49 protein-coding genes and 1 tRNA gene are annotated in these 57,155 nt (G+C 53.7%); 20 read left to right on the top strand and 30 right to left on the bottom strand.

Annotated features, from left to right (window positions below):
• Window positions 1-133 precede the first annotated feature (133 nt).
• Window positions 134-658 carry a molybdopterin-guanine dinucleotide biosynthesis protein MobB gene (mobB, locus tag J5224_RS14300; protein ID WP_264626006.1) on the bottom strand — a complete coding sequence of 175 codons (525 nt, stop codon included), beginning with the start codon at window positions 656-658 and terminating at the stop codon, window positions 134-136.
• The gene (gene mobA, locus J5224_RS14295; protein WP_264626005.1) at window positions 651-1,226 is read right to left on the bottom strand and encodes a molybdenum cofactor guanylyltransferase MobA; all 576 of its coding nucleotides are present in this window, start codon (window positions 1,224-1,226) and stop codon (window positions 651-653) included. The genes mobB and mobA overlap by 8 nt, the downstream gene beginning before the upstream one ends.
• Window positions 1,227-1,552: 326 nt before the next feature.
• On the opposite strand from mobA, the gene J5224_RS14290 reads away from it, so the two are divergent.
• The 4 genes from J5224_RS14290 (at window position 1,553) to polA (ending at window position 6,691) form a co-directional block, all read left to right on the top strand.
• Window positions 1,553-1,822 (top strand): YihD family protein, encoded by a 270-nt coding sequence (locus J5224_RS14290; protein WP_195316213.1) that lies wholly within the window; start codon window positions 1,553-1,555, stop codon window positions 1,820-1,822.
• Window positions 1,823-1,890: 68 nt separating this feature from the next.
• Complete coding sequence (locus J5224_RS14285) at window positions 1,891-2,877, top strand: serine/threonine protein kinase (protein ID WP_264626004.1); 987 nt, start codon at window positions 1,891-1,893, stop codon at window positions 2,875-2,877.
• A 23-nt stretch (window positions 2,878-2,900) separates the two neighbouring features.
• A complete protein-coding gene (gene dsbA, locus J5224_RS14280; protein ID WP_264626003.1) occupies window positions 2,901-3,524 on the top strand; it encodes a thiol:disulfide interchange protein DsbA in 624 nt (207 codons plus the stop codon).
• Window positions 3,525-3,901: 377 nt separating this feature from the next.
• Entirely contained in the window at window positions 3,902-6,691 is a 2,790-nt protein-coding gene (gene polA, locus J5224_RS14275; RefSeq protein WP_264626002.1) for a DNA polymerase I, read from the top strand.
• Between the two features lie 344 nt (window positions 6,692-7,035).
• Here the strand turns inward: polA and yihA are convergent, their stop codons facing one another.
• Window positions 7,036-7,686, bottom strand: coding sequence for a ribosome biogenesis GTP-binding protein YihA/YsxC (yihA, locus tag J5224_RS14270; protein WP_413544679.1), 651 nt, complete (start codon window positions 7,684-7,686; stop codon window positions 7,036-7,038).
• Between the two features lie 193 nt (window positions 7,687-7,879).
• Between yihA and yihI the strand changes: the two genes are divergently transcribed.
• Genes yihI through hemN form a run of 3 tightly spaced genes read left to right on the top strand, consistent with a single transcriptional unit; the run spans window position 7,880 to window position 10,004 of the window.
• Window positions 7,880-8,446 carry a Der GTPase-activating protein YihI gene (gene yihI, locus J5224_RS14265; protein ID WP_264626001.1) on the top strand — a complete coding sequence of 189 codons (567 nt, stop codon included), beginning with the start codon at window positions 7,880-7,882 and terminating at the stop codon, window positions 8,444-8,446.
• Between the two features lie 3 nt (window positions 8,447-8,449).
• A complete protein-coding gene (locus J5224_RS14260) occupies window positions 8,450-8,626 on the top strand; it encodes a high mobility group protein Z (protein ID WP_264626000.1) in 177 nt (58 codons plus the stop codon).
• Window positions 8,627-8,630: 4 nt separating this feature from the next.
• Complete coding sequence (gene hemN, locus J5224_RS14255) at window positions 8,631-10,004, top strand: oxygen-independent coproporphyrinogen III oxidase (RefSeq protein ID WP_264625999.1); 1,374 nt, start codon at window positions 8,631-8,633, stop codon at window positions 10,002-10,004.
• A gap of 125 nt (window positions 10,005-10,129) precedes the next feature.
• On the opposite strand, the gene J5224_RS14250 is transcribed toward hemN, so the two are convergent.
• The 7 genes from J5224_RS14250 to glnA all read right to left on the bottom strand — a co-directional run bounded on the left by J5224_RS14250 (window position 10,130) and on the right by glnA (window position 15,429).
• Entirely contained in the window at window positions 10,130-10,306 is a 177-nt protein-coding gene (locus J5224_RS14250) for a hypothetical protein (protein ID WP_264625998.1), read from the bottom strand.
• Between the two features lie 93 nt (window positions 10,307-10,399).
• Entirely contained in the window at window positions 10,400-10,510 is a 111-nt protein-coding gene (locus J5224_RS14245) for an ash family protein (protein ID WP_264625997.1), read from the bottom strand.
• 305 nt (window positions 10,511-10,815) lie between these two features.
• Entirely contained in the window at window positions 10,816-10,938 is a 123-nt protein-coding gene (locus tag J5224_RS14240) for a YshB family small membrane protein (RefSeq protein WP_264625996.1), read from the bottom strand.
• A 372-nt stretch (window positions 10,939-11,310) separates the two neighbouring features.
• Window positions 11,311-12,723 (bottom strand): nitrogen regulation protein NR(I), encoded by a 1,413-nt coding sequence (glnG, locus tag J5224_RS14235; RefSeq protein ID WP_264625995.1) that lies wholly within the window; start codon window positions 12,721-12,723, stop codon window positions 11,311-11,313.
• A gap of 8 nt (window positions 12,724-12,731) precedes the next feature.
• Entirely contained in the window at window positions 12,732-13,781 is a 1,050-nt protein-coding gene (glnL, locus tag J5224_RS14230) for a nitrogen regulation protein NR(II) (protein ID WP_222158693.1), read from the bottom strand.
• 50 nt (window positions 13,782-13,831) lie between these two features.
• Window positions 13,832-14,002 (bottom strand): hypothetical protein, encoded by a 171-nt coding sequence (locus J5224_RS14225; protein WP_264625994.1) that lies wholly within the window; start codon window positions 14,000-14,002, stop codon window positions 13,832-13,834.
• A 17-nt stretch (window positions 14,003-14,019) separates the two neighbouring features.
• On the bottom strand, window positions 14,020-15,429 hold the full coding sequence (gene glnA, locus J5224_RS14220; RefSeq protein ID WP_264625993.1) for a glutamate--ammonia ligase: 1,410 nt from the start codon (window positions 15,427-15,429) through the stop codon (window positions 14,020-14,022).
• Between the two features lie 371 nt (window positions 15,430-15,800).
• Here glnA and typA point away from each other — a divergent pair, with 371 nt between their 5' ends.
• Window positions 15,801-17,624: a ribosome-dependent GTPase TypA gene (gene typA, locus J5224_RS14215; RefSeq protein WP_264625992.1), complete on the top strand. Its 1,824-nt coding sequence runs from the start codon at window positions 15,801-15,803 to the stop codon at window positions 17,622-17,624.
• Between the two features lie 118 nt (window positions 17,625-17,742).
• Here the strand turns inward: typA and J5224_RS14210 are convergent, their stop codons facing one another.
• Complete coding sequence (locus tag J5224_RS14210) at window positions 17,743-19,275, bottom strand: MFS transporter (protein WP_264625991.1); 1,533 nt, start codon at window positions 19,273-19,275, stop codon at window positions 17,743-17,745.
• Window positions 19,276-19,413: 138 nt separating this feature from the next.
• Here J5224_RS14210 and J5224_RS14205 point away from each other — a divergent pair, with 138 nt between their 5' ends.
• The 4 genes from J5224_RS14205 (at window position 19,414) to fabY (ending at window position 22,670) form a co-directional block, all read left to right on the top strand.
• Window positions 19,414-20,325, top strand: coding sequence for a LysR family transcriptional regulator (locus J5224_RS14205; RefSeq protein ID WP_264625990.1), 912 nt, complete (start codon window positions 19,414-19,416; stop codon window positions 20,323-20,325).
• Window positions 20,326-20,515: 190 nt separating this feature from the next.
• A complete protein-coding gene (yihX, locus tag J5224_RS14200; RefSeq protein WP_264625989.1) occupies window positions 20,516-21,154 on the top strand; it encodes a glucose-1-phosphatase in 639 nt (212 codons plus the stop codon).
• Between the two features lie 68 nt (window positions 21,155-21,222).
• Complete coding sequence (dtd, locus tag J5224_RS14195; protein WP_264625988.1) at window positions 21,223-21,660, top strand: D-aminoacyl-tRNA deacylase; 438 nt, start codon at window positions 21,223-21,225, stop codon at window positions 21,658-21,660.
• A 68-nt stretch (window positions 21,661-21,728) separates the two neighbouring features.
• The gene (gene fabY, locus J5224_RS14190; protein WP_264625987.1) at window positions 21,729-22,670 is read left to right on the top strand and encodes a fatty acid biosynthesis protein FabY; all 942 of its coding nucleotides are present in this window, start codon (window positions 21,729-21,731) and stop codon (window positions 22,668-22,670) included.
• Between the two features lie 11 nt (window positions 22,671-22,681).
• On the opposite strand, the gene J5224_RS14185 is transcribed toward fabY, so the two are convergent.
• From J5224_RS14185 to gmk, 7 genes are all read right to left on the bottom strand, one after another.
• Window positions 22,682-24,376, bottom strand: coding sequence for an AsmA family protein (locus tag J5224_RS14185; RefSeq protein ID WP_264625986.1), 1,695 nt, complete (start codon window positions 24,374-24,376; stop codon window positions 22,682-22,684).
• 161 nt (window positions 24,377-24,537) lie between these two features.
• Complete coding sequence (locus J5224_RS14180; RefSeq protein ID WP_264625985.1) at window positions 24,538-25,932, bottom strand: nucleobase:cation symporter-2 family protein; 1,395 nt, start codon at window positions 25,930-25,932, stop codon at window positions 24,538-24,540.
• A 213-nt stretch (window positions 25,933-26,145) separates the two neighbouring features.
• Entirely contained in the window at window positions 26,146-28,230 is a 2,085-nt protein-coding gene (gene recG, locus J5224_RS14175) for an ATP-dependent DNA helicase RecG (protein WP_264625984.1), read from the bottom strand.
• An 11-nt stretch (window positions 28,231-28,241) separates the two neighbouring features.
• Entirely contained in the window at window positions 28,242-28,934 is a 693-nt protein-coding gene (trmH, locus tag J5224_RS14170) for a tRNA (guanosine(18)-2'-O)-methyltransferase TrmH (RefSeq protein WP_264625983.1), read from the bottom strand.
• 73 nt (window positions 28,935-29,007) lie between these two features.
• Complete coding sequence (spoT, locus tag J5224_RS14165; RefSeq protein ID WP_264625982.1) at window positions 29,008-31,110, bottom strand: bifunctional GTP diphosphokinase/guanosine-3',5'-bis pyrophosphate 3'-pyrophosphohydrolase; 2,103 nt, start codon at window positions 31,108-31,110, stop codon at window positions 29,008-29,010.
• Window positions 31,111-31,128: 18 nt separating this feature from the next.
• Entirely contained in the window at window positions 31,129-31,404 is a 276-nt protein-coding gene (rpoZ, locus tag J5224_RS14160; protein ID WP_195316190.1) for a DNA-directed RNA polymerase subunit omega, read from the bottom strand.
• Between the two features lie 53 nt (window positions 31,405-31,457).
• Window positions 31,458-32,081, bottom strand: a complete 624-nt coding sequence (gene gmk / locus J5224_RS14155; RefSeq protein WP_264625981.1) for a guanylate kinase — start codon at window positions 32,079-32,081, stop codon at window positions 31,458-31,460.
• Window positions 32,082-32,871: 790 nt separating this feature from the next.
• Between gmk and eptB the strand changes: the two genes are divergently transcribed.
• The 3 genes from eptB (at window position 32,872) to J5224_RS14140 (ending at window position 35,587) form a co-directional block, all read left to right on the top strand.
• Window positions 32,872-34,551 carry a kdo(2)-lipid A phosphoethanolamine 7''-transferase gene (eptB, locus tag J5224_RS14150; protein WP_264625980.1) on the top strand — a complete coding sequence of 560 codons (1,680 nt, stop codon included), beginning with the start codon at window positions 32,872-32,874 and terminating at the stop codon, window positions 34,549-34,551.
• A 107-nt stretch (window positions 34,552-34,658) separates the two neighbouring features.
• Window positions 34,659-34,735 (top strand) — tRNA-Pro (locus J5224_RS14145).
• A gap of 321 nt (window positions 34,736-35,056) precedes the next feature.
• Window positions 35,057-35,587: an Ail/Lom family outer membrane beta-barrel protein gene (locus tag J5224_RS14140; protein ID WP_264625979.1), complete on the top strand. Its 531-nt coding sequence runs from the start codon at window positions 35,057-35,059 to the stop codon at window positions 35,585-35,587.
• Window positions 35,588-35,602: 15 nt separating this feature from the next.
• Here the strand turns inward: J5224_RS14140 and J5224_RS14135 are convergent, their stop codons facing one another.
• The 9 genes from J5224_RS14135 to J5224_RS14095 form a co-directional block, all read right to left on the bottom strand.
• Window positions 35,603-37,243, bottom strand: a complete 1,641-nt coding sequence (locus J5224_RS14135; RefSeq protein ID WP_264625978.1) for an EAL domain-containing protein — start codon at window positions 37,241-37,243, stop codon at window positions 35,603-35,605.
• A 234-nt stretch (window positions 37,244-37,477) separates the two neighbouring features.
• A complete protein-coding gene (gene fbpC / locus J5224_RS14130) occupies window positions 37,478-38,569 on the bottom strand; it encodes a ferric ABC transporter ATP-binding protein (protein ID WP_264625977.1) in 1,092 nt (363 codons plus the stop codon).
• Window positions 38,570-38,585: 16 nt separating this feature from the next.
• A complete protein-coding gene (locus J5224_RS14125; protein WP_264625976.1) occupies window positions 38,586-40,667 on the bottom strand; it encodes an ABC transporter permease in 2,082 nt (693 codons plus the stop codon).
• 72 nt (window positions 40,668-40,739) lie between these two features.
• Complete coding sequence (locus J5224_RS14120; protein ID WP_264625975.1) at window positions 40,740-41,771, bottom strand: ABC transporter substrate-binding protein; 1,032 nt, start codon at window positions 41,769-41,771, stop codon at window positions 40,740-40,742.
• Between the two features lie 30 nt (window positions 41,772-41,801).
• Window positions 41,802-43,124: an MFS transporter family glucose-6-phosphate receptor UhpC gene (gene uhpC / locus J5224_RS14115; protein ID WP_264625974.1), complete on the bottom strand. Its 1,323-nt coding sequence runs from the start codon at window positions 43,122-43,124 to the stop codon at window positions 41,802-41,804.
• A gap of 100 nt (window positions 43,125-43,224) precedes the next feature.
• Window positions 43,225-44,751 carry an MASE1 domain-containing protein gene (locus J5224_RS14110; RefSeq protein WP_264625973.1) on the bottom strand — a complete coding sequence of 509 codons (1,527 nt, stop codon included), beginning with the start codon at window positions 44,749-44,751 and terminating at the stop codon, window positions 43,225-43,227.
• A gap of 7 nt (window positions 44,752-44,758) precedes the next feature.
• Window positions 44,759-45,388 (bottom strand): response regulator transcription factor, encoded by a 630-nt coding sequence (locus J5224_RS14105; protein ID WP_264625972.1) that lies wholly within the window; start codon window positions 45,386-45,388, stop codon window positions 44,759-44,761.
• Between the two features lie 111 nt (window positions 45,389-45,499).
• Window positions 45,500-45,898 (bottom strand): rhodanese-like domain-containing protein, encoded by a 399-nt coding sequence (locus tag J5224_RS14100; protein WP_264625971.1) that lies wholly within the window; start codon window positions 45,896-45,898, stop codon window positions 45,500-45,502.
• A gap of 109 nt (window positions 45,899-46,007) precedes the next feature.
• Window positions 46,008-47,504 (bottom strand): PLP-dependent aminotransferase family protein, encoded by a 1,497-nt coding sequence (locus J5224_RS14095; protein WP_264625970.1) that lies wholly within the window; start codon window positions 47,502-47,504, stop codon window positions 46,008-46,010.
• 124 nt (window positions 47,505-47,628) lie between these two features.
• On the opposite strand from J5224_RS14095, the gene J5224_RS14090 reads away from it, so the two are divergent.
• The 3 genes from J5224_RS14090 to J5224_RS14080 all read left to right on the top strand — a co-directional run bounded on the left by J5224_RS14090 (window position 47,629) and on the right by J5224_RS14080 (window position 50,729).
• Window positions 47,629-48,450, top strand: a complete 822-nt coding sequence (locus tag J5224_RS14090) for a YggS family pyridoxal phosphate-dependent enzyme (protein ID WP_264625969.1) — start codon at window positions 47,629-47,631, stop codon at window positions 48,448-48,450.
• Between the two features lie 56 nt (window positions 48,451-48,506).
• Window positions 48,507-49,778 (top strand): serine hydroxymethyltransferase, encoded by a 1,272-nt coding sequence (gene glyA, locus J5224_RS14085; RefSeq protein WP_264625968.1) that lies wholly within the window; start codon window positions 48,507-48,509, stop codon window positions 49,776-49,778.
• 78 nt (window positions 49,779-49,856) lie between these two features.
• Window positions 49,857-50,729: a LysR family transcriptional regulator gene (locus J5224_RS14080; RefSeq protein WP_264625967.1), complete on the top strand. Its 873-nt coding sequence runs from the start codon at window positions 49,857-49,859 to the stop codon at window positions 50,727-50,729.
• Here the strand turns inward: J5224_RS14080 and J5224_RS14075 are convergent.
• The gene (locus J5224_RS14075) at window positions 50,726-52,723 is read right to left on the bottom strand and encodes a TonB-dependent copper receptor (RefSeq protein ID WP_413544678.1); all 1,998 of its coding nucleotides are present in this window, start codon (window positions 52,721-52,723) and stop codon (window positions 50,726-50,728) included. The two genes, J5224_RS14080 and J5224_RS14075, sit on opposite strands and share 4 nt — an antisense overlap.
• A gap of 207 nt (window positions 52,724-52,930) precedes the next feature.
• Window positions 52,931-53,326 carry a DUF2946 family protein gene (locus J5224_RS14070; RefSeq protein ID WP_264625966.1) on the bottom strand — a complete coding sequence of 132 codons (396 nt, stop codon included), beginning with the start codon at window positions 53,324-53,326 and terminating at the stop codon, window positions 52,931-52,933.
• A gap of 211 nt (window positions 53,327-53,537) precedes the next feature.
• Between J5224_RS14070 and J5224_RS14065 the strand changes: the two genes are divergently transcribed.
• Both J5224_RS14065 and J5224_RS14060 read left to right on the top strand, forming a co-directional pair.
• Window positions 53,538-54,194, top strand: a complete 657-nt coding sequence (locus J5224_RS14065; protein ID WP_413544677.1) for a TetR/AcrR family transcriptional regulator — start codon at window positions 53,538-53,540, stop codon at window positions 54,192-54,194.
• 202 nt (window positions 54,195-54,396) lie between these two features.
• Window positions 54,397-55,377 (top strand): MDR family oxidoreductase, encoded by a 981-nt coding sequence (locus tag J5224_RS14060; protein WP_264625964.1) that lies wholly within the window; start codon window positions 54,397-54,399, stop codon window positions 55,375-55,377.
• 68 nt (window positions 55,378-55,445) lie between these two features.
• Here the strand turns inward: J5224_RS14060 and J5224_RS14055 are convergent, their stop codons facing one another.
• Window positions 55,446-56,912 carry a hypothetical protein gene (locus J5224_RS14055; RefSeq protein ID WP_264625963.1) on the bottom strand — a complete coding sequence of 489 codons (1,467 nt, stop codon included), beginning with the start codon at window positions 56,910-56,912 and terminating at the stop codon, window positions 55,446-55,448.
• Between the last annotated feature and the right edge of the window lie 243 nt (window positions 56,913-57,155).

Genomic DNA, 57,155 nt, shown 5'->3' with positions numbered 1-57,155 from the left:
CCCATGTGAGAGTAGGGAACTGCCAGGCTTTTATCCAGCGAAGGGGCTGTCCGAAAGGACAGCCCTTTTTGCTGTGCGTGGTTTTTGGTGGTATAGGGTTTTATATCATCAGGAGTGGGGTAATTCGGGCGTTTTACCCGCGGATCCAACCTTCTATGAAGTCAGCCACCTGTTGAGGATCGTTTATATCCAGCCAGGGCAAGGGAAGCTGTCTGTCTTCATCATCATCGCTGGCAATCGCGATAGCATAGCTATCCAACAAATCGTGTGCGTTCTTCTTGCTCAACCCTCTGCGTGAGAGAACGATCTTCGGCACCTTTTCGTGTCGAAATCCTTCAACCAGCACCACATCCAGCGTATCAACATCCATCTTGCTCACCATCTCATAGAGGTCTACCTCCTTGGCTTCCTGTGTTTCTGTCATCAACGCCCAGCGTTGGTTACTGGCAACAAGCGTCTGCTTGGCGCCTGCTTTACGCAGCGCATAACTGTCTTTGCCGGGTTTATCGATATCCATATCATGGTGAGTATGCTTTATCACACCGATGCGTAGCCCTTTCTTTTTAAGGAGCGGGATCACATGGGTGAGCAAGGTGGTTTTTCCGGTACCGCTATACGCGCTAACGGCAAGCAGGCGTGGGCGATGCAGCTCAGTCATGATTGGCCTCTTGCCAATTGGAGAGATCGTCAGGGGTGTTCAGGTTTTGGAATGCCAAAGGGCAGTCCGCAAAAAGTACGGGGGTCGCCTCGATCTCTGCCAGAAAAAGCATCAGCTTACGATCGCCACGTTCCAGGTAGGTTTCAAGCTTTGGCATCAGGGAGCGGTGGATAAGCAATAAGGTTGGATGCTCTCGTTGGCCATCGTTGACATAGGCTGCATACCCTTGCTGTTTGCCGTGCCACAGTCTCGCCACCAGATCGGTGGGTAAATTGGGGACATCACAGGGCGCAAAAACGGCCCATTCTGTCTCGATGGTTTTCAGGCTGGATAAGATACCGGCCAAGGGGCCAGAGAAGCCATTAGGCAAATCGCTAAAGACGGCGCAGCCACTTTCCTGATAAACCGGCAGGTTACGATTGGCATTGATGTACACGCGATCCACCTGGGGTTTCAGGCGGGTTAACACGTGTTGGTAGAGCGGTATGCCGCGCAGCGTTAATAGTCCTTTATCCTGCCCACCCATTCGGCTGGCCTGGCCACCCGCCAGAATGATGCCTGTTACCATGTGATCCCTCTTTGTCGCGCCGCTGAGGCTCTATTCTGGGCAAAATAATTCCTGACGCCAAGCGCTTTCCACCCGTGGTTAAGGCTGTTAAGGTGATATCAACGTTTATACCCGTCATACTTCAAGTTGCAGGTGCGTTGGCTGCGTTCTCTCACCCGAATCACTTACCTGAGTAAGCTCATCGGGATTCGTTCGCTTGCCGCGTTACGAGACGCATAAATGCGTCTCGCCCTAAAGGGCCAGCGCAAGCGCTGTTCAAAACGTTAACGTTTTGTCCTGCAACTCGAATTATTTAGGGTATATATACAGTATAAGAGGATTAAACCATGAAATGTCATCGCGTTAACGAGTTGGTTGAATTACTGCATCCTGCCTGGCAAAAAGACCCGGACCTGAATTTGGTCCAATTTTTACAAAAACTTGCACAGGAGGCGGGGTTCCAGGGGCAGCTAAGTGAGCTGACTGATGATATCCTGATCTACCATTTGAAAATGCGTGACGCGGATAAAGAGCAGGTTATTCCTGGCTTGAAAAAGGATTATGAGGAAGATTTCAAAACAGCGCTGCTGCGTGCCCGGGGTGTTATCAAGGACTGATGCCTTTATTGATAGGTGCCGCTTTTTCACGCTTATTTTAGTTCCTATTGCGAGTAATGATGACGGCTATGCAAAGTTCAGTGTTTAATTTTCAGACGCTGTTTCCCTCGCTGATTATCGATGCACTCTTCGCGGTAGGGATTCGGGTTGATTCCGGTTTAACGGCGCTAAACAGCTACGAAAACCGGGTTTATCAATTTATGGATGAAGACAGGCGCCGTTTTGTCGTTAAATTCTACCGTCCTGAGCGGTGGACGCAGGCGCAGATTCAGGAAGAACACGATTTCGCCCTCGCATTGGTTGACGATGAGGTGCCCGTTGTGGCACCCGTGAAGCTGAATGGTCAAACGCTGCATTGTTATGATGGATTTTATTTTGCCGTTTTCCCAAGCGTCGGCGGGCGGCAATATGAAATGGATAATGATGAACAGTTGGAAGGCGTTGGCCGTTTTCTGGGGCGCTGGCATCAAACGGGGCAAAAAGGGCTTTTTCTTGCTCGCCCCACGATCGGGGTTGAGGAATATCTCGACCAGCCTTATGAGTTATTGACGCAAACGCAACGTATTCCTGCTGCGTGCCGAGATTCCTTTTTGCAGTCCACCCAGCAACTTATCGAAATGGTAAAACGCTATTGGACACCGGATGCCTCTTTTCTCCGATTGCACGGCGACTGCCATTCTGGAAATATTCTCTGGCGTGACGGCCCGCTATTTGTCGATTTAGATGATGCCCGCAACGGACCTGCGGTGCAGGATTTATGGATGTTGCTTCATGGCGATCGTCAGGAGCAGAGAATTCAACTCGATATTCTGCTTGAAGCCTATAATGAGTTTATGACGTTTCAGGAAAAAGAGCTGGCGTTAATTGAGCCGCTTCGAGCGATGCGAATGGTGCATTATTTAGCGTGGATTATTCGCCGTTGGGAAGATCCTGCATTTCCCCCGAGCTTTCCCTGGATAAAAGATGATGATTTCTGGTTCAGGCAAACAGCAATATTTACTGAACAGGTTAAGCTGTTACAGGAGCCTCCTTTACAGCTATTGTCCATGTACTGATGTTTAACGGAGAGACGTGTTATATGAAGAGTGTATTTGCGGCATTATTGGGCATTATGTTGGCCTTCGGTGCATCAGCGGCAGATTTTTCTGATGGTAAACAGTACGTTGAAGTTAATAAGCCGGTACCTCAATTACCGCAGGTACTCGAGTTTTTCTCCTTCTACTGCCCGCATTGCTATCAGTTTGCTGAGGTTTACCATATTCCTGAAGCTGTCAGTAAAGTGCTGCCAGCGGATACTAAAATTACGCGTTACCACGTTGATTTTCTCGGGCAGTTGGGCAAAGAACTGACGCAAGCCTGGGCGGTTGCTATTGCTCTGGGTGTAGAAGATAAAATCACCCCGTTAATGTTTGATGCGGTGCAAAAAAGCCAAACGCTGAAAACCACAGACGATATTCGCAAGGTGTTTGTGGCGGCGGGTGTTAAAGCTGAAGATTATGACGGTGCATTGAATAGCTTCGTGGTGAAATCTCTGGTTGCCCAGCAAGAAAAAGCCGCCGCTGATTTGCAACTGCGCGGTGTGCCGGCCATGTTTGTTAATGGCAAATATATGGTGAAAAGCGATGGCTTGGATACCAGTTCAATGGATGCATACGTGAAGCAATATGCTGATGTTGTGAAATTCCTGATTGAGAAAAAATAATACTTTTCGCGCAACTGCGCCTGATGACAGGCGCAGTTATACCCACGATATATCCCTAATCCTCTACGACAATTTTGCCTCGGTGACGTTTAATTAGCGTTTAGCTAATATCTATCCACAAAAAAAATGTTTTTTGTATTACGGGTATTTACCGGAAATATTTTTTTATCTTGCTGAAAAAAATCCATAATATGTGAATCTCTTTTTGATATTACATTGCTCCCATTCTGATTTTCTTTTTCTATGCACAAAGTTATCCACAGGGCATTTGCTGTATGTATGGCAGATTTGCGGTTTTCTGTGCGTTAACGTTCGTCTCTTGCTGTGAGCTATGGCATGCTTAGCGCCATGATGGACGACATAGGTCATGACAGAACATGGTGCAGATTCCGCAAAACCCGTTAATTTTGGTCGATGGCTCGTCGTATTTATACCGTGCCTACCACGCATTCCCTCCTTTGACGAACAACGCCGGCGAGCCGACGGGTGCCATGTATGGCGTGCTGAATATGCTGCGCAGCCTGCTGCTCCAGTTCTCCCCCAGCCACGTTGCTGTGGTGTTTGATGCCAAAGGAAAAACGTTCCGCGACGAACTGTTCGAAAACTACAAGGCGCACCGTCCACCGATGCCGGACGATCTGCGCGCGCAGATTGAGCCGCTGCACGCGATGGTGCGTGCCATGGGACTGCCTTTGTTGGCTGTCAGCGGGGTGGAAGCGGATGACGTGATCGGTACGCTGGCGCGTCAGGCGGAAAGCGCGGGTACGCCGGTACTGATCAGCACCGGTGATAAAGACATGGCACAGTTGGTGTCACCGACGATCACGCTTATCAACACCATGAACAATACGGTGCTTGGACCGCAAGAAGTCTGCGACAAATACGGTATTCCGCCGGAGCTGATTATCGATTTTCTGGCCCTGATGGGAGATGCATCGGACAATATTCCTGGGGTGCCGGGCGTCGGTGAAAAAACGGCGCAAGCGTTGCTCCAAGGGCTTGGCGGGCTGGATACCCTGTACGGTAATCTGGATAAGATCGCCACGCTGTCGTTTCGCGGCGCAAAGACCATGGCGCAAAAGCTGGAACAGCATAAAGAAGCGGCATACCTCTCTTATCAACTGGCGACCATTAAAACTGACGTCGAGCTGGAGCAAACCTGCACTGAGCTGACGGTGAATGAACCCGATGTGGATGCACTGCACGGGCTGTTTAAGCGCTATGATTTCAAACGCTGGATAGCCGATGTGGAAAGCGGCACCTGGATGCAAGGTCGCAAGGGGCAATCTGCGGTTTCACAGCCAGCGGCACCTACGGCACAAGCGGAGCCGCAAACGGAAGCGACGGTTGCCTTGAGTCGCGAAGGATATGTCACTATTCAGGATGAAGAGACCTTACAGTTGTGGATTGCTCGCCTTCAAAAGGCGGGAGAGTTTGCGTTTGATACAGAAACGGACGGTCTGGATACGCTGAGCGCCAATCTGATCGGTATGTCGTTTGCGGTGACGCCGGGTGAAGCGGCGTATCTGCCGCTGGCGCATGATTATCTGGATGCGCCGGAGCAAATCGACAGAGCGCGTGCACTGGAATTACTTAAACCCCTGCTGGAAGACAGCGCGCTGCGCAAAATCGGGCAGAACCTGAAGTTCGATCAGGGTGTAATGAAGCGCTACGACATTGAGCTACGCGGTATCGCGTATGACACCATGGTGGAGTCTTACGTGTTAAACAGCGTGGCAGGCCGTCATGATATGGACAGCCTGGCCGAGCGCTATCTGCAACATAAAACCATTTCGTTTGAAGAGATTGCGGGCAAGGGCAAGAACCAGCTTACCTTTAATCAGATCCCCGTCGAACAGGCCAGCACCTATGCCGCAGAAGATGCGGATGTCACGTTGCATTTGCATCAAACCCTGTGGGAAAAGTTGCAACAGCAAGGGGAACTGGTGACGGTGTTTCGTGATATCGATATGCCGCTGGTGCCAGTGCTGTCACGCATTGAGCGTCAGGGGGTGCTGATTGATGCGGGCATTTTAGCGCAGCATTCTCAGGAGCTGACCGCGCGTCTGGCCGAATTGGAAACCGAAGTACACGAACTGGCCGGTGAAGCGTTTAATCTTGCTTCCACTAAGCAGTTGCAGGGGATCTTGTACGATAAGCTGAAGCTGCCAGTGTTAAAGAAAACGCCGAAAGGTGCCCCTTCTACTAATGAAGAAGTACTGGAAGAGCTGGCGCATGACTATCCACTGCCCAAACGCATTCTGGAATATCGTGGGCTGGCGAAACTGAAATCGACGTATACCGATAAGCTGCCGCTGATGATCAACCCGCTGACCCAGCGGGTGCACACGTCATACCATCAGGCGGTTACGGCGACGGGGCGTCTTTCCTCTAGCGATCCCAACCTGCAAAACATCCCGGTGCGCAACAATGAAGGGCGACGCATTCGTCAGGCGTTTATTGCCCCTGAAGGCTATCGCATTGTGGCAGCGGACTACTCTCAGATAGAACTGCGCATTATGGCGCACCTTTCCGGTGATGCCGGGTTGCTCAGCGCGTTTGCTGAAGGGTTGGATATTCACCGCGCCACCGCCGCAGAAGTTTTTGGCTTACCGCTGGAAAACGTTACCGGAGAGCAGCGCCGCAGCGCCAAGGCCATCAACTTTGGTTTGATTTATGGCATGAGCGCCTTCGGCCTGTCTCGTCAGTTGGGTATCCCCCGCGCCGAGTCGCAGCGTTATATGAACCTCTATTTCGAGCGCTACCCTGGCGTACAGGACTACATGGAAAGAACCCGTCAGGAAGCCGCCGAGAAAGGGTACGTGCAGACGCTGGATGGGCGCCGTCTCTACTTGCCGGATATCCACTCACGCAATGCGATGAGCCGCAAGGCGGCGGAACGTGCCGCTATTAACGCCCCGATGCAGGGCACTGCCGCTGATATCATCAAAAAGGCGATGATTGCGATCGACAGTTGGCTACAGCACGAGCAGCCGCAGGTGAATATGATCATGCAGGTACACGATGAATTGGTGTTTGAAGTTCATGAATCGGTGCTGGATGCGGCAAAACAAAAGATCGCTACCCTGATGGAAGGGTGTATGTCGCTTAACGTTCCATTACGTGTGGATGTGGGCGAAGGTAAAAACTGGGATGAGGCGCATTAATGCACAGAAAAACAGGATGTTGCAACTGAATGTTTAATGCGCATTACGTTATTCATTTCTGTAATTAAACTACAGGATTGGGTGGCTTGCTCGACTTTGTGTGACCCATAGCCATTTTTTATGAAACTAAACAACAAAAAAACCTTTGTTCTGGCGAAAAAATAGGGTAGAGTTAACCACGTAGGGTACAGAGGTAAGATGTTCTATCTTTCAGACCTTTTACTTCACGTAATCGGATTTGGCTGAATATTAGCCGCCCCGGTCACTTCGGTGACTGGGGCGTTTTTTATTGGGCGTACGTCAGAAAAACGCCGCAAGATCGCAAACGATCGCGGCGGTTGATCTCAATTATCGACGTATTCTTGCACTGAAGGGCGGGTGTTGAACCACAGATCGAGTTTTTGCCGCAATTTATCCACCCCTTCTTTTTTCAAGGAGGAGAAGGCTTCAACCTGAATATCTCCGCCAAACGCGAGCACGGCTTCACGCACGGCATTCAGTTGCGCTTTGCGCGCACCGGAAGCCAGTTTGTCGGATTTAGTGAGCAGAATAAGCACCGGCAGATCCACATCTACGGCCCATTCAATCATTTGCTGGTCGAGATCTTTCAGCGGATGGCGAATATCCATCAACACCACCAGTCCTTGCAGACAGGCGCGTTTTTGCAGATATTCCCCCAGCGCTTTCTGCCATTTCCGCTTCATCTCTTCCGGCACTTCGGCATAGCCATAGCCGGGAAGGTCAACCAGACGCACGCCGTCTGTGACTTCAAACAGGTTGATAAGCTGGGTTCGTCCCGGCGTTTTACTGGTACGCGCCAGACTTTTTTGGTTGGTCAGTGTGTTCAGGGCGCTGGATTTTCCCGCGTTCGAGCGTCCGGCAAACGCCACTTCAATACCGCTATCGGCAGGCAGGTGACGAATATCGGGTGCGCTGGTGACAAAATGCGTCACATTGTAGTTATGCGTCACGTTCGGGTTCTGTTGTTCGGTCACAATGGTTATCTCTGTCTGGATAGGGGGTTTTGGGTCTATTATACCTATAACTGACCCGAAACGCGGGGTTATCGGTCGCAGCGTGCGGAGCACAGGCCGAATTCACCCAGTTAGCCGCACCAACCCTTTTTTATTGCTGGCCTTTCTGCTAGATTCCGCCGCAATTGTCTTCTGTTTACCTGAGAGTGTTGTTATGAAACAGCCGGTGAAAAATTCGGGCACCAAAGCCCCTGGCGCAAAGGCGTCAACATCGAAAGCAAAGAAAAAGACGCGCGCCGAGCTTAACAGCGAAGGCTGGGAGCGTAAACGTCAGAAAAAACACAGTGGTCATGCTGCGGGCAGCCGTGCGCACCCTGAGACCGGGGAGGCGGGTAAATCCGGTCAGGGCAAGAAACACGATCCTCGTATCGGGAGCAAAAAACCGGTCGCACTGATCGTCAGTGATGACGCACCGAAAAGCGCAAAGCCCGCAAAAGCGGTCGTACCGGCTAAAGTAGACACGCCGGTTGAAACGCGGCTAACTCCTGAACAGGAGCTGGCGCTGCTGGAGAATGACGATCGCCTCGATGCATTGCTGGAACGTCTGGATAACGGCGAGACGCTGAGTAAAGACGAGCAGAAATGGGTGGACAGCACGCTCGATCGTATCAATGCCCTGATGGATGAGCTGGGCATCGAAATGGATGATGAGGAAGAGGAAGCGCAACAGGAAGACATGATGCAGCTCCTCAAACGTAATAACCCGAAAGACGTATTCTGATAGATGAAAGGGCTACTGACTCTCATCTTGGTGTTGGTTGTCTGTTATCTGCTGTGTCTGTTGGTTAAACTGTGGCTGCTTTCCCGGCGTAAAACGCGATTACAGCGCACCGTGTTCGGGACAGGGCAGCGTAAGCTGCCGCTGAAAAGCGCTGTCGGGAAATACAAGCGGAAGGAGTAACAGCATGCAAGATCAACATGTCGATTGGGATTTAGCCCTGATTCAAAAATACAACTATTCCGGGCCGCGTTACACCTCGTACCCCACGGCGCTCGAGTTTAACGAACAGTATGATGATGCGGCATTTCGCCAGGCGATAGCGCGTTATCCAGAGCGGCCGTTGTCGCTTTATGTCCACATCCCATTTTGTCATCGCCTGTGCTATTTCTGCGGTTGCAACAAGCTGGTGACGCGCCAGCAGCACAAAGCTGAAGAATATCTTGATGTGCTGGCCGTGGAGATTCGCCAGCGCGCGCCGCTGTTCGCCGGGCGCATCGTCACGCAGCTGCACTGGGGTGGCGGCACGCCGACCTATCTCAACAAAGCGCAAATCAGCCGCTTAATGGCGCTGCTGCGCGAGAATTTCCAGTTTGCGGATGAGGTGGAAACTTCGCTGGAGGTCGATCCGCGTGAAATCGAGCTGGATATCCTCGACCACCTGCGTGCGGAAGGGTTTAACCGGCTGAGCATGGGCGTGCAGGATTTCAACAAGGAAGTGCAACGCCTGGTGAATCGCGAGCAGGATGAGGCATTTATCTTTGCGCTGATTGAACGCGCCAAAGCGCTTGGCTTTACCTCCACCAATATCGACCTTATTTACGGCTTGCCGAAGCAGACGCCGGAAAGCTTTGCGTTTACCCTGCAACGGGTGGCTGAGTTAAACCCGCACCGGCTCAGCGTGTTTAACTACGCCCATTTGCCGACGCTGTTTGCCGCCCAGCGTAAAATCAAAGATGCTGATTTACCCAGCCCCGCACAAAAGCTGGAGATTCTGCGCCAAACCATCACCACGCTCACCCAATCAGGCTATCAGTTTATCGGCATGGATCACTTTGCTCGCCCAGACGATGAGCTGGCGCTGGCGCAACGTGCCGGTAAATTGCACCGTAACTTTCAGGGTTACACCACGCAGGGGGATACTGACCTGCTGGGCATGGGGGTGTCGGCGATCAGCATGATTGGCGACAGCTACGCGCAAAATGAAAAGGTGTTGAAAACCTACTACGAGAAGGTGGGTGAGCAGGGTAATGCGCTATGGCGTGGCTTGCGCTTGACGCACGATGACTGCATCCGTCGCGATGTGATCAAGAGTCTTATCTGTAATTTCCGTCTGGACTACGCAGCGATTGAAGCGGACTACGGCATCGATTGTCGTCTCTATTTCGCGGAAGATTTGCGCTTGCTGGCACCGCTGGTGCAGGATGGCCTGGCTGAATTGCACCCTACGGGGATCGTGGTGACGCCGAAAGGACGCTTGTTGATTCGCAATATCTGCATGTGCTTTGACAGCTATCTGCGTGCCAAGGCAAGGACACAACAGTTCTCGCGTGTGATTTGATGATCTTTATGGCGGTAATTGCCAGCGCCATTGGCAATTACCGCTGATGCCATGTTCTAAAATGTGAAATATCAACAGATCAACGTATCGCTACCTGTCTCTGTTTCCGCATCCTTCTCTGCAATTCACTCATCGTCCGCCCCCTCCGTTTGCAGTGTGCCATTTAGCTGATTCAACCGTTCCCACAGGATAAAGTTCAATAGCTCTTTGGCTTGAGGATCATCCAACTCGATGATGGCATAGGCGAGTGCGCGGCAATGATCGACGTGTTCTTCGACGGTAAGGGGCGTTGAATCAAACATGATGCACCCCCGTAGATAATGTGATGAAGGCGTGCGGGTGTAACAAGGAAAGGGTAGTCGTCATAAGATCGTCTCCAGACTGTAGCTTGCTGACTAGCTACCACCAGAGACGCCAATCTCAAGGGTGGTAGCCCGTACGGGGTTGGCGTTACCGGACAGTCTGGATACCGGCCTTCCTTTCGGAAGCCCCGCACGAGCCACCATAGCAGGTACGGCTCAATACGCGCCTGAACAACAATGCGCTTTACGCGCATTTCAGGCACCAGACATTTGTTCGGAACGCCAATTCCGGCTACGGATTTTGCCGCAGCATCGAGAGTATATCGTAAATAGGCCCTCGGAAACATAAACGTTAGCCCTGTTCCGGGAGGGCGATGTCGTCGATACATATTGCATGAACGTAAAATAAAAACGCCCCGACGATAGCGGGGCGTTTTCAGAGTAAAGCCGTGTCATCATCGAGATGATGGAGATGTTATTGTGATATAGGACATCAGCCCGATGGCGGCCTAAATAAAGAAATTGATCAATGCAGCGCACAGAATCGCAGCAATGGCGGTTTGCGGTGAATGGCTCGCAGCCGACCCTAACTCAGCGCCGTGCGTTGCCGCAGAAATAAGTGAATCTAACATGGTGCCTCCTCCTGAATCAGCGACACGATCATACTGCGGGCCTGTTTTATGTAAAGAGCAAAATATCGACAATTTTGTGCGCTGGCTTGTAAATCCTGGCGATACCCGTAGGGGCACGGTAAACGGAGCGTAAGCGTCACGCTTGCCATCGTTATGGGTATTGGCTGGGGGCACCCTGTCTGGAGAAATGTGTGTTATCTGTGGGGGGATTCCACAAATTTAAGCCGCGTCTTTTTATTGGTACCGTGAATGTTTCGTGCGCGTTAACCCACGCCGTTATTTGCACCGTACATCGCACGCGCTCGACACGGTAGCGGGTTTGTTAGCAGGTGTACGGCCATCAGACTGCTGATGGCCGTCAGTATGCTATGACTATTCCATCCCCAACTCTTTGAGCTTGCGCGTCAGGGTGTTGCGTCCCCATCCCAATAGGCGAGCCGCTTCTTGCTTATGACCCTGCGTATGGCGTAACGCCGTCGTGAGCAGCGTTCTTTCCATCTCCGGTTGCGCTTCGGAGAGCAGGTTTTGATGACCGGAACGCAGCGCCCGATCGGCCCATTGTGCCAGCAGGGTAGCCCAGCTGTCCGGCAGCATGTGCACCGTGGCATCGGGGGCCGTAGTTTCAAACAGCTCCGGCGGTAAATCCTGAATCAGCACCTCTTGCCCGGCGGCCATGACCGTCAGCCAGCGGCAGGTGTTCTCCAACTGACGCACGTTGCCCGGCCAGGGCAGGCGCGTCAGCGCCGTTTCTGTTTCCGGGTGTAGATTTTTCGGTTCCACGCCCAGCTCTTTAGCGGTTGCTTGCAAGAAGTAACGTGCCAGCCGTGGAATATCTTCGCGCCGTTCCCGCAGGGGAGGCAGATGGACGCGAATCACATTAAGGCGGTGAAACAGGTCTTCGCGAAATTTGCCTTCCTGAACCCGCAACTCCAGATTTTGGTGGGTTGCCGCGATGATGCGCACGTCCACCTTCACCGCAGCATAGCCACCAACGCGATAGAACTGCCCATCGGCCAATACGCGTAACAATCGCGTTTGCACATCGAGCGGCATATCGCCGATTTCATCCAGAAACAAGGTGCCGCCATCGGCCTGTTCAAAGCGTCCTTGGCGAATTTGGTTCGCGCCGGTAAACGCCCCTTTTTCGTGACCAAACAGCTCTGACTCGATCAGATCCTTGGGGATGGCTGCCATATTCAAGGCGATAAACGGTGCTTTGGCGCGCGGACTGTGGCGGTGCAGCGCATGTGCCACCAGTTCTTTACCGGTTCCCGATTCTCCGTTGATCAGCACGCTGATGGATGAACGGGAGAGTCGGCCAATAATGCGAAACACATCCTGCATGGCCGGCGCTTCACCAATGATATCGGTGGTGGGGCCATTGAGCGGTTGTGCTCTGACCGGCTGCTGCTGTTCCAGATAGTGGCTGATCGCGCGTTCAACCAAGGCGACGGCTTCATCGATATCGAACGGTTTTGGCAGATAATCAAATGCGCCCTGTTGGTAAGCGCTTACCGCTGCATCCAGATCGGAGTGTGCGGTCATAATAATCACCGGCAGCATCGGATGACGCTGTTTGATCTGTTGCAGCAGTGCCAGGCCGTCCATACCCGGCATGCGAATATCGGACAGCAGCACATCCGGCGTTTGGGTTGCCAGTGCATGCAGCGCCTGATTTCCGTTATCAAAGGTGGCACAGGTTAACCCCGCCCCAGTGAGCGCGCGCTCCAGCACCCAACGGATGGAGCTATCGTCATCGACAATCCAGACTATCCCTCGTTGCATCGTGAACCTCACTGGCGAATGGGCAGGTAAACCGAGAATTCGGTATGGCCTGGCCAACTGTTAAATTCAATTTTTCCCGAATGCTGATCGATCAGGCTGCGCGCGATCGACAATCCCAGGCCAGTGCCGCCTTCGCGGCCGCTTACCATTGGGTAAAACAGCGTGTCTTGCAACTGTGCAGGGACGCCAGGGCCATCGTCTTCGATATCAATCCGTGCTGCCAGGCGATAGCGCACGCCGTGCAGCGTGAGTTGAAAAGCGGTGCGCGTGCGTAGCGTAATGGTGCCGCCTTCTTTACCCAGCGCTTGTAGCGCATTGCGGGTAATGTTCAGCAGCACTTGTTCAATCTGGTCTGGATCGTGGGTCAGCTCAGGCAGGCTGGGATCGTAATCTTTCACCAGCGTCACGTTGTCGGGTTTTTCTAACGAAACCAACTTGCAGACGCGCTCGACGACCTGATGAATACTTTGCGTTACGTGTAAACCCGGCTGCTGTGGCCCTAATAGCCTGTCCACCAGATTGCGCAGGCGATCGGCCTGCTCAATGATCACTTTGGTGTATTCCGTGAGCGCGGGGTCGGGCAGCGCTTTAGCCAGCAGCTGTGCCGCGCCGCGCAATCCGCCGAGCGGATTCTTGATTTCATGCGCCAGGCCGCGCACCAAATCACGCGCTGCCTGCTGCTGGGAATGCTGTAATTGTTCCTGACTGAGGCGGCGCTGGTTGTCCATCGGCGCCATCTCCAACAGGATAAAACTGTGTTGAATGCGTTGTGCGGTGAGCGACATGATGTGTGCTCTGCCATCGACAACGATAGTCACTTCGTTATCCGTAAATCCTTGACCTGCGTTGAGGCTTTCGCGCATCAGCTCAATATTTAGAGAAAAATAGCTGAGCAGATCCGGCAACGGTGTTCCCGCCAATTTGCGTGAACTTTGCGCCAGCAACTGCTGGGCAGCCGGATTGGAATAGTGGATTGCCAGGTCGTTATCCAGCAATAAAATACTATTGATCAAAGAATTGAGGATCTGCCCAGCATCGGGCAGCGTGCCTGTTGCCATAACGCAGACTCCTGCACCCTCGCGGTGCATTGTAGTGTAGATGATGGATGTTACGTCGCAACGGCCAATATTGATGATAAAGAAATAAGGCCGATGGTGAAAAAAGCCCATCCGAAGATGGGCTGAAAAGTTTCCACGGCAACAAAAACAAACTTCTTATAATTCTGTTGATGCTCGGTCATGGCAGGGTTCAGCACGCCCACCACGCCGAGGTAAATCATCGGTACGCAGTCGTTGATTAAACGCTGTAGTACAGTTCGAACTCAACCGGGTGCGGCGTCATGCGAACGCGATCGTTCTCTTCACGGCGCAGACCGATGTAAGCATCGATAGCGTCGTCAGTGAACACGCCGCCCGCCGTCAGGAATGCACGGTCAGTGTCCAGCGCGTTCAGTGCTTCTTCCAGAGAGCCTGCAACCTGCGGGATTTCATTCGCTTCTTCCGGCGGCAGATCGTACAGGTTTTTGTCCATGGCATCGCCAGGGTGGATCTTGTTCTTGATACCATCCAGACCGGCCATCAGCAGTGCAGCGAAGCACAGGTACGGGTTAGCCGCCGGGTCCGGGAAGCGCACTTCGATACGTGCTGCTTTCGGGCTGGAAACGAACGGGATACGGATAGAAGCAGAACGGTTACGTGCGGAGTACGCCAACATTACCGGAGCTTCATAACCCGGGACCAAACGCTTGTAAGAGTTGGTGGTCGGGTTAGACAGGGCGTTGATCGCTTTAGCGTGCTTGATGACACCGCCGATGTAGAACAGCGCTTCTTCAGACAGGCCAGCGTATTTGTCGCCAGAGAATTTGTTGGTGCCGCCTTTGGACAGGGACATATGGCAGTGCATGCCAGAGCCGTTGTCACCGAACATCGGTTTCGGCATAAAGGTGGCTGTTTTGCCGTAAGCGTGCGCTACGTTGTGAACAACGTATTTGTAGATCTGAATTTCGTCCGCTTTTTTGGTCATGGTGTTGAAGCGGGTTGCCACTTCGTTCTGACCTGCCGTTGCCACTTCGTGGTGGTGAGCTTCAACAACCAGACCCATTTGTTCCATTACCTGGCACATCTGAGAACGGATGTCTTGTGCGGAGTCAACCGGCGGAACTGGGAAGTAACCGCCTTTCACTGCCGGACGGTGGCCTTTGTTGCCGCCTTCGTATTTGGTACCGGAGTTCCATGCGCCTTCGATGTCATCGATAGCTACGTGAGAGCCGGAGATGCTGCTGCCGAAACGAATGTCGTCAAACAGGAAGAATTCAGGTTCTGGCCCAAACAGAACGGTATCAGCGATACCGGTGGAACGCAGGTACTCTTCAGCGCGTTTCGCGATGGAGCGCGGGTCGCGATCGTAACCTTGCATGGTGTTCGGTTCCAGAATGTCACAACGAATGATCAGCGTCGTGTCTTCATAGAACGGGTCCAGTACTGCGGTGCTTGCGTCAGGCATCAGCACCATGTCGGATTCGTTGATACCTTTCCAGCCACCGATAGAGGAGCCGTCGAACATTTTGCCTTCTTCGAAGAAGTCAGCGCTAACCTGGTGAGCTGGAATGGTGACGTGCTGCTCTTTACCCTTGGTATCGGTAAAGCGTAAGTCGACGAATTTTACTTCGTGCTCGTTCAGCATCGTCAAAACATGTTCTGCGGACATACTTGGATCTCCCGATTTGTCATTTATCGTCGTGGAACGAATATCGTTATGGAATGATGTTTGTTACCGTAATAGGGTTTAAGCTAAAATCATGCCAACTCTACGCATAGGGTTAGGAGGCGTTGTTTTCAGGCTTTCATTGAAGGCAGTGCCTGCACCATTAGCGTTCGTTGCACTATTATGGTTCATAATCACCAAAATGGTGCACTGTTTGTGTGCGTTTGTTTACTTTCTCTGCGCCGTTGCACCGTGAAAGGGATCACAAAGCAAGCACCCCTAGGTTGTTTATCGCTTAGGAGTGTGATCTTGTTTGGTCCCTCGCTTAATCCGTGTACAATAGCGCGCTATTTCTAAATGCCTGAGGCAAAGCTGTGATCGAGAATTTGCGTAACATTGCTATTATTGCGCACGTTGACCATGGGAAAACTACCCTGGTTGACAAGCTGCTACAACAATCTGGAACATTGGGTGAACGAAATGACGCCACCGAGCGCGTTATGGACTCCAACGATCTGGAAAAAGAACGCGGTATCACCATTCTGGCGAAGAACACCGCCATTAACTGGAGAGATTACCGTATCAATATCGTTGACACCCCAGGACACGCCGATTTCGGTGGTGAAGTGGAGCGTGTAATGTCCATGGTCGATTCAGTGCTGCTGCTGGTAGACGCAATGGACGGCCCGATGCCCCAGACCCGTTTCGTTACCCAAAAAGCTTTCGCCTATGGCCTGAAACCGATCGTGGTCATCAACAAAGTTGACCGTCCGGGCGCGCGCCCTGACTGGGTCGTCGATCAGGTGTTCGACCTGTTCGTCAACCTGGGTGCAACCGATGAACAGCTGGACTTCCCTATCGTTTACGCGTCGGCGTTAATGGGGACATCTGGTCTTGATCACGAAGACATGTCAGAAGACATGACTCCGCTGTTCGAAGCCATCGTGAAGCACGTTGAAGCGCCGAACGTCGATCTCGACGGTCCGCTGCAAATGCAAATCTCCCAGCTGGACTACAACAGCTACGTGGGTGTTATCGGTATTGGCCGTATCAAACGCGGTCGCGTTAAACCGAACCAGCAAGTGACGATTATCGATGCGGAAGGTAAACGCCGTAACGGTAAAGTGGGTCAGGTGTTGGGCCATTTGGGTTTGCAACGTATCGAATCGAGCGAGGCGGAAGCGGGCGATATCATCGCTATCACCGGTCTGGGTGAACTGAACATCTCCGATACCATCTGTGATACCGCTAACGTCGAAGCCCTGCCGCCGCTGTCGGTGGATGAGCCGACCGTTACCATGTCTTTCGGGGTTAACACCTCGCCGTTCTGTGGTAAAGAAGGCAAGTTCGTGACTTCTCGTCAGATTCTGGATCGTCTGAAGAAAGAGCTGGTACACAACGTTGCGCTGCGCGTCGAAGAAACCGAAGACCCGGATACCTTCCGTGTGTCTGGTCGTGGCGAACTGCACCTGTCGGTGCTGATCGAAAACATGCGTCGTGAAGGTTTTGAACTGGCGGTTTCTCGTCCGAAAGTTATCTTCCGTGACATCGATGGCCGCCGTCAGGAACCGTTCGAACAAGTTACCGTGGATATCGAAGATCAGCATCAGGGTTCCGTCATGGAAGCGCTGGGCCTGCGTAAAGGCGAAATGCGTGACATGAACCCAGATGGTAAAGGCCGTGTACGTCTGGATTACATCATTCCGAGCCGTGGTTTGATTGGCTTCCGTACCGACTTTATGACCATGACCTCCGGTACTGGCTTGCTGTACTCCACCTTTAGCCATTACGACGATATTCGTCCGGGCGATATCGGCCAGCGCCAGAACGGCGTGTTGATCTCCAATGGCCAAGGTAAAGCAGTAGCGTATGCGCTGTTCAGCTTGCAGGAACGCGGTAAATTGTTCCTGGGTCACGGTGCAGAGGTGTATGAAGGCCAAGTTATCGGTATTCACACTCGCTCCAATGACCTGACAGTTAACTGCCTGACCGGTAAAAAACTGACCAACATGCGTGCTTCCGGTACGGATGAAGCGACCGTGCTGGTGCCAGCGGTGAAAATGTCGCTGGAGCAAGCGTTGGAATTTATCGATGACGATGAATTGGTTGAAGTGACTCCGCAGTCTATTCGTCTGCGTAAACGTCACCTGACTGAAAACGATCGCCGTCGCGCCAACCGCGGGCCGAAAGAGGGCTAATCCGCCGCTCTTTACAAAACCGTTCCAGGGCGCTTTCAGGCGCCCTGCCTTTTTCCACTCCGCGTTGATTTCCTTTCTGCTTTCCCCGCGTTGATCCTGATGATGTGCTTATTAAGTCTCAAGATGTCGAGTCTGGTTCACGTAACGTCGCGAGGCATACCACGGCGGTGAGTACCGAGAGCACAGCCAATATGACAAAGATGCTGTGGAAAGCCGAGGTGTAGGCATTATTTGCCAACTCGATAATGATTCCGTCCCTGATGCTGTCCGCATTGGAAAAAGTACCGTGTCCAGCACTAGCTCCCATTTGGCTTGCAATCGCGGTGGCATCCTTCGGTAATGTAAGCGCATTGACCTCGGCCGCTGCCTGCAAATTTGTTGCAGTCAAACTCACCAACATAGCTCCGATGGCGGTAATGGCGATGGCCTCTCCGGCCACGCGCATGGTGGTAAAGATACCGGCGGCCATTCCTGCGCGGGCCTTGGGAACAACGCTGACCGACAAGGCATCCATCAAGCCCCAGGGCAGGCCGTTGCCGATGCCGACCAGCAGCATGGGGAGCGCCATTGACCATAAATCCTTGTCCGCAGACAGGTGTGCTAACAGCCAGGTACCGAGCGCGGAGATAAGAAAGCCAATGCCCGATAGCAAACCGGGTGAAACGTACTGGGCTAGCCGCCCAGCCAGCAGCGGCACTACCAGCATCGGCGCTGTTAGCGGCACGATAGCCAGGCCTGCTGTAAAGGCATCGAGCCCTTGCACGATAATGAACCAAATAGGCACGTAGACGATCAACGCGATAAAACTGAAACCGGTTGCCACGGGCAACAGCTGGACGCCGATGAAGCGCGGGTAGCGGAACAGGCGGATATCCAGCATAGGATATTGGCGCCGACATTCCACGACAATAAACGCGCCTAGCAGGAAAAGGGTGCTACCCAGCAGTGATAGTACGCGCAGGCTCGCCCAACCGTCTTGGGGGCCGCGCGCGATGCTGAACGTCAGTGACACCAACGCCGCAGTGAACAGCACGGTGCCTGGCCAATCAATGCCTTTTGCCTCTGGGTCACGAGACTCCCTGATTCGCCGCGTCCCCAGCATCAGAATTAAGGCTGCGATCAGTGCGATAGCAAAATACAGTGAGCGCCAACCCAACCATTCAATCATAAACCCTGAAGCCATTGGTCCGAATGCAAGACCAACACCGAACGTTGTCCCGAGGAAGCTGAAAGCCCGTGTGCGCTCCGCTCCCTCAAACTCCTGCGCCAGCAGCGAGGTGGCTGAGGTTAGTACCAAGGCCCCACCAACGCCTTCGGCGGCGCGCATCAGATTGAGCAGTAGCAGATTTGGGGTTAAGCCGATCAACAGCGACATAGTGATGAATATCCAAAGCCCTGCCATGAAGCAACGTTTGCGGCCGATTTGGTCGCCGATGGCACCCGCCGCCATCACGCAACTGCCAAATGCGATGGCGTAGGCATTCACGATCCAACTCAAGCTAGATTGATCACCCCCCAAGTCCCGGCCAACCGCGGGTATTGAAATCGCCGGACCAGTGAATACCAGCGGGATGATCGTTACGCAGGCGCAGATCGCCGCCAGTACCTTGTATCGGTCACCGGTTGCTACCGGTATTTGTGTTTTGCTCATTCCAGTTCCAATGTGCCATTCAGTCAGTGCAGTGCGTGCATTTGACTGGGGATGTGATGATTTTCTCACAGCTTAATTAATTCGCTTTTATTTGATAATATGATGAAATTGAAAATCACCTCTGCAAATAATGCATATATGAACGGCACGGAGTTTGAGCAGATTACGGCCTTTATTGCTGCCGTCGAGCATGGCGGTTTCACGGCTGCTGGTCAGGCGTTGGAGAGAGATGGCTCCATCCTCTCGCGGCGCGTTACCGCTCTGGAAAAGCGCCTGGGCGTGCGTCTTATGGAACGCACCACGCGGCGATTAGCATTGACGGAGGCCGGTGAGGCCTTTTACCAACGCATGCGCAGCGCGTTACACACTTTGCAGGATATCGAACAGGACACGGCTGCGGCTGCGGTCGGTGTGCGTGGCACGCTGCGCATCGCTTTGCCCGCCTCCTTTGGTCGGATGTGGATTGCTCCTATTCTTCCGGCGTTCCTGGCCACCTATCCCGATCTTTTCGTGGAAACCGCGTTGGAAGACCGCTATGTCGACCTGGTCGCGGAGTCCTTTGATGTGGCTGTTCGTATCGGAACCTTGGCTGATAGCCGCTTGGTGGCTCGCAAGTTGGCACCCTCGCGGCGTATGCTCTGTGCATCACCCGCCTATTTGCATCAGTACGGAGTGCCTGCTCGGCCAGCTGATCTTGGTCAACACGCCTGTCTGGGGTTCTCTCGTCTGGCCTCGCATCCCCTTTGGACGCTGCGTGATGGCGATAAAATAACGACGGTGCGGATAGCCGGGCCGTTGGTTACGGATGACGCAAGTAGCCTTGTACAGGCTGCTGTCTCTGGTTTAGGCATCGCAATGGTATCCGACTGGTTAGCGGGACCGGAACTGTGCAGCGGTCGATTGGTGCCTGTGCTACCCGACTATCCCGTGGAAAACGACGAGACTATCTATTTGGTGCATCCCTCCGCGCGACTGGTTCCCGCTAAAACGCGGGCGTTCGGCAGTTGGATTGCACAGGCGCTGGCTACGCGGCCATGGCTGCATCAGTAAATTACTGGCTAACGGGCCTCCTCAGGCCTGCTCGATAGCGCTATGCAGGGTTGTCGTTTTTGGTTGGTCATTGCTATCCCCTTACTGCTCGCCGTGAGTATTTCGTATACGTTTTAGTTATGTTCCTCCCTATTCAGCCACCAGTTTTCCCGCTACAGTGAAAAAACAACCATGACGTCTGGAGGGCGAAATGCTTTATATCTTTGATTTGGGTAACGTTGTCATTGATATCGATTTCAACCGCGTGTTGGGCGTGTGGAGTAAGCTGAGCGGTGTGCCACTCGCTACGCTGAAAGAGCGCTTTACCATGGATGAAGCCTTTGAACTGCATGAGCGCGGTGAGATCAGCGATGAGGAATTTGGTGCCCGACTGAGCCAGGAAATGGGCATGCTGCTGAGCTATGAGCAGTTTACGGCGGGCTGGCAGGCCATTTTTGTTGCGCTGCGCCCTGAGGTTCTGGATGTGATGCAGCAACTGCGCCAGCAAGGGCATCGCGCCGTTATCTTGTCTAACACCAATCGCCTACACTGCGCGCATTGGCCCGCCCTGTTTCCAGAAGTGGCCGAGGCCGCCGATCATCTCTATTTGTCACAGGATATTGGGATGCGCAAACCGGAGAAGAGAATTTATCAGTATGTGCTGACGCAAGAGCAGGCAACCCCGGCGCAAACGGTCTTCTTCGATGATAACGAACAGAATATTGCCGCCGCACAGGCGTTGGGGATCCACAGTGTTTTGGTGACCGATCGCGATACGGTGCCGCAATTCTTTGCCGAACATCCCCTTTCCCCTGTACACAATACCGTCGCTAACGCGGGCAAGCTGTGATAAAAACGGTTGGCATTTTTGATAATAAATCGATTAAAAGAACAGCGGTCCAGGAGTAGTTGTCGTTTATGATTGCGTTAATTCAGCGTGTGACCCGCGCCAGTGTGACGGTGGACAATGCCATTGTTGGGGAAATTGCAGGTGGATTGCTGGTACTGTTAGGCGTCGAGCAAGGGGATGATGAACGTAAGGCCACGCGCCTGTGTGAGCGCGTGCTCGGCTATCGCATTTTCAGCGATGAGCAGGGCAAGATGAACCTTAACGTACAGCAAACCGGGGGCAGTGTGTTGGTGGTATCGCAATTCACGCTGGCGGCGGATACGCAAAAAGGCATGCGGCCCAGCTTTTCCCGCGGTGCGGAACCTGCCGAGGCGGACAGGCTGTATCAGTATTTTGCCGCCCAGTGCCGTGAGCGGGGCACCCACACGCAGACTGGCCGCTTCGCGGCAGATATGCAGGTTGACTTGGTTAACGATGGGCCAGTCACGTTCTGGCTTCAGGTGTGACGATACCGTGCGCGTCTGCGCGCCCGTTGTCACCGATGCGCAACACCGCCAATCGGAAGGAGGAGGCAATGTATCACCTTAGAGTGCCTGAAACCGCTGAAGAGATGGATGCCTACTACCAATTCCGCTGGGAGATGCTGCGTAAGCCATTACACCAGCCATTAGGGTCGGAACGGGATGCCTATGACGCGCTCGCGCACCATCAGACCGTGGTGGATGAGCAAGGGCGATTGGTCGCGATTGGCCGTCTCTCCATTAATGCCGATAACGAGGCCGCTATTCGTTTTATGGCGGTGCACCCTAACGTACGGTGCAAGGGGTTGGGCACGCTGGTGGCGATGTCATTGGAATCCGTCGCACGTCAGGAAGGTGTCAAGCGTGTGGTGTGCAGCGCGCGTGAGGATGCCGTCGAGTTCTTTACCAAGCTGGGTTTTTCCCTGCAAGGGGAGATTAGCGCACCGCAAACGACGCCCGTGCGCCATTATCTGATGACCAAACCCATTGCTTCACTGGACGATATCCTGCATCGCCCTGACTGGTGCGCACAGTTGCAGCAAGCCTGGTACGCCCATATTCCGCTCAGCGAAAAAATGGGCGTGCGAATCAACCAATATACCGGGAAAAAATTCAGCACCACCATGCCGGAAGCGGGTAATCAGAATCCGCACCATACGTTGTTTGCCGGTAGCCTGTTTTCATTGGCGACGCTGACCGGATGGGGGCTGATTTGGTTACTGCTGCGCGAACGGCATCTGGGAGGCACCATTATTCTGGCCGATGCGCATATTCGTTACAGCTCGCCGATTACCGGCCGCCCCAGCGCGGTGGCCGATCTTGGCTCGTTGAGCGGTAACCTCACGCGTCTGGCGCGCGGGCTTAAAGCGCGCGTGCAACTGAACGTGGAACTGTTTGGCGATGATAAATCCGGTGCGGTGTTCGAAGGGGTGTATATCGTGCTACCCGCGCAGCCTGCCGATCCCTTGGAAAAAGGCGGCTCGGAAGCGGGGTAGCGATACGGTCATTAGTGCGCGCTGCTCACTTCACCGTGCTGAATCTGCTGCTTTATGCTGGTGCCATCGCTGGTGGTCCCCTGTAACAGGCCGTTCAGCGTCGGTTTCAGCGGCGCGTTGGCGGCCAGATTACCCGTTAAACGCAGTTGCAGATTGCTGTCGGCGCTGGGCAGGGGCTCAGAGGCTTGCCAGCCCCAGTGTGTCAGGGTATCCATCGGCACCGAACGTCCGTTTAATGACAGCGTGAATGCGCGACCAGGTTGCTGCTCGACAGTGGCTTGCGCTTCGAGCAGACCACGTTGCGTAAACGCGCTCAGTTCGGTAATGGCTATTTGCGCATCGCCCGCGTTTAGTGCGAGAGAAGGACGGCGCACATCGAGTTTGTTGAAGGTGGCATCGCTGGCGTTAAGGTTCAATGTGCCCTGCCAGACGCCCCACTGGTGCTGACGCGCCAGCAACAGATTATTGCCGTAGCCATCCAGCGCGGTGAGTTGGAACGGGAAATCCGGGTTGATATCGATAAGCAGGTTGCGGTTAGCGCGGAACTTCTTCACCTCAACGTCGCTCAACCACGCTGGTAATGTCTTCTGCCAGCGCTCACGCCAGTCTGTGGGCAGGGTATACTCCATCCCTGCGACCACGACTTCATTCAAGGTCAGCCGCTGGTTATTGCGGGTCCACATGCCATCGGTGCGCATCAAACCGCCTTCCCAGCGGGTCGTGAACTGTTTGATGGCTACCCCTTGCGGCGAAACGGCGAGGTTAACAATAGGATCAATCAGGTGCATGCTTCCATTGACGATGTCGCTGGCATTAAACGACAGCGTGCCGTCGTCGCTTTCCCAGCTGTGCTGGCGGAAGGTGATATTTTGCAGCGTGACGTCGAGATCGCTAAACGCCCAGCCGGGCCCTTCAATGCGGGCATCTACCATATCAAAGCGGGAAACTGCCACCGAAGGCAACTCGGCCACCGGCTGCCAGAAATCCTCCAGCGATTTTGTGGTTTGTAAACGCACATTGCTTAGGCGCAGGCTATCCACCTGCCAACTGCCATCTTCCGCGCGGCGGGCATTACCGGTTAACTGACCGCCCGCAACGTCTGCACCAAAATTGGTTAACGTGAGCTGGTTGTTGTTGATTTCCCCCTGAATCAGCACCTGGCTGGCGGGAACATCATTGAGGCGCAGCGAGCGTGCGCTGAGTTGAAAATTACCCTGCGTGCCGAGCAGGTGTCCCTGCTCTGGCTGCCAGGGGGTGATACCACCGTTAATTTGCTGCCCGTTTAGCGACCAATCACCGTCTTGTGATTGCAGCGCCATGGTGCGCAATTGCAGCACATCGGCCATAAACGGAACGGCAATGCTACTGCCAGGCAGCAGATTCAAGGTACCGCCTTCCAGTTCCAGGCTGGCAAAGTGGCTCGGTTCTGTCAGTTGACGTGCGCTTAAGCCAAAGGACATTTTACGCGCCGCCAGGGTCAACGGTTGTCCTTTGGTGCCAAAGGTGACATCGCTAAACACGATATGGTCAGCCTCTGACCAATTATGCTCGATTTTTCCCAGCGTTAGCTGGTAGTCGGTATTGTCATTTACCCAAGACGTGACGCGGTTTGTGGCCCAGTGGGTTTGCAACACAACGTAAACGATGACCAGTGCCAACAGGGCTAGCAACAGCAAGGTGAGCAGTAGTTTCCCGAGAAATTTCATCGTATCAGTCCATGCCTTGTCATCGTGAGTACTTGTGTTATGCCGCAATTCTTTCTGCGTCTCAAGACTTAACCGTGGTTACAGACAATAAAAAACGGCCAGTGTTTCCACACTGGCCGTTTTATCATACCCAAGTTGGACGCTATTGCCTCTGCCTGGTTTTATTTTTCTTCGTGCGGGAAGACAAGATTCAGAACAATCGCGGTAATCCCCCCCGCGGCAATACCGGAGGAAAGCAGGGTTTTCAGCCAATCCGGTGCGAATTGCAGAATCAGCGGCTGCTGTGATACACCGAGGCCGACAGCCAGCGACAGTGCAATGATCATGATGGCGCGGCGGTTAAGCGGCTCGCGCGAGACAATGCGCACGCCAGAGGCCGCAATGGTGCCGAACATCACGATGGTCGCGCCGCCCAGTACCGGTTCAGGAATGTGCTGCACAAAGCCGCTGACGGCCGGGAACAGGCCCAGTACGATCAGCATCAGTGCGACCACAAAACCCACGTAGCGGCTGGCGACGCCGGTCAACTGAATCACGCCGTTGTTCTGACCAAAGCAGGAGTTAGGGAAGGTGTTGAAGATGGCGGACAGGCAGGAGTTCATGCCGTTAGCCAACACGCCGCCTTTCAGGCGCTTCATGTAAAGCGGACCGCTAACCGGCTGCTCGGAAACGTCGGAGGTGGCGGTGATATCACCGATGGTTTCCAGTGAGGTCACCATAAACACCAGCATCAGCGGAATCAATAAGTTCCAGTCGAAGCCGAGACCGTAGTAGAGCGGTGTCGGGATCATGATCGCGGAGGTGTGCGTGGCTGACGTATCTTGCGGCAGCATCCCCATCGCCCAGGCGGCAAAATACCCGACTGCCATGGCAATCACCAGAGAGGCGACGCGCAGATAGGGGTTGCGTTGGCGGTTCAGCAGGATGATGACCAGCAGTACGATAGCGGCCAGTGCCAGATTTTTAGGGGCGCCGAAGGTGTGATCGTTCATGGCAGCGAAACCGCCACCGATCGATGTTAATCCCACCTGAATCAGCGACAAGCCGATAATCATCACAACCACGCCGGAGACCAGCGGCGTAATGATGCGGCGCGCCAGATGCAGGAAGCGGGAGAGAATGATTTCAGTAAACGATGCCACCATCAGGGTGCCGAACAGTGCCGCCATCATGGTGGGCACATCGGCACCGCCATTTTTCAACGCCAGACCACCCATGATTAACGGGGTAACAAAGTTAAAGCTGGTGCCCTGAATAGACAGCAACCCCGATCCTACCGGACCCCAGGTTTTGATTTGCAGAATGGACGCCAGGCCGGAAGCGAACAGCGACATGCTGATAATGTGCTGGGTATCCTGCGCGGGCAAACCGAGTGCCTGGCAGATCAGCAGAGCGGGGGTAATCACCGCCACAAACATGGCAAGAAGATGCTGACTGGCGGCAAACAAGGTTTGCGCTAACGGCGGTCTGTCTTCCAGACGATAAATCAATTCACTGTTACGGGGCGCAGCAGCGGGCGTCTCCGTTTTGGGCAGTTCCGTGGTGGTGGTAGTCATAGTCAAGAGCGTCCTGAAACGGCAAAGAGGGCATTTTAATGATCTGTTTTGCAAAAGCAATCGTTTGCGGGGCGATTACAAAACAATCTTGTGTCATGTCTGATGACGGTGGGGATTTTTTAAATGCCTCGTTATCAAGGTGTGAAAAAGCGTCGATTTTTTTACCGTACTGACGGGCTATGTGATGCTTCGCATGCCTTTTGCACAGGAGCACTAGGCATTGGTATAGCGCACCCGCTCCGGTAACCAACGTTCAATCAGCGCTTTGGCATGTTCGGGATAGTGGGCATGAAGATGGCGTGCTACGCGCTGCACTTCGGGGATAAGCGCCTGGTCGCGCAGTAAATCCGCCACTTTAAATTCGGCGCTGCCGGTTTGTCGCGTACCCAGCAGTTCGCCGGGACCGCGAATCTCTAAATCCCGTTGTGCAATAACGAAACCGTCGTTGCTGTCGCGCATTACCTGTAAGCGCTGCTGTGCGGTTTTACTCAGCGGCGTTTTATAGAGCAACACGCAGTGAGAGGCGATGGCACCGCGTCCGACGCGACCGCGCAACTGGTGCAGTTGTGCCAAGCCTAGCCGCTCTGGGTTTTCGACGATCATCAGGCTGGCGTTGGGCACATCTACCCCCACTTCAATAACCGTGGTTGCCACCAGCAGTTGCAGTTCGCCCTGTTTGAACGCCTGCATTACCGCCTGTTTTTCTTGCGCTTTCATCCGACCGTGCACCAATCCAATGCGCAGGTCTGGCAGCGCGGCCTTCAGCCCTTCGCAGGTGGCCTCAGCGGCTTGTGCTTCCAGCAGGTCGGACTCTTCAATCAGCGTACAAACCCAGTAGGCTTGTCGCCCTTCTTCCCGGCAGGCGCGATCGACGCGGGTGATAATATCCTCACGGCGAGAATCGGGGATGGCGACCGTTGTTACCGGCGTTCTGCCCGGCGGCAGTTCATCGATGACCGACGTATCCAGATCGGCATAGGCGGTCATTGCCAGCGTGCGCGGGATGGGTGTTGCTGTCATGATCAACTGGTGAGGGTGAAAGCCCTGTTCCACCCCTTTTTCCCACAATGCTAACCGTTGATGCACACCGAAACGGTGTTGTTCATCGATAATCACCAGCGCTAGCCCACTAAATTGCACCTGCTGTTGAAAAATGGCATGCGTGCCCACGATCATGCTGACCTGACCATTGGCGATGGCCTCTTGTTGCGCAATACGTGCCTTGCCCTTTTGCTTGCCGGCCAACCAGCCGACCTCAATGCCAAGGGGTTCAAACCAATGACGAAAATTGATGGCGTGTTGTTCCGCGAGCAGCTCTGTGGGGGCCATTAATGCTACCTGTTTGCCGTTAGCGATGGCGCGTAATGCCGCCATGGCTGCCACCAGCGTTTTTCCTGAACCGACATCCCCTTGTACCAGGCGCATCATGGGGAACGGCTTCTCCAGGTCGGCTTCAATTTCATGAACTACGCGGGTTTGCGCCTGAGTCAGCGCAAACGGGAGGGCGGTCAACAACCGCGTTTTTAATTCATCCTGTGCGTGCAGAGAAAGGGCGCGATGGCGCTGTGCACCAGCGCGTACCGCCAGCATGCTCAAGTGATGGGCCAGCAGCTCTTCCATGATTAAACGCACTTGAGCCGGGTGTTTGCCGTGCTCAAGCTCACTCAGTTGCGTGCCCGCCGGGGGGCGATGCAGAGTATGTAACGCTTCAGGCAGCCCAATCATGCCGCGGCTTAGCTCTTGCGGCAGCAGCTCTTCTATCGGCTGTGCGTCCAGACGTTCCAGTGCCTGATCGGTCAATTTGCGCAGAGTGGCCTGACGAACGCCTTCCGTGGTGGGGTACACCGGTGTCAGGGAGGCCTGTAATTCCACCGGTTGCTGTGTGTCACCCTGCACGCGGTATTCTGGGTGGATAATCTCTGCCCCGTTCTTGCCACGTTTGATTTCACCGTAGGCGATAACATGCTGGCCCGGTGCCAGGCTGTTTTTCATTGCGGCATTGAAGTTGAAAAAGCGCATCGTCAGCACGCCACTGCCATCGCTGATCTGGCAGGTCAGCATGCGTTTGCGGCCAAAGACGATGTCGTTGCGCAGCACCTCACCCTCCACCGTGGCATAGATGCCGGGCAGCAGGTCGCCAATAGCGTAGAGGTGGGTGCGATCTTCATAACGCAGCGGCAGGTGCAGCAGCACGTCCTGCACGGTTTCCAACCCGAGGCGCGCGAGTTTAGCCGCCTGACTGGCACCGACCCCCGTGAGGGTGTTCAACGGTTGGTTATTCAGCAGGTGGCTTTTCATTGGCGCTCTCGCTATTTGGCGGCGGATTGCATGGCCGCCCACCACTCGGCGTCGGCAATGATCTGGCCCTGATTGTCTATCTGCGGGCGCGGGAGTTTTTTCCGTGTCGCTACGCGTGCCAGCACCGGATAACCCCCTTCGAACAGCAAGCGCTGTTGCTCATCGTCATCAAGCATGCCCACTTCTCGTTGGTACATACCCGCATTTTGACGTTGGCGCTGGGCTTCGTAAAGGATCAGAGCCGAAGCGACTGACACGTTCAGGGATTGCACCATACCGATCATCGGAATGATGATGTCCTGATCGGCCAGCGCGAGCGCTTCCTGCGTGATGCCGGTTTTTTCCTGACCGAGCAGAATGCAGGTCGGTCGCGTGTAATCGACCTCACGGAAATCGACCGCCTTGGCAGACAGGTTGGTCGCAAGAATCTGCATGCCTTGTGTTTTTAACTGCGACACGGCATCGGCAATGGTGCGGTGCGTTTTGACCTGTACCCAACTGTTGCTGCCTGCCGCTGATGACACCAATGTACGCATACGGCTGGTAGGCCAAACGGCATGGACTTCGTGCACGCCAACGGCATCGGCGGTTCGAATCACAGCGGAAATGTTGTGGGGTTTGTGCACCTGCTCCATACACACCGTCAAATCGGGTTGACGGCTGGTCAGCATCTCTTGGATGCGGGCGTAGCGTTCTGGTGTCATAAGATGTCTCTTGCGTTATCCCGGTGCCATGTGTGGGACCGGGATCGTCAGGGCTATCAGGGTACGGTGGCGATCAGTTGCGATTACGGGTCACTTTGATAACATCCGGCATCACGCGGATTTTACGCATGACGTTAGCCAGATGTACCCGATCGCGCGTGGTCAAACGGATAAACGCGCTATACACGCGGCCATCCCGCTCTTCCGTATTGATGCTCTGAATATTGGAGTTGGCGGCATTAATCGCTGCGGTCAGGTTGGCCAATGCCCCCTGATGGTTGAACATGTCGACTTTAATCTCAGCGATAAACTCTTGTTCGGTAACCTTATCCCACTCGACCGCCATGAATTTTTCTGGCTCTTTCTGGTAGCCGCGAATATTTCGACAAGATTCATGGTGGACCACCAAACCTTTACCGGGGCTGACGTGTGCCACGATAGGGTCACCGGGGATCGGGCGGCAGCATTTGGCGAACGTGATCAATACGCCGTCTGCGCCTTTGATTGGCAGCTTGCGCAAACCGGTGTGCTCTTGCTGTAACGGCTGCTCATCCAACAGGTTTTTCGCCACCACGATGCTCATGGCGTTACCGAGGCCAATCTCTGCCAGCAGATCGTCAAGCGAGGTGAGTTTCATGCGATCCAGCTCAAGCTGGATGCTGGTTTGCGGAATATCGCTGAGTTTTCGGCCATTACCCAACGCGTGGTTCAATAATCGACGTCCCAGGCTCACCGAATCATCACGCTTGAGGTTCTTCAGCATTTGGCGAATCTTGGCGCGAGCGCGCGAACTGACGACAAAGTTTAACCATGCCGCATTGGGGCGTGCGCCGGGGGCGGTAATGATCTCGACCGTCTGCCCACTGTTAAGCGATTGGGAGAGCGGATAAGGCTGTCTGTCCACGCGCGCGCCGACGCAGGCGTGGCCGATATCCGTATGTACCGCGTAGGCAAAATCGACCGGTGTCGCGCCAGCCGGTAACTCGATGATGCGCCCTTCCGGGGTGAACACGTACATTTCATCGGGGAACAGATCGGATTTGACGCTCTCGATAAACTCGAACGAGCTGCCCGCACTTTGTTGCAGTTCCAGCAGACTCTGCATCCAACGCTGAGCGCGAACCTGCGCCGTGGTGCTGCTTTCACCTTCTTTGTAAGCCCAATGCGCTGCTACACCCATTTCGGCCATCTGGTCCATGTCTTCGGTGCGGATCTGTACCTCGACCGGTACACCGTGCGGCCCAATCAACGAGGTATGCAGTGATTGGTAACCGTTCGCTTTCGGAATGGCGATGTAATCTTTGACGCGGCCGGGTCTCGGTTTGTACAAGCTGTGCGCCTGTCCGAGCACGCGATAGCAGGTATCCAGCTCTTTGACGATCACCCGAAACGCGTAGATATCCATGATGGAATGGAAACGCTGTTCTTTCAGGTGCATCTTGCAGTAGATGGAATAGAGGTGCTTTTCGCGTCCGCTGACGCGACAGGGAATGCCTGCTTCGGTCAACCGTCCTTCGATTTCGGAAAGGATTTTTTGGATCATTTCCTTGCGGTTGCCGCGTGCGGCTTTGACCACTTCTTTGATCACCCGATAACGGTTTGGATATAACGCCTCAAAACCCAGCTCTTCCAACTCGGTTTTCAGATGATGAATACCCAAACGGTGCGCCAGCGGGCTGTAAATTTCCAACGTTTCACGCGCAATGCGGCGACGTTTATCAGGACGCAGCGAGCCCAGCGTGCGCATGTTGTGCGTGCGGTCAGCCAGTTTGATGAGAATGACGCGGATGTCCTGCACCATCGCCATAATCATCTTGCGGAAGTTCTCGGCCTGCGCTTCTTTCTTATCGCGGAATTTCAGCTTGTCCAGCTTCGAGACGCCATCTACCAGTTCGGCGACGCTCTTGCCGAATTGTTGTTCAATATCTTGGTAGGTGGTGGGTGTATCTTCGATAGTGTCATGCAACAGCGCGGCCATCAGCGTCTCATAGTCAAGACGCATCTCCGCCAAAATACCGGCAACGGCGACGGGGTGGGTGATGTAAGGTTCACCGCTGGAGCGAGTCTGCCCCTCGTGAGCATCACGTGCAACAATATAAGCCTGCTGAAGGCGCTTGATCTGGTCTTCCGGCAGATAGCGCTGTATCAGCAGCTTGAGGCTTTCGAAGATATACAAGGGCGACCCGTAGCGAGATTAACGACGACCTTCAGCAATTGCGGTGACCGCCTGGATCTCTGCGGCTTCTTGCTCTTGCTGTTCCTGACGCTCACGCACATCCAGAATCTGGTTGTTGATCAGGCCTTCTTCGATTTCGCGCAGCGCGATCACGGTGTATTTGTCGTTCTCTTCAGGGACCAGCGGATCTTTTCCGCCTGCTTGCATCTGGCGGGCGCGGCGAGCAGCGACCAACACCAGGTCAAAACGGTTACCAATTTTCTCAACAGCGTCTTGAACAGTTACGCGTGCCATAATGTGCTACTCCACAGGAAATAAAATGACTGCGCATCATACTGAAAGTGATGTCAGTCTGCCAATAGTTTGGTGATTAATGCATCATGCCGCAATGCTTGGCGGCTCAGCAATAGGCGTTCAGCACGGATGATGGTTTTCAGATCGGACAGTGCCAGATTGAAATCATCGTTGACGATCAGATAATCGTATTCCGCGTAGTGTGTCATTTCAGCCACCGCTTGCGCCATACGTCGCGCAATCACCTCATCGCTGTCCTGGCCGCGTCCGCGCAGACGGCGCCCCAACTCTTCTTTGGACGGCGGCAGAATAAAGATACTGCGCGCCTGCGGCATCCGGTGGCGGATTTGCTCTGCGCCCTGCCAATCGATATCCAGAAAAATATCTACGCCGGTTGCCAGCACCTGCTCAATGGCGGCTTTGGACGTACCGTAGTAATTGCCAAACACTTCGGCGTACTCAAGGAAAGCATCTTCCTGAATCATACGCTTAAATTCATCCACAGAAACGAAGAAATAGTGTTCTGCGTGGTTTTCCCCCGGGCGTTTGGCGCGGGTGGTGTGGGAAATCGACACCTGGGTGTCATACAACGGCTGCGTTTTCAGTAACGCATTTATTAAACTGGATTTTCCCGCGCCGCTGGGGGCGGAAACAATGTATAACGTGCCTTGAGCCATAGTGATGAACGTAATATATCGTGAATGTGATGGAATCGGTTGACTGTCGCGCTTGTGCGAATTTTGCATTATACACGCACTAATCTTTACCGTCGCGTTACCTGATGGCACATCGTGTAATGACCTGATCCGTGATCGCTTTCGATAGTTTGCTTAAATTTTCATGCGCTCAGCATTTTTCGCGCGTTTTTTGGTTTCTGAGGCGTTTTGGTGTGTGCCAGCATAACGGCAGAAACGTACAAGGATGCGCTTATGAGACAATTTGTTCTCCAATACGGCACCGTGCTGTTTTTCCTGGTGCTGTTGCAATCATTGACGATGCTGGTGCGAACATCGATAACTGACCCCAGCGTGCGAGCCGTGACGCATGTGGCTCAGGAAAAGCGTTTTTCAGTGTGCTGGGATCGATACTCTTGGTGGCATCGGCTGGAAAGAAGGCTTGAGTCCGCGCCTGGCACGACAAAAAAGCCAATACCTCACCGACACTCTTTTCAAATGGTGAAAATAATAACGCGCTGGATTAAGCAAGGAACGAAAACTATCCGCTGCATTCATAAGATATCATTGCAACGATAAAGGGCTATCCCCGGTCTTATCTTATCGCTGGTGCAGCGTGTTATGTGCTAACGGGTGTGTCCAATAAAGCATTAGCGGTGTTTACGTTTAGCAATAACGCGTTCGTGAAAACCAAGGAAAGTGTTAAAAAAGTATATTATTCATGAACTCATCAATTATTTTTGTGTCCTAATTCTTTTAAAGAAGCCTTGGTTTATGCTGGAGCCACAGTAAAATGTCGGTGATTACCTCTTTTTCGCAGTCTGCTTTGTCGTTATTTCTCGCCGTGTATATTGGCTTTTTTCTCAACGTCTCCGTCTATTACCGCCGCTTTGATGATATCGCGTCCCCTTCTGGAACCACCCTTGCCAAATTTCTGCCCGCGATGATTGAGTTATCGCTCAGCGTGCTGTTCACCTTTTTCCTGATGCGGTTGATCTCACTGGGTGGGCGCTATTTCTACCGGCTTATAGCCTCACTATTAGTATTGATTTCTGTTGCTGCCAGTTACTATATGACATTTTTTAATGTAGTTATTGGCTACGGAATCATTGCAGCGGTGATGACCACGGATATTGATTTGTCCAAGGAGGTGATCGGCTGGCAATTTATGGTCTGGACGCTTTGCGTCAGCGCCATACCTTTGGCGATCATCTGGAAAGCTGATTTGCGCAATACCCTTATCGAACAATTAAAAACGCCTGGGAAACGTATAAAACCGCTGGCTATTCTGCTTGCTGTCGTCGCGCTGGTGTGGGGCACCATGGAATATATGGGAACCGAGCAAAAGCGCATGGAAAAACGAACCAACATTGATTTGCCTAGCTATGGGGGTGTTATTGCGCACTCGTATTTGCCGTCCAACTGGATCTCGGCGTTGGGGCTGTTCGCTTACACGAAATATGATGAAAGCCAGGATGCGGCGGAGCTGTTCGACCCCGCTAAAAATTTTACCTACGTCGCTCCTGCTGGCATTGAGGATACCTATGTGGTTTTTATCCTGGGGGAAACGGCCCGCTGGGATCATATGGGGCTGCTAGGCTATCAGCGTGATACCACTCCGCAACTGTCAAAAGAGCGCAATCTGGTGGCGTTCCGCGGTCAATCTTGTGATACCTCAACCAAACTGTCCATGCGCTGCATGTTCGTGCGTGAAGGCGGGGCTGAAAACAACCCACAACGTACGTTGAAAGAACAAAATATTTTCAATGTGCTGCGTTCTTTAGGATTCACTTCAGAACTGTTCGCGATGCAAAGTGAGGTCTGGTTCTATAACAGCATTAATGCCAACAACTATTCATTTCGCGAAATGATTGCTTCTGAAGAGCACAATGAAGGCAAATCTGTCGACGACATGTTATTGGTCGACGAGGTGAAGGGGTCATTAGCGCGCTATCCCAAGGGTAAGCATTTGATCGTGCTGCACACCAAAGGCTCCCACTATCTTTATTCCATGCGCTATCCGCGCAGTTATGCGCGCTATCAGCCTGAATGTATGGGCGTGGATGCATCTTGCTCTCGTGAACAGCTGATTAACGCGTTTGATAACAGCGTATTGTACACCGACACCTTTATTAAAAATGTGTTGGATCAGGTACGTGACAAGAAAGCGCTGGTGTTTTATGCCTCAGACCACGGTGAATCGATCGACGAAAACTACCACTTGCACGGTACGCCGCGTGATGTTGCGCCGCCGGAACAGTTCCGCTCACCCATGCTGGTCTGGGCGTCAGACAAATTTCTGGCACAGCCGCAAAATACGCAGTTGTTTGAACAGTTGAAAGCGCAACAGCGGGTAGGAGCGACACACCGCCATGAGGAGTTATTTGATTCCATATTGGGCTGCCTGGGCTATCGTTCGACCGACGGCGGCATCAATGCCAGTAATAACTGGTGTGCGTTACCGTCGCGTTGATGGGATAGGGGTCTGTGCGTTTTCGCGTCAACCACGCGCCGAGCGTGCTCTTTTATCAAAAAGGGATTGACGCTTTTTGGAGGGCGCAGTAAGATGCGCCCCGCATTCGGCGAGTAGCGCAGCCTGGTAGCGCAACACGTTCGGGACGTGTGGGTCGGAGGTTCAAATCCTCTCTCGCCGACCAAATTCCCTCCGTTTTGCCTGATACCTTTCAGGTGGAACGATAAGAAAACGGTAGATGACATCATCTGCCGTTTTTTTTCGCCTGCTATTTTGTTCAAATAGGTTCTGTTTGCTTTTTTTGTACAATCTCTTATTGCATTATTCATTTTTTATAGAAAACAAAACTATATCCGAAAGCATAATAAAATATATTTTATAAGCGCTTGATAATAATTGACCTGATTTCTTGCTGGGGTATTTCACTGATTTACACGCAAGACGTCAGCTGACACTTTACGCTCTGTCTTTGGGATGTTACATATCATAAATGGAGCGTGTGAAAGTGAATATCAACAAAAAGCTATTGGCATTATCTGTGGTATTGGCGGCAATGGGCGGTTGTGTTATCGCTAAGGCAGATATGCATACCATCAGTTTGGGCTATTCTCATGGAAAAGTGACTGATTTTAAAAATATCCACGGTGTCACAGCGAAATATCACTATCAGCCCGATGGTTCATTAGGTTTTATCAGCTCGCTAACCTATATGGATGGTGATAAAAAAATCAGTGATCATGAAGGCTCAGGGAAAATAAATTTGCAGTATTATGCGCTGCTGGTGGGGCCCTCCTTTCGCGTTAACGAATTTGTGAGCCTGTATGGCTTAGCAGGGGCGTTACATTTGAAAGCCAAGGGATACGACGTTACTGGAAATAATGAATCTCATAAACTCAGCGCAAATACTTTTGCCTATGGTGCCGGTGTCCAGATAGCGCCAGCGGCAAATTGGACAATCGATGTTGGCTATGAAGGCGCAGCCTTTAAAGATATGAAACTCAACGGATTCAATATCGGCCTTGGCTATCGCTTCTGATCCTGAATCGCGTGATTACGCCGAAGTGGACTTCGGTGTTTCCTTTCCTTCCGGAAAATCTGTCAGAGCATGCGCGTCGTCAGGCGTAAACTTACGCTTGGCGTGGTAATGCTGCCACACGGCAAAATTTTCATTATCCATCGGTTTGGCATATAAAAATCCCTGGATGTAGCCCACGCCGTGTTGTGTCAGGTAGTGAAGCTGGCGCGAGGTTTCCACCCCTTCAGCCACGATCTTCAAGTTGAGACGGTGAGCGAGACTGATAATGGTATCTAAAATCGGCGTCTCTTCTTCCTGTGATGAAATGGTGCGAACAAACCCCTGATCGATTTTCAAATAGTCGAGTGGGAAGCTTTGCAGGTAAGAAAGAGAACAGTGGCCGGTACCAAAATCATCAATCGCGACATGTATGCCCTCCTGACGTAGCTGTTGTAAGCGTTGCGCCACTTCCGGCCCTTCGCTAATGAGACTGCGCTCGGTCAGTTCTAACGTTATCAAAAAGCGGTGGGCTGCCACATTCGCCGCAAACTGGCGGATATCGGCGATAAATTCGCTGTCTTGCAGATGCTCAGCTGACACATTCAAGCCCAGATGAAAATTCGGCTCAATATGCCAACTGGCAACGTCTTCCTCCACCATTTTCAACAAATGGCGCGTCAGCGGGATAATCATATTTTCCGCTTCTGCGGCGGCTATAAACACATCCGGGCGAATCCACTGTCCATCGGCACGCCGCCAGCGCAGCAGAGCTTCTGCGCCAGTGCAGCGTTGCGCTTCAGTACCGTAAACCGGCTGATAGTAGACAGAAAACTCATTGTTGGTGATGCCACGGCGTAATTCGTCCTGAAAGGAAAGTTTGCGTTTTTGCCAATACAGTGCGGCCAGAATAAACAGCGCGGAAAGTACCAGTGTGAGCGGCAGCAGCGTCAGAAAGGCAAACTGCCAGGCCTTGCCCATTTCTGTGGCGGGAGCGGTAATGGAGACAACAATGGGAAAACGTTCCGATGTGATGTGATATTCGACGCCAGAAAGCCATTCAGGCTGAGGCGGTACGCTGGTGGCACTGGGATGAATCAAATCGCCATCACCCACCCTGATGTTCAGGTGAAAGCCGCGCAGCTTGTTGACAGCATTCATTAACGTCACCAGATATTGTGCGTCAACCAGACCAAAAGCGCCCCAGCCATCGTCTGGCGTGCGAATAAAAATCAGCGTTGGGCTGATGTCGGCATCTTTGATCTGATCGACGGAGAGGCTCCAGGCGGGAGGCAATTTGGCCGGAAGCGGCATCATGATCACATCGCTGATTTCCAGATCGTTATGGGCAAACAGAGAAGAGCAGTAAATGCTCTTGTCATAGGTCAGACCGATAGCGCGAAAATAAGCGAATTGCGCGCTGAGCCGTTGGAGATCGTCTCTGATATCCTCACAGAGTTTTCCTTGCAGTGGCTGCAAGGTTTCCAATAGTGACCAAGCGCGAGTGGTAATGCTTTCCGCCTGATCGAGCGCCAGGTTTGCTGTGGATTGCAGATCCCGCTGCACGATTTGCCGTGATTCGACAAAGGTGAAAAGTAATACCAATAGTAATGGGAATACACCGGCGCAAAGAATCAGCCAGCGGCCCCGTTGTTGCGCGCGTTTATGCTGTGGACTCACGTTACTACTCCTCGGTACCACGTAGATATGACTCTGCCTGTTGTGGCGTATATACCCGTCATACTTCAAGTTGCATGTGTGTTGGCTGCACTCGCTGAAACGCGTCGCGACATAAATGTGTCTACACGTCGTTTAAGTATATCAATCCGCTGTAAACCGATCGGAAATTGTTTTGAAAGCAAAAGATGAAAAAAAGGGAGCCTCGAGTGGGCTCCCTGAAGGGGTCGGCAAACGTTAGCCTTCGTTGAGAATAAACATGCCGTAAGGGTGAATCTGCAAGTAGAGGTCGTCACCCACGTTCGGTTGTAGCTGGGTGGCATTTACCTGTAGCAGCAGTGATTGCCCGTGCCAGATGACGCTCACTTCATACTGTGATCCCATGTAAGCCACATGGTGCACCGAGCAGCGCTGGCTTTCATCACCCTGTGTATTCAGCGTAATGGCTTCGGGGCGGATGCCCACGGTGCATGCCCCGCTTTCCGTGCCAAAATGCGCCGGTTTGGGAATGCGATAACCGAAGATTTCTACGCTATCACCCTGCCGCTGTGCCGGAAAAATATTGGCCTCGCCCATAAAACTTGCCATAAAACGTGACGCGGGCTGACGATATAGCGCTTGCGGCGACCCCATCTGCATGATGTGACCTTTATTCATCACCAGCACGCTGTCAGACACGGCGAAGGCTTCGCTTTGGTCGTGGGTGACGTAGAGTGAGGTGATGTTAAACTGCTGCTGCAATTCGCGGATTTTTTCCCGCATGCTGCGCCGCAGGTTGGCGTCCAGATTACTCAGCGGCTCATCGAACAGCAGCACTTTAGGTTTGAGAATCAATGCGCGTGCCAACGCGACGCGCTGCTGCTGGCCGCCGGAGATCTGATCGACATAGCGATCGGCAAAGCCTTCTAAATCCACCAGCGCCAGCGCTTCATTGACCCGATCGCGGATTTCGCTTTTGGGTCGGCCGAGCATCTTCAAGCCGTAGCCAATATTCTCCCCCAGCGACATGTGGGGGAACAACGCATAGGACTGAAACACCATACAGATATCACGCTGCTGGATGGAGCGATCGGTCACGTCTTCGCCGTCGATATAGATGCGGCCTTCACTGGGTTTTTCCAGCCCGGCCACCAGCCGCAGCACGGTGGTTTTGCCGCAGCCGGACGGGCCGAGCAGTGTCACCATATGACCCTGCGGGATCGCCAGATCGAGATTTTCCAGCACGGTGTTGGTGCCAAAACGTTTTGTCACGCCTTTGAGCTCAACGAAGTTTTTACGCGGTGCCTGCTCTGCTTCAGCGGTGGCGTGTTGGGTTAATACAGTATTCACGATAGTCACCTTCTGATTATTGTGCGTTTTTGGCTTTGGAGCGGGCGGTGCGAGATTCGCCAACCAAATAGTCAAACAGGAAAATGATCGCCAGCATCACCACGATCAGGATAGAGCCGTAGGCGATAGCCACCCCGTATTCGCCGTCCTCGACGCGGTTCAGGATATAGGCGGTGGCGACGCGCGTGTCCGGTGTCACCAGGAACACGATGGCACTGACGGTGGTAATGGCGCGCACAAAGCTGTAGATCAACGCGGAAAGTATGGCCGGACGCAGCAGCGGCAGTAAAATGTAGACGATAGTGCGCATTGCCCCAGCGCGCAGGCTGAGTGACGCTTCGTCCAGCGATTTGTCCAGTTGGCCCAACCCGGCGATACCGGCGCGAATCCCCACCGGCACGTTGCGCATCACCATAGAGATGATGACGATGGCAGCGGTGCCTGTCAGATAAATGGGTGCGCTGTTGAACGCCAGAATATAGGAGATACCCGCCACGGTGCCCGGTACGGCAAAGCAGAGCATAGTGGTGAACTCGATGGTTTTTTTTCCGCGAAACTGCTGGCGCACCACGATATAGGCAATCAACAGGCCAAACAGCGCGGTGATAGGCGCGGCGATCCCGGCATAGAGCAGCGTATCGAGCAGTGAAGGCCAGGCACCGTCGCTAAAACCTTGCCCGAACAGGGTGATAAAGTTTTGCAGCGTCAGCGTGTAATCCACGCCCCAGTTAACGGTGAAGCTGCCGTAGAAAATGCTGCCATACAGCAGACCGTTAAACGCTACCCAGGCAATGAGGATAAAGGTGACACCCCACACCATCAGGCGCGGCAGCGGTTGCACATCGCCCCGGCTGAATTTGCCGGAAATGGTGACGTAAGAACGTTTTCCTATCCACAGATACTGGATACAAAATACCACCAGCGAAAACACCAGCAGAATCACGCCCAGCGTACTGGCAGCCTGATAATCCAGCTGTGCACCGGTGATGTAGAAGTAAATCTGCGTCGCCAGCACGTCGAAGTTGCCCCCTAGCACCAGTGGGTTACTGAAATCGGCCAGAGACTGCACGATGACGATCAGGAAAGCGTTTGCCAGCGCCGGTTTCAGCAAGGGCAGGAAGATGCGGTTAAAGGTCTGATAGCGATTGGCACGCAGCGTGTAGGAAGCCTCTTCCAGCGACGGATGAATGCTCTTTATTGCCCCGTCGAGGATCATAAAGGCCATCGGGGTAAAGGCCAGCACCTGTGCAATCCAGATGCCGGTGAAGCCGTACAGCCAGTTGGTGTTGGTCAGCCCGAACCAGGACACCATCAGCTCAGTCACATAGCCGGAACGGCCCATCATCAGCGTTACGCCCAGCCCGACGATAAACGGCGGTGTGACAATGGGCAGAATGGAAAACACGCGCCCGACAATGGCGGTACGCTTGGCAATACGCGAGGTGTAAATCGCCAGCACCAACCCAAAGAAGGTACAACCAAAGCCAACGGCCATGGCGAGCAGGAAGGAGTTCCAGATCACCCGGAGAATATGCGATTGCCCTAACACCGTCATAAAACCCAACGGCACGAATTCCCCTGCGCTGTTGGTAAACATCGGAATAAAAATGGCAATACTGGGGTAGAGAATAAAGATACCGATCAGCACAATGATGGTTATCAGTGAGCCGATGACGAAGCGATCGCCGCCCAGCCATTCAAGGCGCGCCATCGCCAGCGTCATGACAGCGCCTAACGCGATAAAGATCCCGATGGTGGCATAGCCCATGCCCTGTCCAACCACGGTCGCGCTGAGCAGCATAAACAGCATGCAAAACAGGGCATAGCCGGCATCAAACAGGTGACGACCTCGCTGTTTACGTGAGGCGGGGGTACGAGGACGCAGTAACAGCGCGCAGGGTAACAGCAGCCACAACAGGCTGATGTTGATGCCAGACCAGCCGTATGCGTGCAGCACTTCTTCCCGGGTGGCACCGAACAGACCGTAATCCAAGCTCCATGCCGGCATCAGCACGAACGAGAGCGGGATAACGGCGAGCCAGAGAAAGATGGCGTCCAGTGCCTGCGGGCGTTGAGCCGAGGCGAGTGAGTGAGACATGGATTTCCCTCTGAGTTGACCAAGAGTCACAATAGTGATGGGGGAGCCCCGGCTTATGCCGGGGCGGTGGGCTTATTTGCCCATCTTGACTTCATTCACCCATTTGGTGATCAGCGCTTTACGCACATCTTCCGCGCCGTATTTATCCATGTCGTAATTGATCAATTTCAGCTCTTCGAGCTTGAGCGACAGCGGTGATGCTTCGGCCTTGGTGTTGGTCAGGATCTGATAGGACTGGCCCTTCTGCCAGGAAAGTTCTTGGGCTTCTTTTGACAGCGCCCAATCGACAAACAGTTTGGCATTCTCCAGGTTACGCGCATTTTTCAGGATGCTGACGCCACCCACTTCATAGCCGGTGCCTTCGCACGGTGATACCAGTTGCAGCGGTGCGCCATTCTCTTTTTCCTGGGAGTAATCGTGCAGGAAGCCGATGCCGATGGCGCTTTCACCACGAGCGGCGTTACGTGCCGGGGCAATACCCGATTTAGTGTATTGCGACACGTTGGCATTGAGTTTTTTCAGGTAATCAAACGCCTGATCTTCACCCCACAGCTGAGAAAAAGTAGCCAATGCGGTGTAGGCGGTGCCAGAACTTTGTGGGTCGGCAATCTGGATTTCCCCTTTGTAGATAGGGTTGATGAGATCTTTCCAGCATTGCGGTACTGGCAGGTTTTTCTCTTTCAAACGTTCGGTGTTGACGCCAAAGCCGAGAATCCCGATGTAGACCGCAGAGGAGTAATTGCCTTTGCGTTTCGCCGGATCGCGGAACTGCGGCATGATATTCGCCAGTTCAGGGGAGACATAAGGCTGCAGCAGATCCATTTCACCGGCCTGTGACTGCGGATCGAGCGTGCCGCCGTACCATACATCGGCTTGCGGGTTACGTTTTTCCGCTTCTACCTTTGCCAGCGTACTGCCTGAACCGTTGCGGATGAAGGAGGTCTGTACGTCATATTTCTCACCAAACGCTTTGGTTTCTGCTTCGCAAAACGCATTGGTGGCACTGCAATACACCACGAGGCGGCCTTTGGCTTGTGCTGCACTGGACAGCGTGGCCGCTGCGATCCCGGTAACGATAAGGGCAGAGAGAAGAGAAAGTTTCATAATGCTTCCTTATTATCAATGGTAAAAGCGTCAGGGCGGGCCTGAAGCGTTTGGCCCCCGAGACGGATGCATTTGCGAACGGCTGGTGCCCGCCATCATTAACGGCATCAGCAACAGCCCGACACAGGCTGCCGCCAGTGTCAGTAAGGCAAAGAAGCCGGACCAGCCGTAGAATTGCATCCACTGTGCCAGCGGCCACCCTGCCAATGCGGCCCCAAGATAAGCGAACAAGCCAAGAAATCCGGTAACGGTTCCTGCGGCTTCCTTATGGGCGTACTCCGTGGCCGCCAGACCAATAAGCATCTGAGGGCCAAAAACAAAAAAACCGATACTGAAAAAATTCACCGCCAGCAGCGCGTAATGGTGAATAGGCACCAGCCAGATGGCGGTTACGCTGAGAAATAATCCCAGCGAGAACAGCAAAATCATCGGTGCTCGCTGGCCGCGAAACAGCAGGTCTGAGCCCCATCCGGCAAACAGCGCGCCGAACAATCCCCCCAACTCGAACAGCATCACCGTGGCATTGGCGCTGAGGAGCTGAACGCCGTGACTTTCTGTCAGCCACAAATTGCCCCAGTCATTCAGTGCGATGCGAATCAGGTACACCAGCACATAAGAGAGCGCGAGGATCCAGATAATGCCGTTACGCAAAATGGTGCGGTTCAGCATGTGCCCCAAACTCATGGGCGGGCTCTGTTGCTCTTGTCGTAACTCCAGCGGATCGCGCCGCCATTGCCCCACGGTGGGCAACCCTTCTTCCCGTGGCGTGCCGCACAGTTGGCGGCAAAGCAGGGCACCCAATACAATGGCTACTGCGCCCGGTATCAGCAGTGCGGCTTGCCACCCCTGGCTGGCGGCCAGTACGCCGGAGAGCAGAGGGACAGCGGCACCACCAATATTGATCGAGGTGTTCCAGCATCCCCACCACAATCCGCGTTCATTGCGCGAATACCAGTGAGTCAGTAGCCTGGCACACGGTGGCCACCCCCATCCCTGAAAGAACCCGTTTAGCGTCCAGACCAGCAACAGCGCGGGCAGGGAAGCGCTGAACGCGAAAGCGATATTCAGCACGCCGGTCATCAGCAGGCCGACGCCCATAAACCAGCGTGCGCCTATGCGGTCATGCACCATGCCGGACACAAATTTTGAACCGCCATACGCCAGATAAAACAACGTACCGAGCAGACCGATATCCGCTTTATCCAGTCCCAGTTCCACCTGCATGACGGGCATGGCGAAGGTGACACTGCGCCGGGTGAGATAAAACGCGGCGTAACCCACCACCATGGAAATCAGCAAACGACCGCGCCAGTAGCGGTATTGCGCGGTGATACTGATAGGGTCTGCGCTCATGAGGTTCTCCAGCGGTTGAAGGGAGTGTAGGAAAGCCGTGCAGTCAGCGGATGAGATAAGGTAGTAACCCGATAGGAATTATTCCTAGTTCAAGCCACCTTTAAGGCAAATTTGTGGGCAACTTAACAATTATGCGTGTTCCTTTACGTCGTTGTAACATCCATTCGCCGCCCAGCGCATGCACGCGTTCTTCAATGCCACGTAAGCCGAAGCCTTCCTGCACCTGTTCCGGTATGCCGATGCCGTTGTCTTTGACTTCCAACATCAGCATGCCGGGCAGCGGTGTCAGACGAACGCGCACCCGGCGCGCATTGGCATGTTTGCTGATGTTATTGAGCAGTTCCTGCACCAACCGATAAAGGGTAAACACCACGGTATCGTCCGTTGGCGGCTGCGGCAGGCGATAATCGAGCCGGAAATCGATGCCGCGTTGCGCAAAAGCAAACTCATCTGCCAGATGGTGCAGTGCTTTTTCCAATGACATCTCGTTTAGCACCGGCGGGCGTAACTGACGTAGCAGTTGGCGCGTGGTGTGGTGCACGCGTTGGGCCAGTTGGGTAATTTGCGCGGCGGCCTGCGTGGTCAGCAACGGTTCCGGTCGGCGGGTGATCATCGCTGCTTGTATCTGAATGGCCGTGATGTTTTGCCCGATGTCATCATGCAACTCGCGCGCGATGTCCTTGCGAATCTCTTCTTCGGTGGAGACCAAACGTTGCATCAACTGACGCCGTCTGTTCAGCTCTTGCTCCAGGCGTTGGCGATAGCGGTTCAGGCGCTGGGCGAGTTGCTGCTGACGGCTGATGGCGATACCCAGACCAATGCCGAGCAGCGCCTGCGTGGAGAGAAACAGCTCCAGTTCGATAATGTCATGAAACGCGCCGCTCATCTGGCGGGTGATGGTAATGAGTAAACTACCCAGTATTGCCGCCAGCACCCCGCCTTGCCAGCCAAAGGCATAGGCCATCACCACGTTAGGCAAAAACACCACAATCAACAGTAAGCGCTCGACATCCGGCGACAACGAAATTTGCACGCCCACCGCCAGTGAGAAAAACAGCGAACACCAGACCAATAGCGAGGTACGTAACGGTGGGTTGGAGAGGTTTTGCGCCAACAGATTTTGCAAGTGTTGCTGCTTGAGATACTCATAGATCAGATAGATAAACGGAATCAGCAGCACGCCGCCGGTCAGGCTTGCCAGCAACGTATGGGTCAGTGGCGAAGGCAAACCGGCACCGGGCAGCGCCATTTGCAACAGGCTGTTGAGAGAAATCGCGATCAGCAGCAGCAAGAGCCGTTGCCAGTACAACGTGTAGCGATGCCATTGGCTGTGGGTCAGCCAAGCGGGCAGCAGGCTGACCCACACCGATGCCAGAATGACCCACTGGGTTTGCAGTTGCTGCGTGTGCAGCCAGAACAGCAGGGCAGTTTCTACCCCGATGATCACGGGCCAGTAACGGCGTGTTAGTAGAATCAGCAACGCCAGACGTAGCCCCTGGGGCAATAACAATGCCGCCTGCTGACCGTTATCATTGAGGTAGAAGCTGATGGTCCACAGCGCCAACCAACTCAAGCCATAAAACAGCGCCAGAAACAGCATCAATCCGCAGCGCCGTAGTGCAGACATGGCAGTATTACGCTTTATTAATCAGATGGTGTTGCAGGGCGAAGTGCACCAACTCAATGGTGGATTCGCATTGCAGCTTGCCAAGCACGTTAGCGCGGTGCACGTGCACGGTTTTATGGCTCAGCGCCAGGCGCTCGGCAATGGCTTTGACGCTCACCCCCGCCACCAACAGATCGAACACCTCGCGCTCACGCGGTGTTAATTCATGCAAGGCATCTGATTTTTGCGGTGGATGGCGCAACGCGCGCATCGCATCGGCGCACAGATAAGTGCCGCCCGCGTGCACCGCGCGTAGCGCTTGCACCAGCTCTTCCGGGCCACAGCGTTTGGTGAGATAACCGCGCGCGCCCGCATCCAGCGCGCTTTGCACAAACGCTGAAGTGTCATAGATGCTGAGGATAATGGCGCGAAAATCCGGGCGTTTTTGTCGCAAACGTGCCAGCAGGTTCAGCCCGCTCTCATCGGGCATATCAATATCCATCACCGCCACATCGATATTCATGCGCAACAGTGACGACCAGGCGCTGGCGGCCGAGGCATATTGCCCGACCACCTGCATATCAGGCTCGAGTGAAAGCAATTGGGCAAAACCGGAACGTACCACGACGTGGTCGTCAATCAGGGCTACATTAATCATGTTGTTGCAACAGTCATGAAAACTTTCTGCATCATGCGCAGGAAAACACCGTTACAGCAACCAGCAATCGATAAATTGTCGGAGGGTTAACACTATTTGCCGGGCTTGGGGTTAGCAGCCGCACAGCGAAGGGCGTTCTGCCTGCCCCTGACTGCCTTCTGTGGGGTAGCCATCCCGTTTCCACCAGTCCAGTCCGCCAATCAGTTCTTTGACTTCAAACCCCAGCATTAACAACTTAAGCGCGGTCTGTGTCGAACCATTGCAGCCAATACCGTCGCAGTAGCAAATATAGAGTGCCGATTTGTCCAATCCCGTGGTGGTGTCAAACGAGAGTGAGCGATGAGGCAGATTGACGGCACCGGGAATATGTTCGATCTGATAATAACTGTGTTGCCGACCATCAACCACCACCAGGTTCCTGCCTTGCTGGCGCGCTGCGTGCAGATCGGCGGCGTCAATTTCGAACGTCAATTTTTGCTGGTAGTAGTTAATTTGCTCAGTGATAGACATGTTTTTCCCCTTTTATGACGTGATGTAGCACAACGAGTGCAGATAGGTGCCCTTGCCATAGGGGGAAAATAGCAGGTCTGTTAATGCGGTAAATTCAATTGTTTTTCAGTCATATGAAGTTTTTTTTGAGGACGCTTGCCAACGTCTTCACGGCGATCTCCAGTTCATAGGGCGTATGGGCGGCGAATCCCATCAGAAAGCCAGTGCGGTGTTGATGCAAGGCGGAGAGCGTCGAGAGCCCGAGCAGGTCAACACCCGCCTGGCGAGCGCACTCAACGGCCTCTCGTTCGGGGATATCGCGGATAAACACGCAGGGCATCTGCATGCCGCCGCTGGGCACCAAGGGCTCCACAACATCCGCTAGGTGCTGTCGCACCAGTCGCGCCAACACATCGCGACGCTCGGCATACAGCAGGCGCATAGTGCGGACATGGGCACCAAAGTGGCCATCTTCGATAAAGCGCGCCAGAGTGAGTTGGGGGATGGGGGCGCTGTGGCCGTCCAGCAGGGTGCGGGCCACGGTCATGGGAGCCACCAGTGACGGCGGCAACACCATGTAGCCGATACGCAGGCCGGGAAACAGGGATTTGGTGAAGGTGCCGATGTAGATCGTGCGTTCGTGCAGGTCCAGCCCCTGTACGCAGGCGGTGGGCTTGCCCGCATAGTGGAACTCGCTGTCGTAATCGTCCTCAATGATCCAGCTCTGGTGTTGTCTGGCCCACTCAATGACGGCCAGCCGCCTGTCCAGAGACAGCGTTGCACCGGAAGGAAACTGGTGTGACGGCGTCAGGAACACCGCTCTGGGCGAGATGTCTGACGCGGCAGCGGCGCTAAACAGCTGGTCCACTCTTACGCCATCGGCATCCAGCGGTACGGGTACGCTGATGAGGCCCGCCGCATCGAACGCTTTGCGTGCGCCGTGATAAGCCGGGTCCTCGAGAAGAATTTTATCGCCCACATCGAGCAAGACTTGGGCACACAGCGTCAATGCCTGCTGGGAACTGGTCAGTATCAGCACCCGCTCGGGTGCTGCACGCGCGCCGCGCTCCAGATTAACGTGATTGGCAATCGCCCGACGCAGAGGCTCCATGCCTTGCGGTGGGCTGTGCAGCAATGCCCGCGTGCCATATTCTTTCAACACCTGCCGTTCCAGCCGCTCCCAGACGGCAAGTGGGAAACTGCGCGTTTCCGGCACGCCCGGAGCAAAAGGGCGAGAGATAAGAAAATCGCGCACGCCGCCGCCCTGAAACATGGCGCTACCACGCTGGCTCAGGCGCGGCGTCTCGCTATCCGCCTGCGCGCGCCGAGGTTTACCGCGACCCGGCAAACGCCGTGTCCGTTCAGAGACAAAACTGCCACTGCCCACTCGCCGTTCAATAAAACCTTCCGCGTGTAACTGTCCGTAAGCCGATTCAATGGTGTCGCGGGAAACGCCCAGCGATGTCGCTAACGCGCGCGATGCGGGTAATGGCTTGCCCACATCTAAAACGCCATCAAGGATCAACTGGCGTACTGCCCGCTGTATGCGCACGTGCAGCGGCAGGGTGCGCTGTGCCGGATCGCCGATCCAGGCTTTGACCGACTCAAGCTGAGCATGTTTGAACAATTGGTCTGCGTCTCTTTGGTTAATTGGTGGGGTGATTCATGCCATTTTAGCGCTATAAATACTGGGTACAACCGCTACGCGCTACAACCCGTTTGTTCCCTTTTTCAGGAGTTAACGTCAGGTCATGTCATCTTCTACTTCACACGCATCGCTGCCTGAGAGCACGCAGACCCATCACGATCGCCACGGCCTTTATCCTGAGGCCACGACCGTTGAGGATTTCCGACACAATCTGGCGGCGGTGCAGGCGCGTATCACGGCGGCCTGCCACCGCGTGGGGCGCGATCCTGCCACGGTACGCCTGCTGCCAGTCAGCAAGACCAAACCCGAAAGCAACCTGCGACTGGCGTATGCGGCGGGGTGCCGCATGCTGGGTGAAAACAAGGTGCAGGAGGCGTTGGGCAAGTGGGAGGCCATGCAGGATCTGAGCGATTTGCACTGGTCGGTCATCGGCCATTTGCAAACCAATAAAGCTCGGCTGGTGGCGCGTTTCGCCACCGAATTTCAGGCGTTGGACAGCCTGAAACTCGCCGAAGCGCTGGATCGCCGTTTGCAACATGAAGGACGCTCGCTGGATGTGTTTGTGCAAGTTAACACCTCCGGTGAAGCGAGCAAATATGGCCTTGCGCCCGAGGATGTACCGGCATTTATTCAGGCACTGCCTGCGTTCACGGCATTACGGGTGCGTGGATTGATGACGCTGGCGCGCTTTTCCAGTGAGGCGGAGCGTGTACGCGAATGCTTTGTGCTGTTGCGCACCCTGCGCGACCGCTTGCGGCAGAGCGCTCCTGCAACGATTGCGCTGGATGCGTTATCGATGGGGATGTCGGGCGATTTTGAGATAGCGATCGAAGAGGGGGCCACCGTAGTGCGCGTTGGACAGGCCATCTTCGGTGCGCGCGCGCTGCCTGACAGCCATTTTTGGCCCGGAGAAGTATCGCAATAATACCGCTCTGCCATTGATGCATTGAACACCACTATTTTAATTGAGAGGACCTTGCCATGTATGACGCTTCCCTTACCCTGACCGATGTCGATCCTGAACTGGCGGATGCCATCCTGAATGAAGAACGCCGTCAGGAAGAGCACGTCGAACTGATTGCTTCTGAGAACTACGCCAGCCCGCTAGTCATGGCTATCCAAAATTCGGTGTTCACCAACAAATACGCCGAAGGTTACCCTGGCAAGCGTTATTACAGCGGCTGCGAATTTGTTGATGTGGCGGAGCGGTTAGCCATCGAGCGCGCCAAGGCGCTGTTCGACTGCGATTATGCCAATGTGCAGCCTCATGCGGGCGCTCAAGCGAATGCGGCGGTGTTTCTGGCACTCATCAACCCCGGTGATACCGTCATGGGCATGAACCTGGCGCAGGGGGGGCACCTGACACACGGCAATCCGTCCAACTTCTCGGGCCGTCACTACAACATTGTGCCCTATGGGCTCGATCCCGAGACCGGGCTTATCGACTATGACGAGATGGAGCGCATTGCGCTGGAAACCCGTCCGAAAATGTTGATCGGCGGTTTTTCTGCCTATTCGCGCCACAAAGACTGGGCGCGGATGCGCGCTATCGCCGATAAAGTCGGTGCGGTGTTTTGGGTGGATATGGCGCACGTTGCCGGTCTGGTCGCGGCGGGGGAATACCCGAATCCATTACCCTATGCTCACGTAGTCACCAGTACCACCCATAAAACCCTGCGCGGCCCGCGCGGTGGCATCATCCTCGCCAAAGGGCAGAGTGAGGATTTTTACAAGAAGCTCAATGCTGCCGTATTCCCCGGCATTCAGGGCGGGCCGTTGATGCACGTGATCGCTGCCAAGGCTGTGGCGTTCAAGGAGGCGCTACGCCCTGAGTTTACCGCCTACCAGCGCCAGGTGGTGACCAATGCCCGCGCCATGGCGGCGGTGGTGCAGCAGCGTGGCTACAAGATTGTCTCGGGCGGCACGGATAACCATCTGATGCTGATAGACCTTTCCGATCGTGCTTACACCGGCAAAGAGGCCGATGCGGCGCTGGGTGATGCGTATATCACCGTGAATAAAAACTCCGTGCCGAATGATCCCCGTTCGCCGTTTGTCACCTCTGGGCTGCGCATTGGCACACCGGCAGTGACCACGCGCGGTTTTGGCGTCACCGAATGCGAGCAACTGGCCGGCTGGCTGTGCGATGTGCTGGATGCGTTGGAACACGACGAAAGCACGCAGAGGACGGTGCGCGATCGGGTGCGTAAGCAGGTGGTGGATCTGTGCTGTTGCCATCCGGTGTACCGATAGTCTATGTACACCGTGCGCTGCGTTGAAAAGAATAACGGCGGCTGCTATAACGGGAGCATTAAGGCAGCCGGGTGGCGTATGGACAGCAAAGTACTGAAGCACTTTTTAAAAATCGTCCAGTTAGGTTCGCTGACGGCGGCGGCGGATGACGCTTGTCTAACGGTTCAGGCGCTGGCAGCGCAAATCAAAAAACTGGAACAGCACATGGGGCTGCGGTTGCTCAACCGTACCAACAAGGGTGTGTCGCTGACCCCGGAGGGTCAGCAGATGCTGCCAGAAATCACGGCAATGGTCAGAACGGCTGAGCAACTGCAACGCAAGGTGGATCAACTGCGCCAGCATGCGCCCACCACGCTGCATATTGCGCTGAACAGCACGTTTTCACTGGATATTAACCACTGCATCATGAATTTTATGATGGATACGCTGCACGGTTACCGTATCGTATTCAGCAGTTCTGAATCGCCGGAAAACCTGACCAAGCTGGCCAGTGGCGATGCCGATATGGCGGTGGTGATCGGTTGTCCGGCGCACTGTGATGACCCCATGTACCTGATTGACGCACTGAAGGTGCCGATCGTGGCCGCGATGGCGCCGGGCACCCTGCTTGCACAGGCACCGTTGATTAAACCGGTGGCCGAGTGCGCTTATTCCCGAGTGTTCGATCGCTTTGTTGCTCTGCATCAGCCGTGGGTACAGGGGAAAGCGGTTTACGATTCCGGCAGTGAACAAGTCAGTATGTCATTAATGAAAAGTCGGGGCGGCGTGGGTATGGTGTCGCAAGCGATCGCTGATGCGCACCACCTGACGGTAGTACCGGATTTCAGGGATGCGCTGGATGTGTATCTGGTGATGAAAAACCCCTTACTCTCTGAGCAAGATATCGCGGCGCTCAATATGTTGCTCTCATTGCCGACGGCAAGCGTGCCGCCGGCATTGGCATGGGGTTAGAACGTCACGTTAATTTTTCCCCAGAAGGTTCTTCCCGGTTCATTCACGGTGGTATTGGAGGAGTAGCCAAAGCTGCTGTTACCTGCCAGATTCAGGTGCTCGCTGTAGGCGGTATTAAACAGGTTATCGACGCCTGCGCTGACTTTCACCTGCTCGGTGACCTTATACGCCAGATTGGCAGAGAAGATGGCGAAACCGCTGCTGCTGCCAAAATCTTTACCGACCACGTTGCCTTCATGCACCGCTAACCGATTCTGGCTGCTGACCAGCCGCAGCAAGCCACCGCTGCTCCAGTTGCCAGATTCCCAGGAGAGCCCTAAGCGCGTTTCCAGCGGTGGAATTTGTGGCAGTGGTCGACCGTTTGAACGGTTTTCGGCCCAGGAATATGCCAGGCTGGCATCGGTTTTCCAATGATCGGTCAACTGATAGCTCAAGCCAGTTTCACCGCCCATGGTGAGTGCATTGACGTTATCCGCCTGGCTTATGCGGGCATTGTTGGCATCGTAGCGAAACAGAATAAAATCATTCACCCGACCCACATAGGCAGAGACCCAGCTTGTCAATCGCTCACCTTTGTATTGTGCGCCGATATCCAACTGGGTGGTTTTCTCCGTTTTCAGGTTATCGAATGCGCTGGCGCTGCCTCCGGGCCCGTAAGTGGGTGAAAACAGCTCCCAGTAATCGGGGAAACGCGTGGTGTAGCCTACCCCGGCATAGACCATCAACGGCAGCGAGGCGACGGAATGCTCTACGCGCAGGAAGCCCGCAGGCAGCGTGGCGCTGCGGCTGGGTTGTTCTGCTGTGGTGAAGTTATCGACCTGCGCGCGATCCAGTCGGGTACCGACAATAACCTTGTTTTGTGCGCTGGCCTCCCAGGTCAGTTCACCGAACAGGCCGTAATTGTGGAAACGGGCATCTTTATCCCAACGGCCGTTGTCCAAACTGCGGTGAGTATTCAACTGGGTATCGACACCCGTTTGAAGTTGGTAATCCTGCCACAGCCAGGTGGTCATCATCCTGCCGCCGACGGTGCGGCGATCCAGACGCATTGCCATCGGCATCGACATCCTCATGCCGCCCATCGACATACTGCTCGGCGTGCGCAAACTGAAGTTATCCATCACGTGGTCGGCGTAGTTGTAATAGGCGCTGGCTTCAAACTTATCGAGCAGGGTGCCAATGTTGCTCTTTTCAAAACGCAGACCCAGGCTTTCGCGCTTAAACTGCGAGCCATCCATGCCGCGCCCCGCGTAGCGCGCTTCGCCATCGCCCTTGCCGGCGGAGAGTTCCAGCAGGGTATCTTTATCCGGTGTCCATCCCAGTGCGATATCGCTGTTCCACTTATCCCACTTTGAGGGCACGCGGCGGTTGTCACCGTCCTTGTAGTCATTCGCGCGGGATTTATTGCCGGCCAGTCGCAGATAACCCTGTTCGTTGCCGACGCTGATATCCGCATTTTGATCCGAGCGGCGGTTGGAGGCGGCCAGCAGGCTGATATTTCCTTTGACACCCGCCTGCGTGAACTGGGGCGGTAACCGCTCGAAGCGCAGCGTGCCCGCGGAGTTACCCGGCCCCCACAGCACGCTCTGTGGCCCCTTGATCAGCGTGAGTACATCGTAACTTTCCGGCGAAATATAAGAGCTGGGGGCGTCCATACGCGCCGGGCAGGCACCGAGCATTTCGCCATCGTTGGTGAGCAGCCGCAAACGCGATCCGAACATACCGCGAAACACCGGATCTCCGTTGGTACCGCCATTGCGAATTTGACTAAAGCCGGGGATGGTTTTCAGATAATCCGACCCATCGCTGGCGGGGACGGGTTGGCGCGGCGTTTTGGGGGAGGTCACTATGGTTAACGGCGAATAGACCGGAGCCGTCACCGTCATTACATCCCCTTCATCATGGTGGTGTGTGCTTTCTTCGCTGGCCGTGGCCTGAAGCGGTAAGGTGCAAAACACCGCCAGTGATGTGGTTAACATTTTAGTTTTGTTCATTATTTTCACCTGTCTTCGATCGCTCGTATGACAAACGCCACGATCGGGAGCCACCTGATCCCGGTGGATAAAAAAGGTATGCTGTTGCGAAAAGGCGGATGCGCTTTTCGAACGCGATGAAATCTCCCCGTCCCATAAGCGCGAACATTACGGGCACGACGTGTCCACGGTGTTAATCCGATAACCGGTTACTGTGGAAAAGGAAATTTATGCTGTGGGGGACAGATGAAAGCGTGGTGGCGCACGCGGAAGATGCGTGACATCAAGCGGAGGGCAACGTGGCGGTAAAACGCGGGGTAGCGGCGGTGCCCGTGCTAACAGGACCATCAGCCACACCAGAGGGATAAAGATACCGACGATAAAGGGCACATGCACCAGCAGTTCACAGTAGCCGCAGGCGAACCCTTCTTCCTGCATCATGGCGGCGTGATGATGTGCCGCAGGCATTGCGCTGTGATGATTGATTGCCATTTGGTGCGTTTGCGGTAACGGCATCCGCTCGGCGCGCCCCTTTGATATCACCGGAGCGACAAACAGCAGTAGCACTGCCAGTAATGCCAGGCAGGCTGCGCTTTTTTGTGCCGTTGCGTGTGAAACCATCATCGGTGCCAGTGAAACCAGAGTGGAAACAGAGGTGTAGTTTATCGCAGGAACATTGATGAGAATGAGAAATATTATCTTATATTATCGATTTCTTGCTTTATGTCATACTGGGTTGAGCCTTGCCGTATCAGACAGCGCCCCTCCTTGCCGGTCATAGTGAAATGAGGGTCATGGGTGTATGATTTTAGCCGTTGGATCTCAGGAGGCTAATGTGAGTACGGATATTGCGCCACGCGGTAGAGGTCGGCCGCCAAAAACGGATACGAGCTATAAGGACACGCGCGACGTGCTGATTCGCAGCGGGTTGGCGTTGCTGACGCAAAACGGCTTTCTCTCCACCGGCATTGATGCCATCGTGAAAAACGGTGGTGTTCCCAAAGGTTCTTTTTATTACTATTTTGAAAATAAAGAGGATTATGGGCGAACGGTGCTTGCGTCCTATGACAGCTTCTTTCAACACAAGCTGAATAAATTTCTGTCGGATGCTTCCGCGACGCCGATGAAGCGGCTCAGCCATTTTGTGGCAGATGCAGGCCGAGGCATGCAGAAATACGCCTTCACTCGGGGTTGTCTGGTGGGGAATTTGATGCAGGAAACGCCCGGATTGCCTGATGCGTTCCGAGGGCAGTTGCAGCAGATTCTCAAGGCGTGGCAAGGGCTGGTGGAAGCCTGCTTGCGTGAGGCACTGATCGCAGGTGAAATCCGCACTGTCACGTCACCCGAACAGTTGGCGGAGATGTTCTGGAGCGGCTGGGAAGGGGCGGTGATGAGAGCCAAGCTATACCAATCCGCACAACCGCTGAATGAATTCTGGTACTTCTTTTCCCATGCCCTTGGTTATCACTCGGATAATGAAATATCGCGCTGACAGCAGCGTGTTTTTCACCGCCGTGAAATTGATAAATAACAAACTTTTCTCACTCTTCAATACGGGTCGCTACGCTTTGCTTGAAACGTAATGTGATGACGGTTACCGTATTATTAATTTATAGACGATCGGTCAATAATTAATTGGGTGAATTTTACGGCTGCGTTCCCCGCGAGGAGAACGATACGGAGACGAGGTTTACATGTTCAATGCAATCGTGATCGACAAGGTTGAAGGTCATTATCATGCGGCGCTGGTGGCACAAGAGGAAAGTGCATTGCCGGAAGGTGACGTGACTGTCGCCATCGACTACTCCTCCATCAATTACAAGGATGCGCTCGCTATCACGGGGCGCGGTCCTATCGTTCGTAAATTTCCGATGGTACCCGGAATCGATTTCGCTGGCACAGTAACAGAAAGCCTTAACCCAGCGTACAAAGCCGGTGACAAGGTGCTGTTGACCGGATGGGGCGTTGGGGAAAAACACTGGGGCGGCCTGGCGGGTAAAGCGCGGGTGAGCGCTGAGTGGTTGGCACCGTTACCACAGGGTTCAGACGCCCGACATGTGATGGCGATGGGTACCGCTGGGTTTACCGCGATGCTCTGCGTCGAGGCCGTGTTAAACCACGGAGTGAAACCGGAGGACGGTCCGATACTAGTCACCGGTGCCAGCGGCGGCGTAGGCAGCTGTGCGGCGCTTATTTTGGCCCAGTTGGGATATCAGGTGGTGGCTTCCACAGGACGTCCGGCAGAGGCTGACTGGCTGCGCAATGACGTCGGGGTGAGTGAGGTTATCGATCGTGCTGAACTGAGTGCACCGGGTAAACCGCTGCAAAAAGAGCGCTGGGCGGCAGCGGTGGATACCGTGGGCAGCCATACGCTGGCTAACGTGTGCGCCAGCATTCAGTACGGCGGCATTGTGGCTGCCTGTGGCATGGCGCAAGGGTTGGATCTCCCGGCAAGCGTTGCGCCGTTTATCTTGCGCAATGTGACCTTGCAAGGGATCGATAGCGTGATGGTCAGTACGGAAAAACGTCCGGTACTGTGGGAAAAAGCCTGCAAATACCTGCCAATGGCAAAACTGGCTGCGTTAACGACGGAGTACCCGTTGACGCAGGCCATTGATGTTGCCGGAGCCTTATTGGCGGGCAAGGTGCGCGGCCGTGCCGTGATTAAGTGCTGATAGCTTGATATGACTGGCCCGCTTGATTATCGGGAGGGCCAGATACCTTGGTTGACGCCCTGCCGGGGTTACTGTTTTGGCAGCGGTGGCGAAGGCAATGGCATACCTTGTTCGCTACTCGCTCCTCCACCTTGCTCTGCTGCATAGCTGTCGAGATTAAACTGTCGGATAGCACTGAGCCGCTGTTCTAACCTCTCCATGTCTAATTCAATCCTGAAGGCTTTTATCTTTTTCAACCTGTGCACTATTTCCCTGTTTTTATCTTGCTCAGTGAGCGGTGACGATGCAGGCGGCTTTATTGCCTCATCTGTTTTGATTTTCTTACTTGTTGTTGCTTCATAACTTATATTATCCAGCATGTGTTTAACTGCGTTTTTAGCACGTATCGATGCCTCGTTATTTGTCTTATGTAATAAATTCATTGCTTGGTCTGGCGTTTTTACTGTTGCCTTATAGGTGTCACTGTTTCGGTGGTCTATACCAGGGCTGTTGAATGTAATATCGTGCATTTTTTTTGTAAAATCACCGGCGAATACTGTTTTTTTTATTAATGCATTTAGCTGCTCGAAAAAAACATGCTTGCTGATAGGTAATTGCCGCATCGTCACGTTGAGGGTGCTTTCTTCTTGGTTATACTCTTTTCCTGTAATGATGAATTTTATATCAGGGAGGAATAGAAATTCATTTTCCTTATCATTCATGATCTTTGATAGAAATACACCGGAGTAAGGTGTGATTTCCTCTATCGTATAAAGTACATTTATTTCTCCCTGTTTTAGTGCACCTTTATCACCGAGGAAGGATTCAGCAACGTCTTGATCGTCAGAAGTACTGAGGAACTGGGGTGAGGAAAAAATGCCACCTTCTTCAATATTATGAAAATATTCACTTTTTCTTACTTCCCCTCTGAACAAGGGAACGGCATTGCTGAAACTCTCATCATCATCGGCTTGCTTCATGGCCAAGTGGTGTAGGGTTAATGCCAGTTGGTCAATATGTGGCGGTCTGGGAGCACCTGGTGGAAGGGCTAATAAGGTTTTATTGATCTCTATATAGCCATCCTTACCGTAATCATAAATGGAGAACAGGTCAATGAAATGAAATTTTTCATACAGTTTTTCTTTGTTGAAGGTATTTATTAATTCATCCATATCTTCACAAGGACCCGCAATGGATTTATTGAGATACGCTTCTGAGTAGATGTCTTTCAGTTGCAGAATAACCTGTTGCTTATTATTAATAACATCTGAAATATTGTAAGAGGAATCCACAAAATTTCTCAGGTGTCTCAAATGTTGCCCTTCGGCGATGGAAATGTAAGTTATCAAGCTTTTTAGTTTGCAGGCAGGATCTGCGGTTTTTTTTTCTTGATGCTGTGTGTATGTTTCCGCATTGTTTGCAACACGACTAAGATTTTCCGTGATGTTTTTGCGAGAGGAACTCGGTTCGTTATCGGCATATTGGTTATCGCGGGGATTATATTGCTCTGTTTTCAGGGACAGAGAGGTTGGCGGAGATGGGATAGGACTAAACATGGCGCATCCTTATGCGATGTGAGAAATGAGCCCGTAATGAATGACATAACCTCCTTAATTTCTTTCAAAATTCAATTTTCTAGTTTTGGCATCGTTGGGGATAGCAAATACGCTTCCCCACGCTGAGTGAACTTATGACTGTCACTGACAGCAGGGGCATTATCCTCCACAGACCAATGCTTTTTGCTTATCCAGCAGAAAAGGGCGCAAATAACCGACGGTATTGGACATTGGCAGAACATC

It is taken from the genome of Candidatus Symbiopectobacterium sp. NZEC135 (assembly GCF_025962695.1).
This window is presented reverse-complemented; position numbering and strand designations above follow the sequence as displayed.

Bases quoted from the DNA above. Each gene is read 5' to 3' on its own strand.
- gmk (WP_264625981.1), bottom strand. From the start codon at position 32,081: ATGGCTCAAGGCACGTTATACATTGTTTCCGCCCCCAGCGGCGCGGGA.
- J5224_RS14075 (WP_413544678.1), bottom strand. From the start codon at position 52,723: ATGAACAAAACTAAAATGTTAACCACATCACTGGCGGTGTTTTGCACC.
- polA (WP_264626002.1), top strand. From the start codon at position 3,902: ATGGTGCAGATTCCGCAAAACCCGTTAATTTTGGTCGATGGCTCGTCG.
- J5224_RS14120 (WP_264625975.1), bottom strand. From the start codon at position 41,771: ATGAAACTTTCTCTTCTCTCTGCCCTTATCGTTACCGGGATCGCAGCG.
- J5224_RS14180 (WP_264625985.1), bottom strand. From the start codon at position 25,932: ATGACTACCACCACCACGGAACTGCCCAAAACGGAGACGCCCGCTGCT.
- J5224_RS14070 (WP_264625966.1), bottom strand. From the start codon at position 53,326: ATGATGGTTTCACACGCAACGGCACAAAAAAGCGCAGCCTGCCTGGCA.
- glnA (WP_264625993.1), bottom strand. From the start codon at position 15,429: ATGTCCGCAGAACATGTTTTGACGATGCTGAACGAGCACGAAGTAAAA.
- J5224_RS14060 (WP_264625964.1), top strand. From the start codon at position 54,397: ATGTTCAATGCAATCGTGATCGACAAGGTTGAAGGTCATTATCATGCG.
- J5224_RS14245 (WP_264625997.1), bottom strand. From the start codon at position 10,510: ATGGTGGCTCGTGCGGGGCTTCCGAAAGGAAGGCCGGTATCCAGACTG.
- eptB (WP_264625980.1), top strand. From the start codon at position 32,872: ATGTCGGTGATTACCTCTTTTTCGCAGTCTGCTTTGTCGTTATTTCTC.
- J5224_RS14105 (WP_264625972.1), bottom strand. From the start codon at position 45,388: ATGATTAATGTAGCCCTGATTGACGACCACGTCGTGGTACGTTCCGGT.
- J5224_RS14090 (WP_264625969.1), top strand. From the start codon at position 47,629: ATGTCATCTTCTACTTCACACGCATCGCTGCCTGAGAGCACGCAGACC.
- J5224_RS14260 (WP_264626000.1), top strand. From the start codon at position 8,450: ATGAAAGGGCTACTGACTCTCATCTTGGTGTTGGTTGTCTGTTATCTG.
- glyA (WP_264625968.1), top strand. From the start codon at position 48,507: ATGTATGACGCTTCCCTTACCCTGACCGATGTCGATCCTGAACTGGCG.
- yihI (WP_264626001.1), top strand. From the start codon at position 7,880: ATGAAACAGCCGGTGAAAAATTCGGGCACCAAAGCCCCTGGCGCAAAG.
- J5224_RS14225 (WP_264625994.1), bottom strand. From the start codon at position 14,002: ATGATTTACCTCGGCGTGGTGGGCGTGCTGAACCCTGCCATGACCGAG.
- J5224_RS14250 (WP_264625998.1), bottom strand. From the start codon at position 10,306: ATGTTTGATTCAACGCCCCTTACCGTCGAAGAACACGTCGATCATTGC.
- hemN (WP_264625999.1), top strand. From the start codon at position 8,631: ATGCAAGATCAACATGTCGATTGGGATTTAGCCCTGATTCAAAAATAC.
- J5224_RS14240 (WP_264625996.1), bottom strand. From the start codon at position 10,938: ATGTTAGATTCACTTATTTCTGCGGCAACGCACGGCGCTGAGTTAGGG.
- recG (WP_264625984.1), bottom strand. From the start codon at position 28,230: ATGAAAAGCCACCTGCTGAATAACCAACCGTTGAACACCCTCACGGGG.
- J5224_RS14125 (WP_264625976.1), bottom strand. From the start codon at position 40,667: ATGTCTCACTCACTCGCCTCGGCTCAACGCCCGCAGGCACTGGACGCC.
- dtd (WP_264625988.1), top strand. From the start codon at position 21,223: ATGATTGCGTTAATTCAGCGTGTGACCCGCGCCAGTGTGACGGTGGAC.
- J5224_RS14205 (WP_264625990.1), top strand. From the start codon at position 19,414: ATGAACGGCACGGAGTTTGAGCAGATTACGGCCTTTATTGCTGCCGTC.
- mobB (WP_264626006.1), bottom strand. From the start codon at position 658: ATGACTGAGCTGCATCGCCCACGCCTGCTTGCCGTTAGCGCGTATAGC.
- J5224_RS14285 (WP_264626004.1), top strand. From the start codon at position 1,891: ATGCAAAGTTCAGTGTTTAATTTTCAGACGCTGTTTCCCTCGCTGATT.
- J5224_RS14110 (WP_264625973.1), bottom strand. From the start codon at position 44,751: ATGTCTGCACTACGGCGCTGCGGATTGATGCTGTTTCTGGCGCTGTTT.
- uhpC (WP_264625974.1), bottom strand. From the start codon at position 43,124: ATGAGCGCAGACCCTATCAGTATCACCGCGCAATACCGCTACTGGCGC.
- J5224_RS14185 (WP_264625986.1), bottom strand. From the start codon at position 24,376: ATGAAATTTCTCGGGAAACTACTGCTCACCTTGCTGTTGCTAGCCCTG.
- trmH (WP_264625983.1), bottom strand. From the start codon at position 28,934: ATGACACCAGAACGCTACGCCCGCATCCAAGAGATGCTGACCAGCCGT.
- J5224_RS14100 (WP_264625971.1), bottom strand. From the start codon at position 45,898: ATGTCTATCACTGAGCAAATTAACTACTACCAGCAAAAATTGACGTTC.
- glnL (WP_222158693.1), bottom strand. From the start codon at position 13,781: ATGGCAACAGGCACGCTGCCCGATGCTGGGCAGATCCTCAATTCTTTG.
- rpoZ (WP_195316190.1), bottom strand. From the start codon at position 31,404: ATGGCACGCGTAACTGTTCAAGACGCTGTTGAGAAAATTGGTAACCGT.
- J5224_RS14080 (WP_264625967.1), top strand. From the start codon at position 49,857: ATGGACAGCAAAGTACTGAAGCACTTTTTAAAAATCGTCCAGTTAGGT.
- J5224_RS14290 (WP_195316213.1), top strand. From the start codon at position 1,553: ATGAAATGTCATCGCGTTAACGAGTTGGTTGAATTACTGCATCCTGCC.
- mobA (WP_264626005.1), bottom strand. From the start codon at position 1,226: ATGGTAACAGGCATCATTCTGGCGGGTGGCCAGGCCAGCCGAATGGGT.
- yihX (WP_264625989.1), top strand. From the start codon at position 20,516: ATGCTTTATATCTTTGATTTGGGTAACGTTGTCATTGATATCGATTTC.
- fabY (WP_264625987.1), top strand. From the start codon at position 21,729: ATGTATCACCTTAGAGTGCCTGAAACCGCTGAAGAGATGGATGCCTAC.
- J5224_RS14055 (WP_264625963.1), bottom strand. From the start codon at position 56,912: ATGTTTAGTCCTATCCCATCTCCGCCAACCTCTCTGTCCCTGAAAACA.
- J5224_RS14210 (WP_264625991.1), bottom strand. From the start codon at position 19,275: ATGAGCAAAACACAAATACCGGTAGCAACCGGTGACCGATACAAGGTA.
- glnG (WP_264625995.1), bottom strand. From the start codon at position 12,723: ATGCAACGAGGGATAGTCTGGATTGTCGATGACGATAGCTCCATCCGT.
- dsbA (WP_264626003.1), top strand. From the start codon at position 2,901: ATGAAGAGTGTATTTGCGGCATTATTGGGCATTATGTTGGCCTTCGGT.